Annotated in this window: 48 protein-coding genes and 3 tRNA genes (1 of these 51 only partly in view); 14 read left to right on the forward strand and 37 right to left on the reverse strand. The window is 56.7% G+C overall.

Annotated features, from left to right (window positions below; genetic code table 11):
* Positions 1-1624, reverse strand: the 5' portion of a protein-coding gene (gatE, locus tag VN622_04010; protein HWR35022.1) for a Glu-tRNA(Gln) amidotransferase subunit GatE. It extends 296 nt beyond the left edge of the window; only the first 1624 of its 1920 coding nucleotides appear in the window; it begins with the start codon at positions 1622-1624; the stop codon falls past the left edge of the window.
* A 260-nt stretch (positions 1625-1884) separates the two neighbouring features.
* Here gatE and VN622_04015 point away from each other — a divergent pair, with 260 nt between their 5' ends.
* Together VN622_04015 and VN622_04020 are read left to right on the forward strand one after the other, a co-directional pair.
* A complete protein-coding gene (locus tag VN622_04015; protein ID HWR35023.1) occupies positions 1885-3708 on the forward strand; it encodes a mechanosensitive ion channel domain-containing protein in 1824 nt (607 codons plus the stop codon).
* 79 nt (positions 3709-3787) lie between these two features.
* A complete protein-coding gene (locus VN622_04020; GenBank protein HWR35024.1) occupies positions 3788-4108 on the forward strand; it encodes a hypothetical protein in 321 nt (106 codons plus the stop codon).
* A gap of 76 nt (positions 4109-4184) precedes the next feature.
* Here the strand turns inward: VN622_04020 and VN622_04025 are convergent, their stop codons facing one another.
* The 7 genes from VN622_04025 to hppD all read right to left on the reverse strand — a co-directional run bounded on the left by VN622_04025 (position 4185) and on the right by hppD (position 11981).
* On the reverse strand, positions 4185-4922 hold the full coding sequence (locus tag VN622_04025; protein ID HWR35025.1) for a hypothetical protein: 738 nt from the start codon (positions 4920-4922) through the stop codon (positions 4185-4187).
* A gap of 33 nt (positions 4923-4955) precedes the next feature.
* Positions 4956-6059: an ABC transporter permease gene (locus VN622_04030; protein ID HWR35026.1), complete on the reverse strand. Its 1104-nt coding sequence runs from the start codon at positions 6057-6059 to the stop codon at positions 4956-4958.
* Complete coding sequence (locus tag VN622_04035; GenBank protein ID HWR35027.1) at positions 6059-6997, reverse strand: ABC transporter ATP-binding protein; 939 nt, start codon at positions 6995-6997, stop codon at positions 6059-6061. The genes VN622_04030 and VN622_04035 overlap by 1 nt, the downstream gene beginning before the upstream one ends.
* Positions 6998-7227: 230 nt before the next feature.
* Positions 7228-8547 carry a fumarylacetoacetase gene (gene fahA / locus VN622_04040; GenBank protein ID HWR35028.1) on the reverse strand — a complete coding sequence of 440 codons (1320 nt, stop codon included), beginning with the start codon at positions 8545-8547 and terminating at the stop codon, positions 7228-7230.
* Positions 8544-9413: a hypothetical protein gene (locus tag VN622_04045; protein ID HWR35029.1), complete on the reverse strand. Its 870-nt coding sequence runs from the start codon at positions 9411-9413 to the stop codon at positions 8544-8546. Before VN622_04045 ends, fahA begins: the two co-directional genes overlap by 4 nt.
* Positions 9414-9466: 53 nt before the next feature.
* Complete coding sequence (gene hmgA / locus VN622_04050; GenBank protein HWR35030.1) at positions 9467-10780, reverse strand: homogentisate 1,2-dioxygenase; 1314 nt, start codon at positions 10778-10780, stop codon at positions 9467-9469.
* Positions 10781-10895: 115 nt separating this feature from the next.
* Complete coding sequence (gene hppD, locus VN622_04055) at positions 10896-11981, reverse strand: 4-hydroxyphenylpyruvate dioxygenase (protein HWR35031.1); 1086 nt, start codon at positions 11979-11981, stop codon at positions 10896-10898.
* 255 nt (positions 11982-12236) lie between these two features.
* Between hppD and VN622_04060 the strand changes: the two genes are divergently transcribed.
* Positions 12237-12313: transfer RNA gene (locus VN622_04060), tRNA-Met, on the forward strand.
* A gap of 138 nt (positions 12314-12451) precedes the next feature.
* Here the strand turns inward: VN622_04060 and VN622_04065 are convergent.
* The 5 genes from VN622_04065 to VN622_04085 all read right to left on the reverse strand — a co-directional run bounded on the left by VN622_04065 (position 12452) and on the right by VN622_04085 (position 16189).
* Positions 12452-13657 (reverse strand): site-specific integrase, encoded by a 1206-nt coding sequence (locus VN622_04065; protein ID HWR35032.1) that lies wholly within the window; start codon positions 13655-13657, stop codon positions 12452-12454.
* Positions 13654-14037, reverse strand: coding sequence for a helix-turn-helix domain-containing protein (locus VN622_04070; protein ID HWR35033.1), 384 nt, complete (start codon positions 14035-14037; stop codon positions 13654-13656). The genes VN622_04065 and VN622_04070 overlap by 4 nt, the downstream gene beginning before the upstream one ends.
* Complete coding sequence (locus VN622_04075) at positions 14018-14542, reverse strand: hypothetical protein (GenBank protein ID HWR35034.1); 525 nt, start codon at positions 14540-14542, stop codon at positions 14018-14020. Before VN622_04075 ends, VN622_04070 begins: the two co-directional genes overlap by 20 nt.
* Before the next feature lie 175 nt (positions 14543-14717).
* Positions 14718-15497: a hypothetical protein gene (locus VN622_04080; protein HWR35035.1), complete on the reverse strand. Its 780-nt coding sequence runs from the start codon at positions 15495-15497 to the stop codon at positions 14718-14720.
* A gap of 59 nt (positions 15498-15556) precedes the next feature.
* Positions 15557-16189: a hypothetical protein gene (locus VN622_04085; protein HWR35036.1), complete on the reverse strand. Its 633-nt coding sequence runs from the start codon at positions 16187-16189 to the stop codon at positions 15557-15559.
* 14 nt (positions 16190-16203) lie between these two features.
* Here VN622_04085 and VN622_04090 point away from each other — a divergent pair, with 14 nt between their 5' ends.
* Together VN622_04090 and VN622_04095 are read left to right on the forward strand one after the other, a co-directional pair.
* Entirely contained in the window at positions 16204-16728 is a 525-nt protein-coding gene (locus VN622_04090; GenBank protein HWR35037.1) for a type I restriction-modification enzyme R subunit C-terminal domain-containing protein, read from the forward strand.
* 8 nt (positions 16729-16736) lie between these two features.
* A complete protein-coding gene (locus VN622_04095) occupies positions 16737-17207 on the forward strand; it encodes a hypothetical protein (protein HWR35038.1) in 471 nt (156 codons plus the stop codon).
* Positions 17208-17553: 346 nt separating this feature from the next.
* On the opposite strand, the gene VN622_04100 is transcribed toward VN622_04095, so the two are convergent.
* The 3 genes from VN622_04100 to VN622_04110 all read right to left on the reverse strand — a co-directional run bounded on the left by VN622_04100 (position 17554) and on the right by VN622_04110 (position 18809).
* Positions 17554-18207, reverse strand: a complete 654-nt coding sequence (locus VN622_04100; GenBank protein HWR35039.1) for a recombinase family protein — start codon at positions 18205-18207, stop codon at positions 17554-17556.
* Positions 18204-18380, reverse strand: coding sequence for a plasmid partition protein ParG (locus VN622_04105; protein HWR35040.1), 177 nt, complete (start codon positions 18378-18380; stop codon positions 18204-18206). The genes VN622_04100 and VN622_04105 overlap by 4 nt, the downstream gene beginning before the upstream one ends.
* A gap of 138 nt (positions 18381-18518) precedes the next feature.
* A complete protein-coding gene (locus VN622_04110; GenBank protein HWR35041.1) occupies positions 18519-18809 on the reverse strand; it encodes a hypothetical protein in 291 nt (96 codons plus the stop codon).
* Positions 18810-18875: 66 nt separating this feature from the next.
* On the opposite strand from VN622_04110, the gene VN622_04115 reads away from it, so the two are divergent.
* Complete coding sequence (locus VN622_04115; GenBank protein ID HWR35042.1) at positions 18876-19373, forward strand: hypothetical protein; 498 nt, start codon at positions 18876-18878, stop codon at positions 19371-19373.
* A 349-nt stretch (positions 19374-19722) separates the two neighbouring features.
* Positions 19723-20031: a hypothetical protein gene (locus tag VN622_04120; GenBank protein HWR35043.1), complete on the forward strand. Its 309-nt coding sequence runs from the start codon at positions 19723-19725 to the stop codon at positions 20029-20031.
* 418 nt (positions 20032-20449) lie between these two features.
* Here the strand turns inward: VN622_04120 and VN622_04125 are convergent, their stop codons facing one another.
* Positions 20450-21766: a type II restriction endonuclease gene (locus tag VN622_04125; protein ID HWR35044.1), complete on the reverse strand. Its 1317-nt coding sequence runs from the start codon at positions 21764-21766 to the stop codon at positions 20450-20452.
* Positions 21767-22141: 375 nt separating this feature from the next.
* Here VN622_04125 and VN622_04130 point away from each other — a divergent pair, with 375 nt between their 5' ends.
* Positions 22142-22606 carry a putative zinc-binding protein gene (locus tag VN622_04130; protein ID HWR35045.1) on the forward strand — a complete coding sequence of 155 codons (465 nt, stop codon included), beginning with the start codon at positions 22142-22144 and terminating at the stop codon, positions 22604-22606.
* A gap of 2 nt (positions 22607-22608) precedes the next feature.
* On the opposite strand, the gene VN622_04135 is transcribed toward VN622_04130, so the two are convergent.
* From VN622_04135 to VN622_04160, 6 genes are all read right to left on the reverse strand, one after another.
* Positions 22609-23169, reverse strand: coding sequence for an RNA polymerase sigma factor (locus VN622_04135; protein ID HWR35046.1), 561 nt, complete (start codon positions 23167-23169; stop codon positions 22609-22611).
* A gap of 25 nt (positions 23170-23194) precedes the next feature.
* On the reverse strand, positions 23195-23797 hold the full coding sequence (locus VN622_04140; protein ID HWR35047.1) for a tetratricopeptide repeat protein: 603 nt from the start codon (positions 23795-23797) through the stop codon (positions 23195-23197).
* Positions 23794-24198 carry an ATP-binding cassette domain-containing protein gene (locus VN622_04145; GenBank protein HWR35048.1) on the reverse strand — a complete coding sequence of 135 codons (405 nt, stop codon included), beginning with the start codon at positions 24196-24198 and terminating at the stop codon, positions 23794-23796. The genes VN622_04140 and VN622_04145 overlap by 4 nt, the downstream gene beginning before the upstream one ends.
* A gap of 257 nt (positions 24199-24455) precedes the next feature.
* A complete protein-coding gene (locus tag VN622_04150; GenBank protein HWR35049.1) occupies positions 24456-33134 on the reverse strand; it encodes a glucoamylase family protein in 8679 nt (2892 codons plus the stop codon).
* A gap of 187 nt (positions 33135-33321) precedes the next feature.
* Positions 33322-33513: a hypothetical protein gene (locus VN622_04155; protein HWR35050.1), complete on the reverse strand. Its 192-nt coding sequence runs from the start codon at positions 33511-33513 to the stop codon at positions 33322-33324.
* Between the two features lie 200 nt (positions 33514-33713).
* Positions 33714-34001: a hypothetical protein gene (locus VN622_04160; protein HWR35051.1), complete on the reverse strand. Its 288-nt coding sequence runs from the start codon at positions 33999-34001 to the stop codon at positions 33714-33716.
* A gap of 613 nt (positions 34002-34614) precedes the next feature.
* Between VN622_04160 and VN622_04165 the strand changes: the two genes are divergently transcribed.
* The 3 genes from VN622_04165 (at position 34615) to VN622_04175 (ending at position 36917) form a co-directional block, all read left to right on the forward strand.
* Complete coding sequence (locus VN622_04165; protein HWR35052.1) at positions 34615-35373, forward strand: Crp/Fnr family transcriptional regulator; 759 nt, start codon at positions 34615-34617, stop codon at positions 35371-35373.
* 153 nt (positions 35374-35526) lie between these two features.
* Positions 35527-36159, forward strand: a complete 633-nt coding sequence (locus tag VN622_04170; protein ID HWR35053.1) for a response regulator — start codon at positions 35527-35529, stop codon at positions 36157-36159.
* Positions 36160-36263: 104 nt separating this feature from the next.
* Positions 36264-36917: a Crp/Fnr family transcriptional regulator gene (locus tag VN622_04175; GenBank protein HWR35054.1), complete on the forward strand. Its 654-nt coding sequence runs from the start codon at positions 36264-36266 to the stop codon at positions 36915-36917.
* A gap of 118 nt (positions 36918-37035) precedes the next feature.
* On the opposite strand, the gene VN622_04180 is transcribed toward VN622_04175, so the two are convergent.
* From VN622_04180 to VN622_04205, 6 genes are all read right to left on the reverse strand, one after another.
* Complete coding sequence (locus tag VN622_04180) at positions 37036-39024, reverse strand: zinc dependent phospholipase C family protein (protein ID HWR35055.1); 1989 nt, start codon at positions 39022-39024, stop codon at positions 37036-37038.
* Between the two features lie 2 nt (positions 39025-39026).
* Complete coding sequence (locus VN622_04185; GenBank protein ID HWR35056.1) at positions 39027-39182, reverse strand: DUF3309 family protein; 156 nt, start codon at positions 39180-39182, stop codon at positions 39027-39029.
* Positions 39183-39294: 112 nt separating this feature from the next.
* Positions 39295-40008 carry a hypothetical protein gene (locus tag VN622_04190; GenBank protein HWR35057.1) on the reverse strand — a complete coding sequence of 238 codons (714 nt, stop codon included), beginning with the start codon at positions 40006-40008 and terminating at the stop codon, positions 39295-39297.
* A gap of 272 nt (positions 40009-40280) precedes the next feature.
* Positions 40281-41906, reverse strand: a complete 1626-nt coding sequence (locus tag VN622_04195; protein ID HWR35058.1) for an OmpA family protein — start codon at positions 41904-41906, stop codon at positions 40281-40283.
* 264 nt (positions 41907-42170) lie between these two features.
* Positions 42171-42803 (reverse strand): class D sortase, encoded by a 633-nt coding sequence (locus tag VN622_04200; protein ID HWR35059.1) that lies wholly within the window; start codon positions 42801-42803, stop codon positions 42171-42173.
* A 13-nt stretch (positions 42804-42816) separates the two neighbouring features.
* Entirely contained in the window at positions 42817-43389 is a 573-nt protein-coding gene (locus VN622_04205; GenBank protein ID HWR35060.1) for a hypothetical protein, read from the reverse strand.
* Positions 43390-43914: 525 nt separating this feature from the next.
* Here VN622_04205 and VN622_04210 point away from each other — a divergent pair.
* Together VN622_04210 and VN622_04215 are read left to right on the forward strand one after the other, a co-directional pair.
* Positions 43915-45519, forward strand: coding sequence for a DUF3011 domain-containing protein (locus VN622_04210; protein ID HWR35061.1), 1605 nt, complete (start codon positions 43915-43917; stop codon positions 45517-45519).
* A 121-nt stretch (positions 45520-45640) separates the two neighbouring features.
* Positions 45641-46348, forward strand: coding sequence for a lipid-binding SYLF domain-containing protein (locus VN622_04215; protein ID HWR35062.1), 708 nt, complete (start codon positions 45641-45643; stop codon positions 46346-46348).
* A gap of 1379 nt (positions 46349-47727) precedes the next feature.
* Here VN622_04215 and VN622_04220 read toward each other — a convergent pair.
* Positions 47728-48522 (reverse strand): hypothetical protein, encoded by a 795-nt coding sequence (locus tag VN622_04220; protein ID HWR35063.1) that lies wholly within the window; start codon positions 48520-48522, stop codon positions 47728-47730.
* Between the two features lie 284 nt (positions 48523-48806).
* On the opposite strand from VN622_04220, the gene VN622_04225 reads away from it, so the two are divergent.
* Positions 48807-49130, forward strand: coding sequence for a hypothetical protein (locus VN622_04225; protein ID HWR35064.1), 324 nt, complete (start codon positions 48807-48809; stop codon positions 49128-49130).
* A 1106-nt stretch (positions 49131-50236) separates the two neighbouring features.
* On the opposite strand, the gene VN622_04230 is transcribed toward VN622_04225, so the two are convergent.
* The 7 genes from VN622_04230 to VN622_04260 all read right to left on the reverse strand — a co-directional run bounded on the left by VN622_04230 (position 50237) and on the right by VN622_04260 (position 57524).
* The gene (locus tag VN622_04230; protein ID HWR35065.1) at positions 50237-51790 is read right to left on the reverse strand and encodes a helicase-related protein; all 1554 of its coding nucleotides are present in this window, start codon (positions 51788-51790) and stop codon (positions 50237-50239) included.
* Positions 51791-51979: 189 nt separating this feature from the next.
* Entirely contained in the window at positions 51980-53014 is a 1035-nt protein-coding gene (locus tag VN622_04235; protein ID HWR35066.1) for an SNF2-related protein, read from the reverse strand.
* A gap of 759 nt (positions 53015-53773) precedes the next feature.
* Positions 53774-54283, reverse strand: coding sequence for a hypothetical protein (locus VN622_04240; protein ID HWR35067.1), 510 nt, complete (start codon positions 54281-54283; stop codon positions 53774-53776).
* A gap of 455 nt (positions 54284-54738) precedes the next feature.
* Positions 54739-55131, reverse strand: a complete 393-nt coding sequence (locus tag VN622_04245; GenBank protein ID HWR35068.1) for a hypothetical protein — start codon at positions 55129-55131, stop codon at positions 54739-54741.
* 101 nt (positions 55132-55232) lie between these two features.
* A complete protein-coding gene (locus tag VN622_04250) occupies positions 55233-56873 on the reverse strand; it encodes a PQQ-binding-like beta-propeller repeat protein (GenBank protein HWR35069.1) in 1641 nt (546 codons plus the stop codon).
* Between the two features lie 393 nt (positions 56874-57266).
* Positions 57267-57343, reverse strand: a tRNA-Asp gene (locus VN622_04255).
* 104 nt (positions 57344-57447) lie between these two features.
* Positions 57448-57524 (reverse strand) — tRNA-Val (locus VN622_04260).
* Positions 57525-57671 lie beyond the last annotated feature (147 nt).

Below are 57671 nucleotides of genomic sequence, written 5' to 3' on the forward strand. Positions count from 1 at the left end.
CGGTGTACAGGTCGAAGATTTCGACCCACTCGTGTGTCCCTAACTTCTGCACCGGAACGCCTGCGCGGCGTAACGCCTTCCCTCTCTGGCCAATTTCGATTGCCGCAACCAGTCCGTCGACTCCGGTCTTCTCCACCACAGCGTCCACCACTTCGGCCCCGCCGCGACGAATCAGGTACTCCGTCGTCTCCTGCGGAACCCGCCAAGCCGAGTAGCGGTCGATCCGCTCCCAAGGTTTCGGACGCAGCCTGCGCCGCAACTCTTCCACGCGCGCGCCCGTAATCGTCGTCGGCGGTGAGTCCGTGTCTGGATACATGCGGTCCGGTCCGGGAAGAATGCGCTCGAACGTCGTGAACCCGCCCGGCAGCGACTGGCGTGTCTCTTTCGGAACGCCCTGCGTAGCGTCGCCAAAGCGCAGCTTGATTTCCTGGATAGCAGTCCGGCAGTCCTCTTCCGGGCCCCAGACCAGGAAGTAATCGTCATGAGCGCCGACTTGAAGACGCTTGCGCAACCGGTCGTCGGTTCGGCGACCGTTCGGGAACTGCGGCAGGTTGCCGCCACCGATCACGATCGGCATCTCATCGAGACATGCGATCACGCGGATGCGTCCCGCCAATTCATCCAGGAACATCGTGTTCGGCTGCGTCATGTGTTGGGCGATGCCACGCACGCCCGCAACGCGAACGCCCATCACGCGTCCGCCCTTGTCGATGGCCCGCCGAATAAAGCCAAGATCAACATCGCTGAAGACGTCCGTAACATCCATCGGATTGACTTGGACGTCATCCGGCGTCTTGATACCGCGCGCATGTAGCTCATCGCGAATCTTCAGCAGGTTCACCTGCCGCACGCCTTCGTTGTGAACGAGCTTCACCGCATAACCTGCGCGGGCGACGCCCTTGATTTCCACTCGGCTGCCGCCGCGCACGCTGACATTTACATCCTGACGCCCGGCGCCGATGCCGGTTCGCACGCGCCCCGTCGAACGCGAAACAAGCGAGCACAGCCGGATCGCGTCGCGCACTTCTTCCGGTGTGCGCAACTCGGCTCCTGTCACCGTTTCCGTAAGCGGCATTCCCAGCCGGTCGGTACGGAAGACGATGCGATGTCCCTTGTCGCTGACTTCGCGGCACGAGTCCTCTTCCAGCGAAACATGGGTGACCGTCAGCTTCCGCCCCTTGAACGGAATCCAACCGTTTACGCCGATGATCGCCGTGCGCTGGAATCCTGTCGGAATACTTCCGTCGAGATATTGCTTGCGCGCGATGTGGACTTCGTCGATCACGTCCATGTTCATCGACAGGCACAACTCGATGGCGACATCGATAGCTTCCTGGTTCACCAGGAAAGGCGGCGTGTCGTCCATCTCGTAGGTGCATACGTTGAGCTGGTTCAGCAGGTAGACGATCTCTTTCTTTGTCTTGAACTCCATCAGCGCCGTGCCGTCATACTCGCCAAGTTCGCTCAGCGTGGGACGCATATGGCGCAGGACTTCCCCATCGTGCTTGTCCACGTACAATCCGGCGGGACAGCGGCAGAACAACTTCTCGCGCGTCAATAGCTGCTGGTGCACTTCGAGGCCGGAAATCAGCCCGACCGATTCGTAATCCACTCTCTCGAGCATCTATGGTCCTTTAAAGACTCCAAGACATTAAACGAAGGCCCCAGACAGAACGTCTGTGACCTGCAACACACTTCAGGGGCAACCTTCACTTCATAATACTTCTTCACTGCCCCAGAGCGTCAGAGCCTATGCTACATTCCTGCTCGCCACTGAAACCGTCCGCCAGCTTTCAGGAACGAATATTTTCATTTTCCGGCGCTTTCCGGAGCAAACCAGGGGCGTGACAGCTTATAGTACGAGGGTCTCAGCTGATTTTCACCATGGCAAAAAGTCGTCAAAACTTTGTTCTTTCGATCCTGGTACTGCTCGCCGCCGTCGTCTCGGTGGGCATCTGGTTTTCGGCCACACCCGAAGAAGCAGCCAATCCCTCGCAGCGCAGGCGCTCGGGAACTCCTCGGCGCGTTGTCGATCAACAAGTGCTGCAATCGGCCCAGCAACTGGAGAAGCTGGCGACTTCCAGAGAAGAGCTCCGTTTCGAGCGCGATGCGATTCGGCTCGCCGACCACGAAGTCGATCTCGCCTTTGCCTCGGCATTGCGCGATGCCAGGCAACATCCGCCGGCCGAGACTCCCGAAACAACGGCGCTCCATGCTCGCCTCAGGGAATTTGAAGTACGAATCAGGAACGATCAAGAGCTGGTTGCCAAGCTCGTGTCTGCTATCGCCGTCAGCAAGAGTTCGAAACTGGAAAGTCTGCAGGATGACCTGCATCTTGCGCAGGCAGAACTCGTACTGCATGAACGTGAACTCGAGAACACGAAGTTCGATCTACTCCGCGCCGGCGGCGATCCCGAAACACGCATCCAGAGACTCTTTAAACAGCACGAAGCAGCACAGCACAATGACCAGGGCCAGACGCTCATCTCTCTGGGCAAGGCCGAACCGTTCCAGATTCCCCGAAACGTCGCGGCGCAGGTGCGCCTCTGGCAAGAGTTACGCGAAAAGCGGCAGCGACTGAGAGAAGCCCAGGGGCAAGTCACGAACGCCTCCACGCTACTCGTCTCGAAGCAGGGCGAGCTGGAGAAGCACATCCAGCAGCTCTCCACGACCACGGCTCAACCTGCGATGGGCGCAGTCGCGGTTAGCCAGAAAGTTGCCGCTGCCAGCGCTCTTGAGCACCTGGCCGAAGATCGCAAGACACTGACAGAGTATGACGAACGTATCCAGGATCAGCAGCAGCTGGCGCAGATCTACGGCGACTGGGCCAGCCTCATCCGAGTACGCATGCGCGCCTGCCTGCACGCCTTATTGCAGTGCCTGCTTGCAATCCTCTTCATCGTAGCGTTCGTCGTCGCCGGTAACGGCGTTGTGGGGAAGCTCAGTGCCAGGATTGCTGTCGATCGGCGGCGACTGGCGACCATGCGACTGTTGGGCCGGTTTGTTGTGCAGGCCACCGGAGTGCTATTGGTCTTGTTGATCGTCCTTGGCTCGCCTAGCCAGCTATCCACCATCATCGCCTTCGCAGGCGCCGGACTCACCGTCGCGCTCAAGGACTTTATCGTCGCGTTCTTCGGATGGTTCATTCTGATGGGCAAGCACGGTATTCGTGTCGGCGACTGGGTGGAAATCAATGGCATCAGCGGCGAGGTCGTCGAGATAGGACTGTTGCGCACCGTTCTTCTAGAAACCGGCAATTGGGCCGACTCAGGCTATCCAACAGGACGCAGGGTCACGTTTGTAAACAGCTTCGCAATCGAGGGACATTACTTCAACTTCTCGACGACAGGCCAGTGGCTCTGGGACAACCTGGAGGTTCTCATTCCCGATGGTCAGGATCCACATACAGTCACCGATGCGATCCTGCAACTTGCCATTCAGCAGACGGAAGCCAGCGCGAAAATCGCGGAGCACGAGTGGAAGCGCGCTGGAAAAGAGTATGGCAAGCAATCGTTCTCGGCCGCACCCGCCGTCAATGTTCGCCCAACAACCCAGGGCATCAACCTGAACGTGCGCTACATTACCCGCGCACACGAACGCCACGAAACGCGGGCGCGACTCTACCAATCCATCGTTGACTTGCTCCACAAGAGGAGTTCCGCTACCGACTCTCTCGTGGCTCAATCCGATGGAAAGCAAATCGACTAGCGAGGGATTGTACGGCGATTGCGGCAGTGTGCCTCTCCGTGTGTATCACGTACCACCTAACGACTTAGGAGCGATTTACATGGGCGGAAAGGTCATTCTCCACCTCTGTGTCGAAGTCACCGGCGAGAAACGCCAGGAGTTCATCAAGTTTCTTCGGCGCGCAGTTCCGTTCTACGAGCAACCGGGCGGAATATTAGTCCGCCTCCTTGCGGATCAATCAAATCCGAATCGTCTTATAGAAGAGATCGAGTATGACGATCACGAGACGTATGAGCGGGATCAACAGCGAGTCGAGTCCGACCAGGCGATGATCGAGTACTTGAAGGAGTGGCGCGGTCTACTGTCGAAACCGCCGGTCGTTATGGTATATCGGGATTTTTCGGACAGGGTTCGGAAGTAGGCGCTTACGCAAACGCAAACGCAGCGAGCCACGCGCTGCTCTGCAGGGTCCTTGCTGAGTCCACGCGCCACACTTGCTACTGCTTGCTCAGCATCAGCGGAGTTGGCTTGCCATTCTGTGTGAAAGTTCCTCTGATGGTGCTTGCGAAACCATCAATCGTGCCTTCGAACTTCGCGTTGATCTCCGGGATTGAGAAGCGAAAGGCCTTCTCGGTATTGGACAGCTCTGGGACGGCAATGCCGAACGTGTCCTGATCGGGACTGTCGGCCGTCGCGCGCGTACCACCTGCCCCGCGACGCACGTGCAGGACGAAGCGTAGTTTGCGCTGGCCAATGTCGAGCAGGCCTTCCCAGTCGCCCAGGAACTCGCCGGTCACAACAGGCACATCGGGCGAAGCGCCCGCATCTGCCGGGCTGCCGAGTTTGAATAGCGTCAGCGATGCGCTGTCTGAGCCCTGGGAGAAGATGCCTTCCATACGGGTCGGCCCCCAGGGGATGCGGCCCTCATAGATGGCGCCGAGCTTGGGCATGTCGAAGCGCAGCCTTGCGTTGTAGTAAGCGAAACGCATTCCTTCCACGCCATACTGGCTCTGGTCAGGACTGTCGACGGTGACGCGCACGGAGTCCTTGTCTCGGACAATGTGCAGCACGACTTTCATGCGTTCGCCGTGCAGCTTCATGCTGCCTTCCCAGTCGCCGAGAACCTCGTCGATCGAGTTGCCGGGTTTATCTTTCCTCTTCTTGTCCTTATCGCTCGCGAGCACGACGCCGCAGCAAAGCAGCAGTGTCAGCGCGATCGCAACCGCTCGTTTCATCTTCAGTCTCCGCAACTCGCAAACAGTTTACGACTATGTCCAGCGGAACCAGCGCAAGGCCAGGAAGAAGGATATTCCGCCCCAGAGTAGGAGCACCAGCAGTTCCCTGCTCTGTGAAAGCAAAGGCGCGCCTTCCAAAATGATCGCGCGCAAGGCATCATTGGCGGCCGTGAGAGGCAGGGCCTTGATGAATGGCTGCGCAGCCGCCGGGAAACGCTCGTAAGAAAAGAACACGCCGGAGAATATCCACATCGGCATCATGACAAGGTTGATCAATCCGCTGACGCTCTCGATCTTCTGTGCGCGGCTCGCGGTGAGCAACCCGAGTCCGGCGAATGAGAGCGCGCCGATGGTGCCGAGAACGAGTACGCTCAGCAGCGACCCAAGCATGCGCATTTGGAAGAACAGGATGCCGAAGCCTAGCAGCAAGCCCACTTCGACAAGCATGAGGACAAGGCGACTGCTGGTCAGCGCGAGCAGGAAGTCGCTGCGCCGCATTGGCGTGGCAAGATAACGCTTTAGCAGCTTGCGCTGGCGCATCTCGACCAAGGCGAAACCGATGCCCCACATGCCGGAATTCATGAGATTCATGCCGAGCAGGCCCGGAATCAGGAAGTCAATATATCTCGCTCCGGGCTCGCTGCTCTCGGTAGCGATAGTTCGCAAGGGGTTGGCGCGTCCCGCGCCGCTCTGTATGGCATTTTCCACCTGCACCCGCGCCAACACGCTCTCCGGACGACCGGGATCGTAAAGATACTGGAAGCTTCCGTCCGCATTTGCCGTGATGACGAGTGCGTACTTGCCAAGCCGGAAGCGCTTTCGCGCCTCGGACTCGTTCAGCACGTCCGCATGAATCGGCGTGCCCGACCGCTGGATAAGCTCTACCGCGTGCTGCGATGTCGCGCCATTGACGATGGCGACTGCAGGAACGTCGGCGGGCTTGTTGCGGAACGCGACCCCCAGACCAAAAGCAAGTAGCAGAGGAAAAACGAAGACCCAGAAGATCACTTCCGGTTCGCGCTTCAGCTCCTTCATGCGCGCAACCAGCAGATGGTTGAAGCCGGAGAAGCGCCCGTTGCGCCGCACAGGGTAAGTGGTCTCTTCGATTTTCTTGTGTTCAGTCGTCGCTATCGGCATCACGCTTCCCGCAAATGTCGTCCCGTGAGGTTAACGAACACGTCCTCCAGGCTTGCTTGCCTGGTCGTGAGGTGCTCAAGCTTCCAGCCATGCGACTGAACGGCGGCGAGCAGCGCAGGAATGGTCTCGTGGGGTTCTCGGACATTCAGGAACATGCGTCCGTCCTCTTCGTGCGCGTCGTTTACGCCCGGCAACTTTCGCCAGAACTCCGGAGCAACACCGTCGCCCGCCGCCGCCACCTCGATGACGTGGTGTCCGCTGAGCCGTGCAATCAGGTCCTGCGGCGCACCTAAGGCGATGATGTTGCCGTGATCGACCACGGCGATGCGGTCGCACAGGCGCTCGGCTTCATCCATGTAGTGCGTAGTCAGCAGTACGGTCCCGCCGCGCTGCTGGAAGGTGCGTACAATTTCCCACAGCTGATGTCTGCTCTGTGGATCCAGCCCTGTCGTGGGCTCGTCAAGAAAGAGGATACGAGGATTGCCGACGAGCGCAGTCGCGACCGCGAGCCGTTGGCGTTGACCGCCCGAGAGCTTGCCCACCCAGCTATCCGCCTTCTCGGTTAGCGAGAGTTGTTCGAGCACCTGTTGCGACGAGCGCGGCTCGCGGTAGAAGCTCGCAAAAAGATCGATGGTTTCCCGGACCGTGAGTTTTTCGGCGAGCCTGGTTTCCTGCAGTGAAATGCCAAGCATCTCGCGCAACTGCCGTTCGTGCTCGCGCCATGTCAGTCCAAAGATGCGCACTTCACCGGCGGTAGGTTTAAGCAACCCTTCAAGTATTTCGATGGTAGTTGTTTTGCCTGCGCCGTTTGGCCCGAGCAGGCCGAAACACTCTCCACGCGCGATCTCCAGGTCAAGGCCGCGGACGGCTTCGACCTTGCCCTCATAGGTCTTGCGCAATCCACGGCACGAAATCGCGATTTCGGAACTGTCGCCCATGTGTTGCAGAGTACCTCAGCCTAAATTGCAAAGCACCCCGACGCCTACCAACGGCCCCCCGTGTGCATAACGCGGGGCAAACAATTTGCCTGCTCCGTTAATGCACGGCTAAACAGGCGCCGAAAGCCAGATTCCTTGAAGGGGCACGCCTTTAGGCGTGCCGTAAGTCGCACTGACTGAACGCCGGCTTTATTCTCGCATCTGCAAAGCCGTGCTCCGCTCAGCACTTCTCATCCGATGATAACGCCTGTGCACTCGCCGAAGCCGATTCGCGTGCAGCCTTCGCGCTCGCAGTATGCGTGCATCGTGACCTCATCGCCGTCTTTCAAGAATTGGCGAGTTTCGCCCGTGGGCAACTGCAAAGCCTCACTGCCGCGCCATGTCAATTCCAGCAGGCATCCACGTGATCCGCTTGTGTTTCCACTCACGGTGCCGCTTGCCAACAGATCGCCGGGACGCAGGTTGCACCCGGTGCTCGTGTGATGCGCGAGCATCTGCGCGAGCGTCCAGTACATATCGCGGAAATTGCCTCGGCTGAGGCGCATGGGCTCGAAGTCGCGCTCGCGCATCTGCTCTGAGCTGAGGTAAACCTCCAAAAACAGATCGACTCCACCGTTGCGCTGGTCGTCGTCATTGGCGAGATAGGGCAGCGGCGCAGGATCGCCATCGAAGCGGCGGAAGGCACTGGTTCGAAAAGGCGCGAGCGCTTCCATGGTGACGACCCATGGCGAGGTTGTTGTAGCGAAGTTCTTCGCCAGGAACGGACCGAGCGGTTGGTACTCCCACGTCTGAATGTCACGTGCGGACCAGTCGTTGACGACACAGAGGCCAAAGAGATGGGACTCCGCGGCACCAAGCGGGACGGGGTCGCCCAGGTCGTTCGCGGGACCGACGAACGCGCCGATTTCTGCCTCGTAGTCCAGTCGTTTGCTTGGCCCAAAGACCGGAGGCTTAGCGGCGTCGTCGCGTGTCTGTCCTTTAGGACGGCGAACCGGAGTGCCACTCACGACGATGGACGAGGCGCGCCCGTGATAGCCGATCGGCACATACTTGTAGTTGGGCAACAGTGGATTGTCGGGCCGGAACATCGTCCCAACGTTCGTTGCGTGGTAAACGGAGGCGTAGAAATCTGTGTAGTCGCCGATGCGTGCGGGCACGAGCATCTCGACCTCGTGCATGGGAACGAGATGGCGCTGCACTCGCTGCCTGTCGCCGGCGGGAGCGTCTGCCCTGAGGAGTTGATGGAGACGCCGGCGGAGGGCAGACCAATGCCGTCGGCCCAGCGCCATCAGGTCGTTCAACGTTTCGCTCGCACATGCTCCTGCTGCGGTGCTCGCTTCGCCCAGAAACAAGCCTTCGATCTCGGCGGCGGACATATCCAGCACCTGGTTGCCGATGGCAACGCCTACTCGCGGCCTTCCTTTACTATTGCCTGACAGGAAGACTCCGAACGGAAGATTCTGCAAAGGGAAATCCGTGCCAGATATGTTCGCCGACTCGACCCAGGATTGAATATAGGGATCGTGCGTCTCGTTAATGTCGTAAATCATAAGACTTTCAAATTGCGAAGATCTTCGATCGGCTCGTCAAAAGAACATGAGCCAAAGGAGAGTGCTGCTTGCGAACGCATGTCACTCAGTTCACTGGTGGTCATATGCTCGCCGCGCCAGTTTACGCCAGCGTCGCTGAATGTAAACGCTGAGGAGTCTGTCTCCTGAAGGATGCGCGTTAGTAGCTCGACTGTGGCGCCACGTCTGGCCAAAGCAGCTGCAAGCAATACATTAAAGAATCCATGCATGTTGCCGGATGGACTGCTCCTTTCGTACGTAAACGCCTTATGGCAACGCACGGGATGGTGGAGACCTGCGGTGGCTTTGAAGGCGACATTATGCTGTGCGCATCCCAAAAGGAACGCTGCGACTTTCTCCGGCGATGGGAACATGTCTGCGGATAATCCGCCCATGCGCACCTTGGCGCGCGCATCGGCGAGCGCGACAGAATCGAGCAGCGCAGGGTCGCCGATAGGAACCTCGACGAACCACTCATATGCGCGGTCCACGAGCTCTCGCGTACGACTGATCTCATCGGCTGTCGAGGCCTTTGTCTCGATGGAGTCGATAAGGGCTCGACCGTCGTTGCGCTGGTTGAACCAGGAAATCTCAGCGAGATCGGCAACAAGCTCTGGTCCGGCGAGTGCGCTCAGACTCCATGGATGAGCGAGGGAGACGGGAGCGAACGCCTCCTCAAACTCTCGCAACCTGGCCGTGGGCACGACGAAACGGCCTAGCGCCCAGGCGAGGTCACCGTCGAAGTAACGTGCGTAGTTATCCACAGCGGCAGACATGTCCAGACCAGCCGGTGGAAATAGTCCTGCGTAGTCGATAAGCCCAGCGACTAGCGCTTGCACCGAACGCACGACTCGACCTTCTGATGGTTGCGTCCTCAAACCGTTCCTTTTGGCGGGTCCGCTTATCGCGAACTCGGATTGAAGTTCTTCTTTAATTCCTGCCAGCAAGTGTAGTACTCGTGCTGGAGTTCAGCCGTGTCGAGCGCGAACTGCGTCGGACGGCAAACGAATCGCGTCTCAAACATGAAAGCCAGTGTGTCGCCCAGATACTGTGGTTTCAAATCGGCAGTTGATGCCTTCTCGTAGCTCGCCGCATCCGGCCCATGTCCGCTCATGCAGTTGTGCAGGCTGCAACCACCGGGTACGAAACCTTCGGCCTTTGCGTCGTACTCGCCCCTGATGAGCCCCATAAATTCATTCATGAAGTTGCGATGGAACCATGGCGGGCGGAACGTGTGTTCGGCCACGATCCATCGCGGCGGAAAGACGACGAAATCCACGTTTGCGGTACCGGGGATTTCCGAGGGCGAGGTGAGCACGGTGTAAATGGATGGATCGGGGTGGTCGAAGCTTACGGTGTTGATGCAATTGAACTTTGCGAGATCGTACTTGTAGGGCGCGTAGTTGCCATGCCAGGCGACGACGTCCAGCGGCGAATGGTCGAAGCGCGCCTCCCAGAGCCGCCCCATGAATTTGGCAACCACTCGGAAGTCGCCCTCGCGGTCTTCATAGGCTGCGACCGGCGTCTGGAAGTCGCGCGGATTCGCCAGTCCGTTCGCGCCAATAGGCCCCATGTCAGGAAGACGAAGAAGTGCGCCGTAGTTTTCGCAGACATAGCCCCGAGCTTCCGAATCAATGAGTTCCACGCGAAACTTAATGCCACGCTGGACGACGCAAATCTCGCCCGGCGACACGGCGATCTTTCCCATTTCGCTATGGATTACGAGCTGACCAAGCTGGGGAACAATAAGCAGCTCTCCATCTGCATCATAGAAAAAACGGTCGGTCATAGAGCGGTTCGCTACATATATATGGATCGCGACGCCGGAGTGAGCCGACAAGTCTCCGTTTCCGGCAACGGTCGTAAGGCCATCAACGAAATCGGTAGCTTCCTGCGGAATGGGCAGGGGATTCCACCGCAACTGATTGGGCGAAGTGACCGCTTCATCGAAGGGTGTGCTGCGCAGCAGTCGGCTCTGTATGGGTTGATAGGGCGGATGCATCACCGAAGGACGTATGCGGTACAGCCAGGTGCGCCGATTGCTTACGCGCGGCGCAGTGAACGGCGTCCCGCTGAGTTGCTCGACGTACAAACCGAATGGCGCCTGCTGTGGCGAGTTCTGGCCGACGGGCAGTGCGCCCGCTAAGGCCTCGGTGGCGAATTCATTTCCGAAACCGCTGAGGTACTGCACTCCATCTGCTTCTGCTTTTGACATGAGCGCTCTCTGTTTTCGCTGACGACAGTGAACTTCGCGCGACCGCCCCAGGGAACATGGCCGAACAGCGTGGCGCTGAGAACAAAAGGGGGCGCTCTCAAACGAGAACAGCTATCTACAGATTGCCGCGACGTGCCTGCTCGAGTTCGATCGCTTCAAACAGGGCCTTGAAGTTGCCTTTGCCGAAACCACGACTTCCCTTCCGCTGAATGACCTCAACGAAAACAGTTGGACGGTCTTCGACCGGCTTCGAGAAAATTTGGAGAAGATAACCCTCTTCATCGCGATCGACGAGAATTCCGAGTTGCCGAATGGCATCGATGGACTCGCTGATCTCGCCGACGCGGCTGGGAAGCGTGTCATAGTATGCATCTGGCACGCGCAGAAATTCGACGCCATTAGCCTGCAGGTTGGCGACGGTCTCAAGTACGTCCGTTGTGAGCAGCGCGATGTGCTGCACCCCGGGGCCATAGTAGGCCTCGAGATACTCGTCAATCTGACTCTTGCGACGCCCTGGCGCTGGCTCATTGATGGGAAACTTCACGGAGTACGAATCGTCTGACATGACGATGCTCATGAGCGCCGAGTAGTCCGTCGCGATGTCCTTGTCGTCGAAGCTGATGTAGCGGTGGAATCCGAAAACGTCTTTGTAGAAATCGGCCCAGTAGTTCATCTTTCCGAGTTCGACGTTGCCGACGATATGGTCTATACGGAGAATGCCAACGTCCTCGCCCGGAACGCGCGACTCCTTGTACCCGGGCAGGAACGCCCCGCTGTAATCCTTGTAGGAAATGAGCGAGTGAATAGTGTCACCGTAGGTTTGAATGGCCGCGCGGCGCACGGTTCCGTTCTCGTCCTTCAGCTCATGCGGTTGCATGACAGGCGTCGCGCCACGACGTATAGCCTCTTCGAAGGCGAAGTCGGCATCCTCCACCTGCAGGGCGATATCCCGAACGCCATCGCCGTGTTTGCAGATGTGCTGCATAGCCGGATGATCGGGCTTCAAGGGCGTGGTCAGGACGAAGTTGGTCTTGTGCTGCCGCAGGACGTACGAGGTTTCTTCGCGATCGCCCGTCTCCAGACCACGATACGCAACTTGAGAGAATCCGAATCCCTTGCGGTAGTAGTACTCCGCCTGCTTGGCGTTGCCCACCCAGAACTCAAGATGGTGGACCTTCTTCAATTTCAGATGGTTGTCCATCATTCCTCACTCCATTGAATTCATTGTAGCGAATGAATGCGCGAACGATGAAGAGTAGAGGCCGTAAAACTGCAGAGATCATCAGAGGGAGATCAGAAGTGGCGCGGTCGCAACCGGGCCGTCGACAGAGGATTCTCTTCGAAACACTCGCTGACAGGTAGCTGATTAACCGTAAGCCTTGCGACTCGTGGCCTTTCCGAGGTAAGGACATCAGGACAAGTTTGACGCAATCAGTACTGCTTGATACTATTCAAGTGCGGGGTGGAGCAGTCTGGTAGCTCGTTGGGCTCATAACCCAAAGGTCGTAGGTTCAAATCCTACCCCCGCAACCAAAGAATCAACGAGTTGCGAGCCAAGAACGCTCCGAGCGCAGGTCCATTACAGGTCCATTAAGATCTGCACTCGTTAGATCAACTGAAAAGGGCTGCCGCGAGCAGCCCTTTTTCAATTCCTCGAACTGCATTTCATAACTACGCGTGTGCTTGTTGCAGGAGCGGACGTGCCATGCGAACGACCTTGCTGTTCGCATCGCGTTTCGATTCCATCAACGCGTTCCCGTACTTCATCGTCGTGCCGATGTCCGCGTGACGAAGCAACTTCTGCTGAACGCCAACGGGGGCTCCGGTCGCGTCGAGCCACGTACGGTACGTGTGACGGAACGTGTGCCAGCCGACCGACACGCCCCCGGCTTTCTTTCCAGCAGGACGGATGTAGTCCTGCTGAATGGGGCCGGCATGGTAGCAACGGTCGGTGAACGGGCTCGGAAAAACCCAGTCGCCCGGCGACTTCGGGCAACGGCTCTTCCAATTGAGCAGTACTGCTGCGAACTCCGGATCAAGTGGAAGCTCGTCTTCGGAGTACTCGGTCTTCACGCGACCGACACGCCCGTTGACCACTTTCACCCTCACTGTCACCGTCAGGTTCTCGAAGTCGATGCGGCTCCAGCGCAACGCCAGGATCTCGCTCACGCGCAGGCCGGTGCAGATGGCGACCATCACCATCGTGCGATACGGCTCTGGCAAGAGCGAGATTATGATGAGGCATTGCTCAACCGTGAGCACGGTCGGCTTTTTCGCTCGCTTGCTGATGCCCTTGACCGTTACCAACTCCATCGGATTACGATCGATAGGCAACAGCTCCCACAACATTGCCTTTTCAAAGAGCCGGTGCATCAGCTCCTTCAGGTGGCCTTTTGTCTTCGGCTCGCGATCGATGCTCTTGAGCCGAGTTTCCACCTTCCCAGGCTTGACGTCCTCAAGCGGGACTTTCTCCCACCGCGGACGGATATGCACCTTGATCATCGACAGGTAAGAACTCGCCGTAGAAGGCTCGAGAAGTTCGTAGTTGAACGCCTCATCCTCTGCTACGAGCCCCACCGAGCGGTTTCGATCCTTCGCTTCGTGTAAATGCTCTTCGAGGATGAACCGGTCGATCAATGCTCCGAATGTGATCACGCGCGTCGTCGCGTAGTCGTCATTCACTTTCAGCCGACATCCCTCGGCTGCTTTCAGCGCCTGGGCCTTCGTCTTGATCTTCTCAGTTGTGCCGAGAACCAAGGTGCGGCGGATGCTCTTCCCCTGGGGGCCGGGCTCCCGCCAACGATAGACCCAGACTGCGGGACCTTGGGACCGCGGACTCAACTCCACGGTCCCGTACTGATAACGTGCTCGCCTCACTGAACGGTGTCCTTTCCGTTAGGCGAACACGGATGGCGACGTGAGCTTACCTTGCCGCGAAGCCATGCGTCCAGTTCGGAGGCGTAAAATTTCCACGTCTTGCGACGTACGCCCGAGGCAGGATGTGCGGGAATTTCCCCCTCGCGCGCCATGCGCTCGACCGTCTTCTGGTGGTAGCCGATGTACGCGGCTGCTTCCTTGCTGTTCATCGGGAGTTCGTAGCCGAGTTCCTGATACCGCTTGCGTTCGATGAACCGCTGGAGTTCGCGCGACGTCGGCGGAACGTGGCTGGCGGCTTGCTGCTGAGTGTTGAAGACGGACGGCGGAATCGCCGCACCATCTGCGTTATAGGGCCGTGTATTACCGCTGTTGAACGACATCTGGTTGGTGCTTCTCCTTCAGGGTTCGGCCCAGCTTCGAGAAGGCTTTGCTTTCTCCCTCTCGACGCTGAGCCTCGGTTAGGGCTCGCATCCACGCATAGGTGGACAGCGGCTCTAACCGCCCTCTTCCCAACCGTTCTGCTTCCATGTTCTTCTCCTCTCCTGATGATTCGCGCGTGAGCGCAACGCCCGACAGATACTCTGCCGCGTAGTGTTGATCGCCCATGAGTACGGCGATAGTGGCCGCTCGCAAGATGCTCTCTGCGTCCGGGTAGTCGGCAAGGCAATGCTTCCACGTTTTTTCGAGGAAGCGGGCACCGGCGGGGGTCAGCGAGAGATCTCGCCGTTGCCGACTTCCGGATTTAGCGCGCTCTAGCAGACCGTGATCTTCCAACCGCTGCAACGACGTTCGGATGCCACCCGGCTGGAGACCTGCCCTTTGCTGAAAGGCATAAAGAGAGGTCAGCCGGGCCTTGCCGACCAGCGCCAGGATGAAATACTCCATGACGCTGAGGGACTGCTCGGAATCATCATTCGTTCGCATCGGCTACATTGTTGCAACCTTGTCTAGACAATGTCAAGCATAAATTAGTCAGAAAACACGTGATACGTGGTTTGACCTAGCCAGATGCGTAGCCGAGTGCCAGAAGGGTTCAAACGGCATTGGAAACGGCACTGCGTCAGTTCTCGGCGGGTTTTCGACCTTGCCGTTTCATGACTTCCCGGGCAGGTCTAGTTATGGGACGGGGTGGAATAACAATGAAAGTGGGACCCCATGACTTGGAGCGCACGGTGTCAGCCAGAGTACGCAGCGGTACGAGCTCCTTCTCACGCTTCGCAGACTTCTCCAATGCGCGTTCCCAGATCACGGGTTCCGAGAACCGAGCCCGAACGAAACGCGCCAACCATTCGGCCCGTTCTTCAATAGGATGATCATTCTTCGGACGCTTGGGTCTGACGGCCTTCAGCTGGTCCTTCAAAGCGAGGCGTTTCGATACTCGCTCGCGTTTCACATGCAAAGCATCTTGTGACTTCACTTCGCGTCCAACCGCGTTCAGGAACAGCGGCAACTCATCAGGAGTCGTTCGGAAGTCACCGAGTTCGCCTTTCGCAAATCCGATCACAATGTCCGAGAGCTCGTCGCTGAGCTTTCCAGATTCCTTCTCAATGGCCAGGCGCTGAAGAGTCCTGCGATGTCGGCGACCGCTAGCTCGGGCGGACAATACCTTCTTCGCAGACACGCCGTTCGCCACATTCTCGCGCTCATAGTCGGGCAGGGACGCGATCTCAAGGAAACGTCGGACGGTCGTCGCGGAAACACCAATGGCCTCGGCAATACCGCGCGTCGAGCATCCAGCGTCCGCGAGCCTTCGAAGATGAAGACCGCGTTCGACGTGCCCCAATTTCGCCCACGTGCGGCGAAGCCGTGCAACTTGCCTTTGCAGCGCTGGATCGGCCATAGCACGTCGATGTGCAGTAATGTTCTGCCTCGATTTGGATGGCCTTCGCTTCCGCCCCTTCATGGCAGGCGCTCCAGCTCAGCAGCAGTTCGCGAGATAACCCACTGTGCGAGAAACCACGTGCTGTCGAAATGATTTGGATACTTCAGCATTCCAGGAACGGAGTTGCGTCCTTCACGGCCCCTGTTAGAAGAGCGAACATACAGCCGCACCACTCGACGAAGTTCACGTGGTTCTGGTGGTGCGTAGCCTTCGTTCTTCAGACCTCGGATCGCCATCTCGGTGAGGAGGTCGAGAACCTTCTGCTGTCGCTGTTTCGGCCGAATTATCGGTGGCAGCGGTTTGAAGTAAACGAGATTCAGCCTCATCCACCTGACATGCTGCTGCCACATTGTCAACGTGGCGTCGTATTCGGGATTCCCCATCAAAGCCAGGAGCAGGCGGTTAGATCGCTTTAAGTACCGCTCGAGTGACCGGATTGTTCGTTTTTTGTGGCGGCGATCGCGCTCTGAAAGCTCTTTGGCTTCTTTCTCCCGCAGCGATGCAGTCTCTCTCCTTAGTTGCAAGTAGCGCTGCTCGCTCATCTTCATCGCGGCAAGTTCCTGACGAAGCCGTCCATCGATGGGCCCAAGCCCTCTCCTTGCCAACGCCTTCTGTTCCGAGATCTTCTTTCTAAGGACTCTGGTGCGCATACGTCCGAGGCCGCTTGTCACATGAACTCGATGCCGATGGTAAGCAGCTCAAGGTTGTAAAGTTCACCGACTACACCGGCGAGAAAGTTCGCACGCTCTATCAGTCCGCGGAGTCATTGCGCCAGAAGTGGGCAAGCGCTACGCAGCGAAGTGAGATCGTCACTGCGCTGGAAGATCGGGGCATTGATATTGATCGAGTCCGGCTTGAGACGAAACAGCCGGATGCGGACGCTTTCGACTTGCTCTGTCACTTGGCTTTCAATGCACCGCTTCGCACACGGCGTGAACGCGTTGAGCGGCTACGAAAAGATCGCAAGGATTTCTTTGATCGCTACGCCCCCCATGCGCGGGCCACCTTGGACGAACTCCTGGAGAAATACGCCGAGCACGGTACCAGTGAGTTCCTGATCCCCGACGTCCTCAAGGTTCCACCCATCTCTGACCATGGCAATGTGATGGAAATCGCTGCGCTATTCGGTGGTTCAGATCAACTTCGTAATGCGGTCGTTCAGATGCAATCCCTGTTATACGCGTCATAGAGGCAATCATGAGAGAACCTGTAATGTGGGGTATTCATGCCGGAGAGGACATGGCGTCTTGGATACACCCCGATAGACACAAACGAATCGACGCCCTGATGACACACGCCCATGTGTGGTCCCCTGGAATTCCGTGTGCATGGTGCCGTGAAACGATCTCTTCGCGCATTCTCACTCGAGAGGCGCAGGGCACTCAGGGAGGTATCGAACGGCGAATTCCTTACGGTCTTGCACCCGAGGAAACCGATGGTGTGGAGCCCAGCGTGCTGCCCCTCAACATGCTCGGGGTTAGCCTTGCACTGATGGAGTTCATGCAGGTCGCACTTCGGATCACGAACCGAACACCGAATGACTTGAAATTCTTCTTACCGGAATGGGAGTTGGATGAGAGCGACCGTCCGATCCAAAGTGACTGTGCCTGTGGCGCCGTCATAGCAACAGGTGACGCCACTCACATCCGTCCTGCGGTCATGGAGTGAGAGCGCTGTGGCCCGGCTGAGTGGCTACAGGAGACGTGTGAAACTGCAGTCCAATTCTACTTATGGAGGCATCGCATATGGCGTGGCATCTCAGGAAGAAACCAACAGGAATCAAACCCATCAGCCCAATCCAACCGATCAAGCCGATAAAGCCCATTCCTCCGATCAAACCCATCCGTCCGGTTAAACCCATCGCGCCGATCGGATATGAATATTACTGGAAGGACTAGATGCATTTCATCGAGGTGCTCCTGGCGTGACAGGGCGGTATTGGGCTCGTGAAATGAATCAAGGGCGCTGTCCTTCGGCGGGGACGGTGTCTAAACCCGGAGTCTTGGACACTACCTCACGCGGGGATTTCTCCCCGCGTGTTTTCTTGCACTTGCAGAGGCGCCGGAACGACCCCTTTGGGCACTAGGTCGTCGGCACGGTGTTCGCGGAGGACGCGGCACACGCTTGTGCGCGAGATCCGGTAGGCCTTCGCCAGGTCGGTGAGGCTCATGCCGCGGCCGCGGTCACGAAGTAGGGCTTGGCGATCGACGTTCAGCGGCTCGCGGCCGATGCGCCGGCCTTCGAGCCGGGCACGGCGCATGCCGGCGCGCACACGTTCGATGATGAGGTTGCGCTCGAGCTCGGCGATCGCCCCGATGATGACGACTAGGGCGCGGCCGAGCGGGCCCGATGTATCGACATTCTCGCGGAAGCTGATGAACTCGATTTGCAGTTGGTTTAGGTCATCGAGTACCTCGAGGAAGTGGCGGACCGACCGCGCCATGCGGTCGAACGCCCACACGATCACGATGTCGAACTTGCCGCGGCGCGCATCTGCCAGGAGTTGATCGAGGCCGGGGCGCTTTGCCTTAGCGCCGGAGATTTTGTCGGTGTATTCCTGGACGACTTGGAAACCGCGCTGCGCGACGAGGCCGCGCAGGTCGTGCAGTTGCGTTTCGGGGTGCTGATCGACGGTGGAGACGCGCATGTACAGGGCCGCTCGCTTCATTTGCGCCCCGTCTTCTTCTTCGGCGATACACCGTTCTTCGCTACGTAGTCTTCTATGAACTGGAGAAGGACGTCGGTCATATTGACGCCTCGGGCGGCGGTCGCCGCCTTGAAGGCGTCGTGCAGGGTGACTTCCACGTTGATGTTCATTCGTTTCACCTTCACTTCTGCCATTCCGCTCACCTCCTCGTCCGGGCCGGTCGCCCTCCGAGGTGAGCATATCTGGTTATGAGTACAGCCGCATCAGGATTTCGGCGCGGGGGAGAGGGAGCGGGGACCCGAAGAAGGCCAGATCGGATCCCCGGCGCTGCGCTAACGGCACTCCTGACTACACCTGGCCAAGAACGCCACCGTGCTGTAGTCCGTCCAGCGGACCCGCAGGGCGCCGGCGATCGCCCGCAGCGTCGCGAGATCGTCGGGCACCCAGCCGTCCTCTAGGCCCAACCACTCGGAGAGCTGCAGACCGGCCAGTTCGGCGGCGGCCGGGATCGTCAGACCGAGTTGTTCCCGGCGGTCGGTGGTATAGCGGGCGAGGGCGAAGGTCCAGTCGAGACGGTTGGCGGCGGCGCAGGTAAGGGTCGGTGTGGGGCTCGAAAGAGACATACTCATATACTCCTGAACGGGCGGCGCTGTCAAGCGGAAACCGCCGGGATAACTACGATCACGAGTATGTACTCAGAGCAGTGTCGAGCCAAAGCCGGCGAGATCAGCTACGCCATCACTCGCGAGAAAGCGCCTATCTATACGATGGGCAGTGCGGACCCACGTGCCTACTCGCGTAACAAGCGCGGCATTGCCGGCAACCTCATCTGGATCAACTTCGATCGTCACGCTCTCCTGAACCTGTTCCACAAGGCACGGGGCCAGTACGTCGCTGACATCGACGAGATCCGTCCTCAGTTCAGCCAGGATGCGCCGGACGCGAACGCTCTGTTCCAGTCCTCCATCGTGCGCCGCAACGGCCTCTCGATCGGCGAAACCATCGACAAGCTCGACACGCAGGTGTCCGACATCTACGGTCTGCATGAACTGGCTTCGCCGGTTTACAGCGACCAGGTGATGCCGTTCGACATCACGCTGGCGGGCGCGAACGAGTACGGCGCCATGTGCGCGGCCAAGATCCTCGGCGTCGAGATCCTGAACGAAGGTTCGGGGCATCAGCGTTGACGACGCGGTACCGGAAACTACGGGCGACGTTCGTCGCCCGCGCGGTTGAGCCGGTGCAGACTAGGAGTTTCCCTATGATCCCGGAAACTGCCGCCTTCAGAATCCGCTACCGCGGATTAGCGTCGATCAGTCGTAAGTCTCTGTTGTTCAGTGATCTATCGGGATGGGTGCGTGGCGATCTTGCTCCCAGGTTCCGGCACCGGTCTGGCGGGCCCTGTTCGCTGTTAAAACTGCGCACCTGGGCCGGTGCCGGCGTGGAAACTGCGCCACCTGGGCCGAAGCCGTTCCCGAAGATGCGGGCAGTGTTCTAAACCGTTCGTGAGCTGCTGGCGTGAGATAATTCGGCGCTATGTCACGGCTGATGCTTGGGGCAGTTTGTGGTCTTGTCTACGGCGCTTTATCTGCCGCCTCGATGCTTCCCCTCACTTTCCCTGACAAGAAAGCGGCGCTGCTCGGAGCGTTTATCAACCGATTCTCCATCGGTTTCGTTCTCGGGGCAGTCACGCTCCCATGGCCCGGTTGGGCGAGTGGCTTAATCGTTGCCGTGCTTCTTAGCCTCGCCGATGCCATTATCACGAAAACCTATGTCCCCATCATCGTGCTCGGCGCGATTGGTGGGACAGTTATCGGCTGGATTGTCCAACGTTTTGGTCACTGAGTGCCATCACCGCAACTTTAGGACCGAGCCCCCGCAAGTCGAACAAGACCAGCAGGAGAGTGAGTTCTTTCTCTACTCCCCGCCGCGCCGCCACCAGGTTGATTTCCTCGCGCTGATTGCACCGGTTATCCACGTCGCTACTGTTTGCGTATTCCGTATTCGATGATGTGCGATGGCCTGGCCGTGCCACGTCGTATCCGGCACATCAGGAGATGGAGAGAGAGGAGTAGGTGTCTTCTCTATTGGGTTCGGGATTTCTCAGCAGTCGATCAAGACCAGCAGGAGAGTGAGTTCTTTCTCTACGCCCACGCCCGCTCGACAACATGCGAGAGGTATTCACAGCAGAACAGGAGACTCGATCTTCTCTTTACGCCCGCCGCGCCCCGCTGAAAGCGCGGGGACGCGGAGTGACTGGGTATCAACTAGTCTCGCGCTGGCCTGAATACTGGCAATAAGTTAGGTCCTTTGCGATCAGTTCAATTGGTCGTAAACCGCTGCCAAACCGACTAATGGCCTCTCGGTTCTTCTCGAGTTCTCCGTATCGAAGATACCGAAGACGAAGGTTGGACGTCGTCATGCGGAATGCCGGTCTCCGCAGTTGTTCTCGCACTTCACTTTCCCGGTTGTCAGGGGCTACAAGAAATAGCGGTACCGCGGGTTCGTTGTCGGAGCCCCGGGCGAGATCGAGAAGTCGCACGATCCCAGAATAGATTGAAGTCGTGTGCTCAACTTCAAATGCCGCAGCCGGAACACCCTCCGATGTAAACCAAATTACATCAATCAAGGCCACTGCATCGCCCCCTCCAAGAACCGATACCGGGAGTTTAGTCAGGCAATTGTCCGATAACTTGCCCGCGAGATACGTTCGCGAACGGTCATTCGCAGCAACCCAAACAGCGAAACCAAGCGCTCGCCCAAGGTCGCGAAGCCATCCTTGAATCTCAGTGTGCGTACGATCTCCTTCTCTTGCTTCGTCTGCGGCCTTCCTCTCCTTGGCGCTGAGTTCGCGCACGATCGCAAGGTCGCTTTCCCACTTGGCCCGTTGCTGTTCGTCCTTTCCAATTGGAGGGGGAGCATAGCGCTCCTGCCCAATATCGAAGAGCAGCCCGCCTACGGCTCCGAGGTCATTGGACAGTAAGGCACGGTGTTCTTCGACGATTCGCAGAATGCCGGTTCTCATTGCCAGGTACTCGCCCCAGTTCCCGAGCTTCACCTTTGCCCCAGTCAGCGCGTTATACCCATTAACAATCGCAGTATTAAACGGCGGCATAATTGTGGGATGAAGAAAATACATGAGGTTTGCGGCAGCAGGTCCGAGGCCCTTGATGGCTTGTTGATCGAGCCGATGAACGGCTGAGACCAATTGTGCCTCCGTGTTGCAGCACATACAGGTATCAAGGAACTGGCCGAATGCGAGTTGGTTGGCACGTGACTCGTAAATATCTGGAATGCGAAGCTTGGGCTTCCAGAGAAAGGGATGATCTGCTCCCTTAAAGATTTGCCGTTGCTCGGCGATAGATTTGACCACGGTCTCTAGTGAGGATCCCCGATAGGCTGTTCCGAACCTGTCGCTCTTAATTTCGGCGATGACCTGTTCTATGCCGCGTCGTATTGACCGGAAGTTCTTCAGGCGTTCTGGCCATAAAAACCAGGTTTGATATGTGGCATCCGGATCTTCCCGCCAGCGGGAGATCAGAATCTGAATCGCGGCACTGGTTGAAGCAGTCGAGCTCATAGCGGACATTCTGCACCTTGAGTGAAAACCGAGGAGCCTCGGCCATTTCCGAGGACATAGTACCTTCTGGGGGCTTAACAGCGAAGGAATAACTACCTTTCTCGCGTGCGGGTGATACCCATGAGTACCACGGGCACCAAGAGACACCAGACTTGAGCTGCTGAACGCCGGGACCGGGTCGAGGTGGCGTCTTCACAGCCAACGGGAGTCGCTCGGCCGGTGCGCTATTCAGCCAGCCCGAAATCCCTTCCTCGATCTGGATTCGTCTCGAGAGCTTGCAGGGCAATGGTCCTCAAATGCGCCTCGCCTGAGTCATCCACGCTTGTTGTATCCATTTCCCGGCCTGTGTCGTCCTGCTTAGTAGGAGGACAAGCCATGCGTACTGCAGAGTACGAGGCGGTAATGATTCAGAAGACCAGTAAAGCCTGCTCGTTGTGTGAGGATTATGCCCAGAGGCAGGCGTCAAAACCGATAGTCGTCATGTCTTGCGAGGGCGGTTGCCTGCGAGGGGAGGTTGCACGGCGAGCGGCGAACATCCTCTGCTCGCAATTAGCCCCAGAAAAGACGGCACGCCTGTGCCTAGGCGGCGCTTTCACCAAAGACACCGGCCAGCGTGCACTGGCACGGAATGCAACTCGTATCCTCGCCATCGAGGGCTGCTTGATCGAGTGTGCCACGCGCATGATGAAGGGCGTTATTCCGAGCCTGGAGCCCGAGGTCATCATTGCGGACCGGTTGTACGACTTCGATCGAAAGCTCTTCGGCATTGAGGAGATGCCAGAGTTTGAACTTAACGAGCACGCACGGGCGCTAGCCAACACAATCGCGGTGAGGCTCTGAGGTCACCGGTCAGGTTTTGGTTCGCACACGAAAACGCCGCGTCCGTCACGTTCAAAGTCGCAGCCTTCATTCAATGCGGCCTGCAATTTCCGACGCGCACGGTGGAGCCGCATCTTCACCGTGGAAAGCGGAACCTGCAACAGGCGCGCGATTTCGTTGCCGGTCAAACCGTCAGCATCGTGCAGTAGCAGCACCGCCTTGTACATGTCCGAGAGCTTGGCCACGTAGCGTTGCACGCAGGCGCTCATCTCCGCTTGCTGCACGATCGCTAGTGGGGATGTTTGCTTCTGGTCAGTAAGGGGCAGGTCTTCGACGGGTTCGGCTATCTCCCGCCGAGAGGATCGTACACGCTGCCGCATCCGGTCGATGGCGGCGTGCGTCGCAATCTGGTACAGCCAGCTCTCCATTGCTGCCACATCTCGCAATGCGCCTCGTTGCTGGTGTGCGCGCAGGAAGGCCTCTTGTGTCAGGTCGTCGGCATCGGAGGCGTCGCGAACCAGATAACGCAGGTACCGAGTCACGGCCGCACGGTACTGCTCGATTCCATCATCCGGTGTTCGCACAGGCATCTCCATCTAATGACGCAGCTTAGGATCCTTCCGATTTGAGCTGCCGAATCAACTGCTCGACTTTCTGACGTTCAGGATAACCTGGGTTTGATGCCAGCAACTGGTTCCAGCTTGCCAATGCTCCCTGAACATCGTTTTTACCTTGCCATCTCACGATACCCCTGTTGAACAGGGTGTGGCCGTGATTCGGCTGGTATTGAAGCGACTTCTCGAATTCACGGAGTGCGCCGTCAGGATCGCCCGAGTACCACATCGCAGTACCCATGTCTGTTCTGACGTCGACGCTGTCGGGCTTATTCTCAAGCGACCGTCGGTAGTATTCAATGGCGTTGGCATAGTCCTTCGCGTCGTAGTACGTGTTACCGATCTGGGCTAGTAATGCTGGGTCGCGAGGCATCGCTTCAAGTTGGCGTAGCAGGGGCGTGACCATCGCGTCCTGTGAAGGTGGCATCGCTACTTGCGGAGTTGAGCTGGAAATTGGTGTGACAGTCTGTCCAGACCCGTGAAAGAAGTAACCCGCCGCGAAGCCGACCACTAGCGTAATCACGGCGAGGATGTAGGCTTGACTGGCTGACCAGTATCCCTGTGGCGGGGTGGCTTGAGCTTGCGTGCGGCGACTCATACGTATGACTCCTGTCCTGAAAGCGTTTGCTGGACGGGCGGTGAAATCGTTGGAGGCTCTAACCGTCCGTCTCGGATCAAGAGTGTTCGGTGGGCCACTCGTGCATTGTCCGGATTGTGGGTGACCATGAAGATCGTTTGTCCATTCTCGTTCAGCTTACGGAAGATACGAATAATCTCGCCACCCGTTTGACTGTCGAGAGTTCCGGTCGGCTCGTCTGCTAAGAGCACAGGCGGTTCGTTCACGAGTGCGCGTGCAATCGCCACTCTGCCTTGCTCTCCTCCCGATAATTGGTTGGGCAGCCTGTTCGCCTTGTCTGCAAGACCAACACGTTCCAAGAGCTCAAGTGCCTTCTGGCGTTTGGTGCGGCTCGGCTTCGCGACGGTGGCGAGAGGGAGCATCACATTCTCTTGAAGGCCCGGTGCAGGTCGGCATTGAGGCGACCGGATCGATGCAGTGGTTCCTGGAGTTGATGGAGGAACTCGACATCGAGTGCAAGGAAAGGCACCCCGCCAAGAGTCGCTACCGAACCGCGCAAGCAGAAGAACGATAAGCGTGATGCGGCGCTGATCCTCTTGCTGACCTTCAGACAGTTGGTTCAACCGGTCGGCAGGAAACAAATGCAGCCGTTGGTCGATGTCTCACAGTCTTCACCGAATCAGCGAGAGAACGCCGGCACTTGGGTTCGGACGGCGAGTTGCACAACAGCTACGTGGTCCTTGTGGTCATCTACCAAGTGAATGCAACTGTCGTTTTGCTGAACACCATCAACCGTTACGTGTGAGTCGATGCCTGCACCCCGCGTTTGTGTGATCGTGATGTGGTAATGCGTTTCGCGATAACGGTAGTGAAGTTTGAAGGACTGCCAATCCACAGGAAGACACGGCTCAAAGTGAAGCTTGTCCACTTCCAGTCTCAGCCCCAACAGCGACTCGGTGATGAGCCGATACATCCACGCGGCAGAACCCGTGTACCAGGTCCATCCTCCGCGCCCCGTATGCGGGTCGACTGCATACACGTCCGCGGCAATCACATAGGGTTCCACTTTGTAGGTCTGAATTCCTTCGGCAGATCTCCCGTGGTTGACGGGATTGATCATCTCGAAAAGCTCCCACGCGCGACGACCGTCGCCCAGAGCGGCGAATGCCATGGCAGCCCATATGGCCGCGTGCGTGTATTGGCCACCGTTTTCTCTTACGCCAGGGACGTAGCCTTTGATCGAGCCTGGATTCAATTCCGATTTGTCGAAAGGCGGATCAAGAAGTTGAATCAATCCGGCATCGCGACGAACAAGACGCCGATCAAGTGAGTCCATCGCCATGTGCGAGCGGTCGTTGTCACCTGCTCCGGACAAAACGGACCAGCTCTGTGCGATGGAATCGATCTGGCACTCGGCGTTCGTTGACGAGCCCAGCGGCGTACCATCGTCGAAGTAAGCCCGGCGATACCATTCGCCATCCCACCCACTTTGTTCGATATTGTTTTGCAGTTGCGACGCTTGAGCCGCGCAACGTTCGGAGAAGGAGAAATCACCACGCAGCTTCGCGAGGGAAGCGAACTGCATGAGTACCTGGTAAAGGAAGAATCCCAACCAGATGCTTTCCCCCTTGCCTTGTTGGCCGACAAGGTTCATGCCATCGTTCCAGTCTCCGGCCCCCATCAAAGGGAGTCCGTGTTCACCGACAGGGGTGCTCTTCAGAATAGCTCGCACACAATGTTCGTAAAGGGTGGCAACGGTTTGCGACTGCGTGGGCAGGTCCCAATAGGAGTCTTCGTCCGGGTTCACCAAGCGGCCTTCGATGAAGTGAATGCGCTCATCGAGTACACCGGTGTCGCCCGTCATCAGCACGTACCGGCACGTTGCGAGAGGCAGCCATAGGTAGTCATCGGAGCAGTGCGTACGCACACCCCGGCCAGCAGGCGGATGCCACCAATGCTGGGCGTCTCCCTCCGGAAACTGGCGCGAAGCGCACAGTAGCAGGTGTTCGCGCACGAGCGGTGGCTGAGCATGGATTAGCCCCATCACGTCCTGCAGCTGGTCGCGGAATCCAAATGCTCCTCCGGGTTGATAGAAACCGCTGCGCCCCCAAACGCGGCATGCAAGCGTCTGGTAAACGAGCCAGCCGTTAGTGAGTGCGTTGAGAGATTCGTCGGGTGTCTCCACCTGCACTGCGCCCAGTGTGTGATTCCAATATTCCCAAACTTCTTCGAGCGCGGCTCGGGCGGCGGCGTGGCCAGCGAAGCGACGCACCATGTTGCTCGCATCTTCGGCGTCTACTCCTACGCCCAGAATGAAGACGATCTCGCGCTCTTCGCGATCGGCAATCTCGCACGGCACATGTATCGCGGCACACGGATCCAATGCAACGCCTGCCTTGCCAGAAAGCTGCGACTGCAACATCGCGGCCGGATTTCGAAGTGTGCCGTTGCGCCCCAGGAACTCCGTGCGATCGCACGTGAGCGTCTGCCTTGCAGCGTCAGATGCGAAGAAGGCTACGCGGTTCGCAAATTCCGTGTTGTAGGGATTACGCGCAAATAGAGCGGAACTGTTGTGACCAACATCGGTTACGACGTGCATGGATGTTTTGGATTGCAGATCACCCAAAACCCATTCCGCGTATCCGGTGATAGAAAGGCGGCGCAATCGTCCCGACTCGTTTCTTACCTTCAGCACTTCGAACTTTACGGCGGCCTTCAGATCGACGTAAATCCACAACTCCGATCGGAGGCCGCCCTCTGCGTGTTCGAAGACGCTGTAGCCGAATCCATGCCGACTCACATACGGTGTCGCACCGCGAGCGGGTAGCGGCGCAGGTGACCAAAAGTAGCCGCTCTCCTCGTCGCGCAGGTAAAAAGCTTCTCCACAGGAATCGCTGACGGGATCGTTGTTCCAGGGAGTAAGGCGGAACTCGTGAGCATTCTCGGCCCAGGTGTTGGCGGAACCGGACTCGGAAATCACGGTTCCAAACTTGGCATTCGCGAGCACGTTGATCCACGGCGCAGGCGTCGCTTGCTCCGGGGTGGTGGTAATGACGTACTCTCGCCCGTCAGGAGTGAATCCGCCAACTCCATTTGAAAACGTCAGATCCTTGCGAGGCTGCGCCGCCGTAGCATCGGGCTCCGCAATATGTGTCCGCATTGGTGTCAAGCGCGGAACCGCCGATGCAACCGGGGCGCGACGATTCACCTGATCGGCCAGCGAGCCCTGGCCGTCAGAGATGGTGACGCGAGCAACCGTCTGCAGTAGAACGCGGTCTTCGGCGGACATCTGGTCCGCAAAGCGTACGAAGATTGCTCCTGGCTTTCCAGGGGGGACCGTCTCGATACCGGCTGCAATCAGTCCCAGTATCTGTTCGTTCAGAACTTGCCGATAGCCTGCACGATCTTCGTTCCAGATGACCAGGTCCACGGCGAGGCCCTTCAAGCGCCAGTAAGCATGCGCCTGCACGAGTTGACGCACCACGTCGATCTTTTCCGGGTCTCCGATCTGCAGCAGCACGATAGGCAGATCTCCAGAGATCGAGTACCCCCACAGACCAGATTGCCCGCGGTTGTTCTTTATCAGCACGCTGGCATCTGCGCGTAGCGAGGAATTTGCGAATAGGATCGAACTCGCGAGGCGCGCATACAATTGCGCATCGGCCTCGGTGACGTTAAGTTGCCGTAAAAATACGTCGCTGTGCGTCCATGCCAAGTCGAACACCCGGTCTGCGAGATGCCGGTCCTGGTATTTATCGATCATCGCCAGGCATACCTCGCGGGTTTCGCCCATTCCGATCACAATATTGATCGTGGCGGATTCTCCCGGACCAAGAGTCACCAGGTGGCGAACCGCGACAACAGGATCGAGCACCGAACCTTCGCTGCCGGAGAGCTGCGCGCTGCCGCTCATCGCCTGCGGATCAGCGATCGTGTTTCCGCGCCCGATGAACTTCATGCGGTCCGTTTCATAAGAAGGCTGACCGGTGTCGGCCCCATGCACCGCCATCAGGTGAAACATCCACGGCGACTGCTCGTCGCGCGAGCGAGGTCGGCGCGTGCAAAGAATCGCGCGCTGCTTCCGAATGATTTTGGTCTGAACAAACAAGTTACTGAACGCCGGATGCAGTGCGTCGGCGATTGAAGACGTGAGCACGACCTCCGAGTAGCTGGTGACGTCTACGACTCGGCGCGTTCGGCCACGGTTAGTGATTGTGATGCGGCGGATTTCGACGTCATCTTCGGGGGAGACGGCGATCTCCGTGTGGGTATCGTAATTGAGATTGCGGCAACGAAATTCCGCCCTCGCATCTGAAAAAATCGCTTCGTATTCTTCAACGGGCTCACGGGTGGGCTGGTACGCTGTTGACCAATACTGTCCACTGGCAACATCGCGGATAAAGCAGAAGGTTCCCCATTCGTCGCAGGTTGCGTCTTCGCGCCAGCGAGTGACAGCGATGTCCTTCCAGCGACTGTAACCACCTCCGGAATTAGTGACCATCAAGTGATAGCGCCCGTTGGACAACAACTGCACTTCCGGTATGAGCGTGTTCGGAGTTTTGAAAACGCGCAGGGGAGTTCGCGTGCCGCCGTCGGTTGGGCGCTCGGCGGAGGACTCATCCGCATGCGTATAGAACGCAGTCGCTTTGGGAATCCGCTCTTGAAGAAGCAGAGTCGTCGCCTGGAATAATGGGTCCGATTCAAACCGCTTCTGCATTGGCCGGTTGAGCAGCAGGTATGCGAGGGACAAGAAGCTCATTCCCTGGTGATGGGCCATGAATGAGTAAACCACTGCGCTGGATTTGCCGTGCGGCACTCGCGAAGTGGTGTGGTCCACAGCTTCGTAGAACCCGTATTTACCTTCGACACCTTCGGCCGCGAGCCGCTGCAGATTAAGACACGCCTCTTCGGGCGCAACCATGAGCGCTAGAGCGGAGGCGTAGGGTGCAACCACGAGGTCGTCAGCAAGGCCACGTTTCAGTCCCTGACCGGGAACGCCAAAGGCACGATACTGATAGTTGAGGTGGACGTCCGTAGTGTTATAGCCCGACTCTGAAATACCCCATGCGACGCCTCGCCTTTTTCCGTAAGCTATTTGACCGTTGACCGCCGACTTGTAGGTTTCATCGAGAAGCGTGTTCTCGTAGGTCGGCATGATCAGCAGCGGCATCAGATACTCGAACATCGAGCCGCTCCACGAAAGCAGTGTGGGCTCTCCGCCGGCGTTGGTCAGCAATCGGCCTAGTGCGAACCAGCTCTGCTGTGGCAGTTTCCCCTGCGCTATCGCGACAAACGTAGAAAGCCGCGCTTCGGAGGCAAGCAGGTCGTAATAGCTGGGATCTCTGCGGCGTTCGCCGACGTTGTAGCCGATGGCGAACAAATGGCGCGCCTTGTCGTAGAGGAAGTCGTAATCAAGAACTGTGAGTTCCGCGCACTGGTCCGCGAGAGTAGCGAGTGTCGAAATCCTTTCGCGCGCGCGTTGGCCACCTTGTTTGATGAGCGACTGAATTTCAGTCACTCGCGTCCTGTCTTCAGAGGTCGCTCCCACCTGCTGCTGATCGAGCGCGGATAAATCCGTATCGAGTGCTGCGATTTCCCGCAGCGTAGGGATCCTGTTGTAATCGGACAAGAAGCCGCTTCCCTCTTGAGACAGCGCGACGGACCACGGTGCGAGGAACGCCAGTTCATCAATGGCAGCGCGGCACTGATCGGCAAAAGCATTTGCCCGCTGCTTGCCTTCGCGATCTGAATCGCGCTGGAGCCCCTTCCCAACATTCGTTGTCGCGGAAATTAGAGATTCAAGGTTCAAGCGAGCCGACGTAAGTGTCGTTGGAGGAGATTCGCAGAGCTTGGCCAATTCAGACGGAAGGCGCGCGAGTTCCGGGGTAAACGAACCTTGTGTGGCCTCCAGCAGGCACGCCAAGGTATCGCTAAGTCCAGCAAACAATCGCGCGGCGAGAATCCTGTCATCCGGGAGGGCAAGCAGTCCCGGGCGCAGTGTCAGCAGGGCGGCGGCGAGATTGCCACTATCGACAGTCGAAACGTACATCGGTATTAGCGGCTTCAGCGAGACTGTGTCGTACCAGTTGTAAAAGTGGCCGCGGTGACGTTGCATCGTGCCCATCGTACGCAACGCATTCTCCGTGCGTTGAATTAACTGCCCGGCGGACACGTAGCCGAAATCATACGCGGCCAGATTCGAGAGCAGCGCCAGTCCCATGTTGGTCGGCGACGTGCGATGGCCGACAGCTCCGATGGGGTTCTCCTGGTAGTTGTCGGGCGGCAGCCAGTTGTCCTCGGCTGTGACAAACGTCTCGAAGAACGTCCAAGTTTTGCGCGACATCCGCCGGAGGAAATCCGTCTGCTCCGTGGAGAGCCTTGCACCACGATGGACAAGCGGCCGGCTGATCCACCACGCGATAGCGGGCGAGATGAACCAGGCTGCGAGTAACGGTGCAGCAATTGCAAACGCAGGAAGTCGCACTGCCGCAAGATAGATTGCCGCAGCCACAGACAATGCCGGCGCAAACCACATTTTGCGATACACCGAAGCGAGGCTCGTGCTTTTGCCGACGCCGGCCGCGCCCGATGGATTCCACTCGAGCCGCCTGCGATGAGTGAACCACATCCGTGTCACGGTTCGGATGATTGCATCCAGTGTGAAGAACGCCTCGTAAGGCAGGCACACGAGTGTGAATGCCGCCTGGGCGAAATGCCTGCCAGCAGCATGCGTCGCCGCTGCGAGATGCTGATCGAGGTGAAGGTCGGCGGGCTTGCGCAGTACATCGTGGCCAGAAATAAGAAAAGAAGGAAGCAGGACGATAGCAATCACCGCCGTCGTCCAGAACCATGCGCTGGCCAGGACTATCCATCCGAGGATCAACAACAGCGTAAGAGCCGCGGGAATGAGACTGCGGCGAAGATTGTCGAATATCTTCCACCGCGAGAGCGTGGAGAGCGGGTTCCGTTGGAAGAGCGCGCCGGGTGCGGGAACGCTTGCCAGGGCCCACCGCAGGAGCTGCCAATCGCCGCGAATCCAGCGATGCCGGCGACTTACGTCCGCGCCGTAGCGGGCGGGATACTCCTCATAGACCTGCACATCGCTCAACAGTCCAGCGCGCGCGTAGCAGCCTTCCAAAAGATCATGGCTGAGGATGCGATTCTCCGGGAAGCGCCCGGCGAGTGCCTGTTCGAAGGCGTCCACCTCGTAGATCCCTTTTCCGATGAACGATCCTTCATGGAAGAGGTCTTGATAAACGTCGGATACTGCACGGGTGTAGGGATCGATGCCTGGCTCACTCCCATACAGTCGCGCATACCGCGAACGTGTCGCACCCGGCAAGCTCACGGCAACTCGCGGTTGCAGGATGCCGTAGCCTTCTACAACGCGTTGCTTCTCACGGTCATAATGCGCTCGATTCAGTGGATGCGCCATAGCCGCAACGAACTGCCATGCCGAGTCGCGAGGCAGCTGCGTGTCGGTGTCGAGCGTGATCACGTATTTTACGTTCGAAAGAACGTGAGTATCGCCAACTATCAGGGAGAAACGTTCGGCTGGGGCCCCGCGCAATAACGCATTCAAATCTCCAAGTTTGCCGCGTTTGCGCTCGTATCCCATCCACACCCGCTCACGGGGATTCCAGCGGCGCGGCCGATGAAAGAGGAAGAATGTGTTCGACTTTGTGCCAGGATACGTTTCGTTCAGCTGCTCGATCTTCCGTTGAGCAAGCTGCAATAGTGCTTCATCCTCAGGCAGAGATTCCTTACCTGCATCCCTAAAATCAGTCAGTAGTCCAAAGTGGAGGTTGTCGTCGCGATTTGCGAGAAACCGGACTTCCAGCGCATCGACCAGCTCTTCGATATTCGCTTCGCTGGAAAGCATCGTGGGAACCACAACCAGCGTTCGCAACTCCGGAGGGATGCCTTCCGAGAAGTCCATCCGTGGCAGCAGGTGGGGAGTCGCCACAAGTGTCGCCAGCCAGTTAACAAGCGCAATCGCAAGATGACTGGCGCATAGAACCGACACGAGCCCTGTGAGCGCGAACAGCCAACTATGTACACCGCCGTGATGCGCCTTGACCAGCAAGACTGCGGCAATGGCGCTGGTGAGAACTACGATTCCGCCTAGGTACAGCAGGAGAGGAGAGCGCTCGCTCAAGGTGCGAAGATTGCCAGGCAAGTGCGCGTCCGCCGCCTTTATGAGCTGCGGTAGTCCCTTGTCGATCAGATAGAAGCCGACGTGGGCGGAACGAGGGCTATCAGAGGTATTTGCGTTCTGACGCGCGAGTTGGATCGCCCCGCGCGCGACCTCACTCTCGGAGAGGCCACCGTGTTTCGCGATCTTCTCCACAACGTGCCGATACTGGTCACGCGTGGCGAAATCCATCCTGCCGTATATGCCGCCAATGTCTTCTCGGAGAATCTGTTCGACGGCGCTCATTGTTTCGACAAACTCGCGCCAATCCATCGCGCCAAGTAGACGTAGACTTCCGATGCTGTTGCTGACGGAAACCTGGTCAGCGGCCTGGCGCTGGTTTTCTGTCTCGACCAACTGCTTGATCGTCGTACCTGATTCCGAAAGCCGCTGCTCAATCCACGTGAGAGGCAAAGCCAGCGACGGGCCCAGTCCTTGCAAGCGACGAGCCAGTTCTGCGACGAAGGAACTGACCAGTGGGGGACTCGACCGTGCCATCTCGGCGATCACCAGGATCAGGCTTTTGGGGTCCTTTTCTGCCGTCTCCGTCATCTGGTCTGCCCAGTTTTGGGCATGTGTCCGGTCGGTAAGGCCGGTGGCGACACGCGCTGCTACTCGTCGGAGATTCTCGATCAATGCAAGCCGAAGCATGATAGGCAGGGCCCAGAGTTCACCTAGCTTCAATGTGGTGACCGTCTGGTAGGCGGCGATAAAGCTACTGAGACTCTCCAGATCGACGCGCCCGTCGCCGTGCGAGATCGTTTCCAGAGCAATGGCGTACGCACGCGGCAGACCAGAGGATGAACCGTTTAACAGGCGAGGCAATTCCCGGCTGTAACCCTTCGGAAGGTGTTTCCTGGCGGTACGGATCTGCTCTTCTATCAGGTAAAAGTTGTCGAGCAGCCATTCTCCAGCAGGCGTGATTCGTCGTTGCGCGGCCACTGCTTCGGTCAACAGGCCGCGAACGCCAAGGAGAACATCTTCATTCTCATTTAACCGGGCCAGGAGTTGGTCCGACGCGTGCTTCAAATCCAACTGGTGCAAGCCCGCCAAGCTCTTCCCGTGCTGCTCCATCTGTTGAGCAGTCAACAATTCTGCACGAAGCGGGGCTTCGTCTGTGGCTTGCTTCCGTGCCAAGTGCGCAGTTCGAAGCCGCGCCTTCAGGCGCAGCAAGGGCCCACCGATCGTCTTGCGGTTCACGGTCAACTCTTGATGTCTCCTTCAATCTGACGCGGTATTGTCAATAGCGCAGGCGGGAGGGTTGCGGCCTGTTATTAGTGACGGCCCGCAATCTGGTCCTGCGACTGGGGCTGGAGAAGTTGACGACAATATTCTGACAGCCGCGCGGGTTTTACAGCTTGACCACCGCGCTAATACCCAGCTTGTTCAGTTCACTAGTGAAACTTACAAGAGCAGTGAGTGCGCGGCCGGCATCACTATCCGGATTCGGCAGCTGCTTACCGTTGCGATCTTTGAATCCCTTCACGGTGTCACGGAGCCTTTCGAGTTCATCGAGCGCGACTTGAAGCTTAGTGTTTGTCATCCTGTTTCATTCTGCCTTCGCCACAAATTGCGCGACTGTGAATGCAGCCACTCAACAACGTACACCCATGCAGCCAGAGTGACTGTGCACTATTGCTCAGTCTGCGGTGTCTAGACTTGGCTACTGCATAGCAGAGTCCACACGAATAGTGCAACTCAGACGAGTTCGGCAGCTAGAAGGCTGCTCTGTCCACATGGCACTCAGCGGCGAGTGAATGCGGTGACCGCACTTTTCACCAGTCCGCATTCTGTCAGCCCAGAGATCAGGTCATTGACCTCCTTCTGTGCCGCTGCCTCGGCCAATTCCTGTGTTTGCGCATGTCCCCATGAAACTAATTCGTCGGGATTCTGCGTTCCGCAAATCATCCAGTAAAACCGGACGCTTTTGTGAAAGCGCTCCGCTTGAAACGACATAGTGTAGGAATTGGAATCGGCGTGAAATCCAACAGTGGCAGGAACGAGGGGACCCTTCGCTTTAACTAAAGCCATTAACTCCTATGTTACGTGGCTAGAAGTCCCCATGCAAACTACCTTTATTGCGACAGTGATTAGCGAGAGAGCAGATGATGTGGATTGTCCTTCAAAAGCAATCGTCGGGGAAAATCGATCTTGCGCTAGTCTGAGCAATAACGCTTGCGGGCTAAAGAGAGAGCATCGGGGACACCGGTTTTCGCTGAACACTCCTCTTTGTGAAGGCGATGACCCAGGCACTGGGCTATCGGAGCACGGCCATTTCCGGAAAGCGCTTCGCCACCCACATTTTTTGCAGAACCGCTCTCTTGGCTGCACATGCTCGGGTCGACTGCACTGCACACGAGAACCCGCACCGCGTGCCTTATTCGCTCGGACACGATTGCGGCTGTCTGTTTGTCCGTGAAGACCATGTCCAATGCGATGTCCCAGCCGGATTCGTGCCGAATTACTCTCATGCTTTCCACCTCCAGTGTTGCTCAACCACTTTCAGATTCGCATTCAGGTACTCGCGACGTCTGTTCAAAAGAGCTCACATACCCGTACTTCTGACGAGCAACTTAGATTGGGGTAGGCTATACTTGCCTGATTCGACAGGCAGTCAGACAGATTTTCCCAGTGGAGAATTCCAATGGCCGTCAAACCATCTGTTCCCCAAAAGAAAACGAGAAAAAGCATCAGGCGAACGCCTGTGCTTGCTGCTGCCACAACTCCCAAAGTGGTACTGCGTCCTGTTGTGAGCGAACCGGTTGCCGCATTCGATCCGCGCGTTCTGCTGGCGAAACTCTCGTCGGGTAAGTCAAGCCGGGAGTACAAAGAGGCCGAATCGATATTCTTGCAAGGTGATCCCGCGGATGCGGTGTTCTACATTCAGCGCGGCAAAGTTAAGCTCACGGTAGTCTCCAAGCGGGGCAAAGAGGCCGTTGTTGCAATCTTGGCGGAAAATAGTTTCTTTGGCGAGGGCTGTCTGGCGGGTCAACCGCTTCGCATGTCCACAGCAAATTCGGCCCAGCGGAGCACCATCCTGCGGGTGGAGAAGAAGATCATGTTAAACCTTCTCCATCAGGACCCCGAGTTCACTGAACGGTTTCTAACCTACCTGCTTTCTCGCAACATTCGCATGGAAGCGGATCTCGTGGATCACCTCTTCAACTCCAGCGAAAAGCGACTTGCCCGCCTTCTGCTGCTGCTCGCCAACTTTGGCCAGGAATCGAAACCGATACCCCTCATCGCGAAGATGAGCCAGGAAACGCTTGCGGACATGATCGGCACAACTCGTTCGCGCGTCAGTTTTTTCCTCAATCGGTTCAGGGATCTCGGCTTCATTGACTACAACGGCGAGGGCATGAACGTGCACAGTTCGCTGGTCAGCGTCGTACTCCACGACTAGATCGGGAGACGTTGGAACTCCGCTATCGTTCGAACTTTTACGTGATCAGTGCGTATCGACCTACTGTTCAATATTGCTCAGCCGCTATCCTTTGAAGTTTGTATCGTGTAATAGAGTCGTTCTGGTCTTCCGAGAGGACTCACTGGATGCAGCATGAGCAACGCATTGAAAAACCAAATACTTGTTGTCGACGATGAGCCAACCATCCGCCAGAGCATGACTATGCTGCTGGGCTCGGCGGGATACGAGGTCAGTACGGCAGAACACGGCTTCGACGCTCTGTTGCAGCTCAAGAAATCGATTCCGGACGTCATCTTGTCGGATCTCAATATGCCGCAGATGTCGGGATTCGAATTCCTCTCCATCGTTCGCCGCCGCTTTCCAGAGATTCCGGTGATTGCTATCAGCGGCGCCTATTTATCTGGCGACCAGGTACCTGGCGGAGTCATCGCCGACGCCTTCTACTCGAAGGGACAACATCACCCCGAAGAACTCTTACGCACGGTCGCGGAATTGATACGAACCACAGTTGAGCGGGCAATCAGCCGGCAACGCACATCGGCTCCCGTTTGGATACCGCGGAATGGGAAGGACTCCAGTGGAGTGCCTTTCATTGTGCTGACCTGCACCGAGTGCTTGCGGTCATTCCCATTGAGCGTCTTGCAGCAGGGCTTACAGGAAATCCAGGAAACGCACTGCCTGTTTTGCGACACCCCGGTAAGATACGTCATCGACTTCTCGATCGACGTTGCTTCTCCAACAAGGGCAGCCGGCATCTTCGACTGAGTAGCCCAGGTCTCGCTTTCGCTTTTCTTGTCTGAGCAATAATGACCAGCACAGCGAGCGATTCGACAGTATGCTCCATTGTGGTCGGCTTCAGGAGCCTGTCTATGGCTGGCAACTTTCCAGTGGCTTTCAATTCGGTAGACCTATTCAAAAGGGTCGGCGACCAAGCGACCACTTGGGACTTGCAGACTGGCGAAGACATCTTCGCGCAGGGCGATAAAGCGGATGCTATGTTCTACGTCCAGAGTGGCAATGTGAAGCTGACGATTGCGTCCCAAGGCGGCAAGAAGGCGGTGACTGCCATCCTGCGGAAGGGCGATTTCTTTGGCGAGAATTGCCTCGACAGACAGGCCGTCAGGGTCGCGACTGCGACAGCGATTCAGCACTCGACGATCTCCCGGGTCAAAAGGGCAACCATTGCTCGCATCATTCGTCAAGAACCTGCCTTTGCGAAGCTGTTTATTTCTTACCTCCTCACTCGTATTGGGCGAATCGAAGCTGGTTTTGTGGACCAGATCTTCTACTCCAGCGAAAAGCGATTGGCGAGAATCCTGTTGCTGCTGGCTGGCTTTGGGCGACAAACGAAGCCGGAAGCGGTCGTCGCAAAGGTGAACCAGGAAACACTCGCGGAAATGGTTGGCACCACGCGTTCCAGAGTGAGTTTTTTCATGAACCGATTCAGGATAAAGGGATACATAGACTACAACGGCGAACTTCGCGTGCACGAGGCTCTGCTCAAGTTTCTCCTGCAAGAGTAACCGCTGCTGGCAGGGCGGCCTGCCACCCGCAGCGAGCGGTATCGGCCGCGCGACCGTCAAGAATCCGACGTCGTAATTGGAATAAGACGACTGGGCTTGAATTATTCTCGTGGACCACTCACGGTCGAAGGGGCAAGTCGGCCCTGATCAGTAGTTCCGCTTGCCTCCAAACGCTGGGGTCGCATTCGATCTGCGTATGGCCCTTCGAGAAGACGCGGTCGTACCAAGGATACTCATTGCAGTTGTAATCGCCGGGCTCGTAGTCAAAGCGGAAATTGCCGATGATTTGCGTCCGTGTTGCATCGGCCGCGCGGATGGTCGATTGGCCGTGTAGACGTCCGTTGGTCTGGTAGAAGTTAACAGCCCGCAGGACATTAGCTGGTATCAGCGAATCGTCCTTGTGAACCTTGGCAACACTATCCACTTGAATCGTGAGAAGTACGGGAACGCCGTCGGCTTGCAGTTTACGTGCGAGCAGGATGGCTTCGGAACCTCCCCAACTGTGTCCATAGATGATGATGCGGGCATTCTGCTTTTCTGATGTCGAGAGAATGCCGTTATGGTCGGCGTCCAGGAGGGAAAGCACCCTTAGTCGAGCGGATGCCCCGTGGCGATTCTCAAAGGTTTCGACATGCACACCGGTGGGATAAGACTTGCGCAGGCTAGCTGCGAGCTGCACTTCGGCATGAACGGGATTGTTATGGTTGATGAACCCTCCGACAAATCCGATGACAATAGCCGGCGTCGCGACAGGAGCAACTTCGACTTTGGGCGCAGTCGGAGACTGTTGTTCCGCCTCAACAATGGCAACTGGTACAGGAGAGATCTGCTTCAATTCATCCACGGAAATCAGCAAACCGCGCCAGTGCCCGTCGTCCTTCTTCGTTTCTATCGACAAGGTGGTATTGGAATAAAAGTCGAGCATGTTTGCGCGCAGCTCTGGCGACGTTTTATTGAAATGTCCGCCTGACAAACGCGTCAGCAACTTTGCATAGCTCTCGTCGGTGAGCGAGTACTCCGCGGCTCTGGTGGGTGCGCCAGTATCGAGGTCACTGTTAGCCAGCACCAGTGTGCCGGCGCGCTCTTGTCGGAGAAAAGCGCGATATTGGTCAACTGTCGTATTGATGCTTTTGAAATAGAGATCTTCCGTTTGCGCAGTCGGGTTGTTAAAAGCCATGCCCTTGAATGGGCCGACCTTGGGCATGTAGCGGAGTAACGTGGATAAGATACGCGTGCCTAACCCCGGCCTTACATAGTCCTTTCCCCATTCTTTTTCGTAAGCGGAGCGCGAAAGGCGATACAGGAATTTCTGTCTCGCAAAGTTCGGCGTCTCGCGCATCAATTCCTTCTTGTGGGTTCGGAGCGCGACCTGCGTCATGTGCGGTATCAAACTACCCACGGAATAACGATAGGAGCCGATCGCGAGATCCTCGTGCGTGAGCACGTCTTTCAACTCCACTCCATAGACGATGGGGAACACTCTCTCGAGCAGTGATTTCGATACCTGGAAGCCGATGAAATCGTGGTACTGCTGAGAGGCATATCGGTTCTTCGCAACCTGCACAGTGTCGAAGCCGAACTCTGTTTTGAGGTGGGCTGGCCTGTCCTGCGCATAACGTACGGACTTGCCAAACTTCGCCATTAACTTCGGATACTGGATGGCAACAGCCTGATTGACCGCCGGGTGGCCGGCTATGTCCGAGGCGTAGTGAGACAGGGCGCCAAGCGCGAAGGCGTATTCGTTCACATCCTTGCTTTGCAACAGAAGTTCCTGCACAAAATCCCCGGTGCGAACGTAATGCACGAGGTCGCTGAACTCTCGACTGCCGAAGGGATAGTAACCAAGATCCTGAATCACAGCGCCCCCGTAGGCATAGGCATGCGCCTCCGTGACTTGGGCTTCGGTCAGCCCAGGGTAACGTTTAAGAAGCAGCGGCCGGATCTCGTCAGCCCAAAGCAAGTCCACGATTTCTTCGTGCGTAAGAACGGAATACGCGGGCGAAGTGGCGCTGAACATAAGAATCACGAGAACAAGCGACGTCGCTCGCATGGCAAGCAGGCGCCAGTTCTTGATAACGGCGAGTAACGAGTTGGAAAAGTGCAACACGGTTAGATTCGTCCAAGCAGCAGGAGAATGACGATGATTAGAAGAATGAGTCCTAATCCTCCGGTCGGGGCGTATCCCCAATTCTTACTGTGCGACCAGCGCGGCAATGCGCCAAACAATGCCAAGATCAAAATCACGATCAATATGGTTCCAAGCATGAGAACTCCTTTACGCTTTTAACAGCGGACTTCCGAAACAAGTTCCGTACCTCGCGTTTAATCCGAAATCACGCGGGGTCCAAATGGACCCCGCGCATCTGTGTGGGCGAAGTTAGAGATTGATGGTGATAGCGATACCTGGACGATCCATGTATCTGCGGTTGTACAAGTAATATCCGTCATCCACGTAATCGACGTAGACATCGTCGTTCTCGTACCAGTTGTCTCCCCAGTATTCCGGATAAGGATCAACGGTCGTGAACCAATAGCCGCGGTACTGGAACCTTGGGGCTCCGCCAACGACTAGGAAGGGCAGGCTGAAGATGCGGAAATAGTGGTTTCGTCCGTAGTAGCTGCGGAAGTAGTTGTCAGGAATGCGATAGCCGTTGTAACCGCCGCGTCGCTGCCACGTCTGGTGCTCTGACTCCCAACTGCGGGCGCGGTGCTGCTGCCAAACGCTCCGCTGTTCGAATTGCTGCGCATGCTGCTGTTGCTGCGTACGCTGCTGCTGTGCATGTCCGCGGTCGTCCCTGTTGGACGCTGATTGGTGTTGCTGTGCTCGCTGCTGCTGTCTGTCTTGATTCTGCTGTTGCTTCACTACTCGCTGCTGTTTTTGTCTGTCTTGTTTTTGCTGCTGCTTCTGTATCTTCTGTTCTTGTTTCTGAATCTTTTGTTGCTGTTTATTGTGCGCTTTGTCTTCTTTGGCTTGCTGTTTTCCCGAGTTACCGTGCTGTTCGCCTGGGTTGTGCTGTGCTAAGGCAAAAGTAGTGACTCCAAGAAACACGAACAAAAGGATTACATTGCATAGAAAACTGATTCGTTTCATGTGTGGTGCCTCTCTTACAATGTTCGGGAAGAACTTGCGATTCTGCGTGTAGCGCGCTTCCCAAGACTTTTCCGGCATGTTGACCTCGCAGTTGCCGAATTCCTAAGTACTCGATCCTCTACTTACGTTAGTCAGATCGGAATCAACTGTCTGAGCTGAATTGCTCAACTCTGCTTTTCATCGAGTGCAGCGGCATGCTTTCGGGCTTGTTCGGACAATAAGAAACGCGAGCCCATGTATTGGACTCGCGCGATTACTGACCCTTAATGCGTTTAATTCAAGCTATCGGTCGTGGTGGTGATAGTGGTCTGGCCGATTGCTTCGCCGGATACGACCAGCTCAACCCTGCGGTTCTGCTGACGCCCGGAAGCATTGTCGTTCGAGGCTACAGGCAGCGTCTCGCCGAAACCGGTAGAGCTGACCGAATCCTTCGTGACGCCCTGCTGGACGAGGTAGTCACGCACAGAACCGGCGCGGTTTTCGGAAAGCGTCTGGTTCATTACGTCGCTCCCTACGCTATCTGTGTAACCGCCGACTGCGATGTTAAGTCCAGGATAAGCGAGCAGAATGCCAGCAACCTTCGCCAGTTTCTCTCGCGCACCCGGTTTCAGGGAATACTTAGCAGTGTCAAACAGCACGTCTGACATACTGACAATTAGGCCGCGTGCGCTGTCGCGAGTTTGAAGAATGGTATTCAACTGCGCCGATAGACGTTCGCGCATGGCGAGCTTGTCGGCATCAGCTTTTCCAGCGGCCTGCTGCGCTTCCAGCGCGGCTAACCTGGACTTCTCTGCACCAGCCTGCGCTGCGGATAATGCGCTGGCGGAAGCAGCCCGGCTGTCGGCCATATCAGACCTGGCCTTCGCCGAAGCGGATTCCGCATCCAAAGCGTCGGTGCGGGCCTTAGCGGCGTCTGCTTCAGCCTGTGCCTTGGCGGCCTGTGCCGTCAACGTGTCCGATTCGGCCTGGGCTTTAGCGGCTTGGGCATTGGCAGTATCACTCTGGGCCTGTTCCTTCTGTCTTATCGCTCGATCGGCTTGGCGCTGCGATCTTGCCTGCGCATCGGCCGAGTCATGACGCTCGTTGGCCAACCGTTCTTCCTCGATTTTCGTGACTGCGATGGCGCGTGCGTCTTCAGCTGTTTGCACTGCCTCGCGGGCAACGGCGATCAACTGCTTCTTCTCGATGTTCTTCCTGGTCGCATATTCATCGGTGGTGTTCATCAACTGGACAGCGTGCTGATAGCTGGCGTTGGCGTACTTTTCTGCGCCCTCAGATTCAGCGATGCGCAAAGCATTGCGCGCTTCAAAGAATTCGAGGGGTAGCTTGGTATTCAGCACCACAGGGTCGATCCTGTATCCCGTCGGAATATATCCGCCGCGCTCCATGAGTTCATACTTAGCACTCACGGTTTCCGTCGCGCCCTTCGTGTCTTCGCGAACGACGTTCTCGATGACGACCACGTTGCTCGGCTGGCGTACTGCGAAGTACGGTTCCGCCGTTACCACCAGTGCGAACGCCTGCAGGTCGGTGGTTACATCAACCTTGCTGCGATGGTTGTCGCCAACCAGTATTTCACCGAGGTTGATAGCACGGCCCTCAGGCGAAATCGCCCATATCACATACGTCAGATATTCGTTTCCAAAGGTCTTCGGGCTCTCTAGATTGCCGAATTCAACTTCGATTTCGATATACCCCTTCTTACTTTCCACCTTGGCTTGACCATTTGCCCTGGGCATCAGGTCAGTGCCAGCAAAGTCCAGCTTGGTGGCTCCGCTGCGATGCTTATAGTTGATGGCCTGAATGCTGCGGCTGGTTACGTTCACGCGGAATACCGGCGTGGGGCTTAACGGCTCCAGCGTTATGGACTGCGAGTTGGTTTGAGCTAACGCGCTCATACTAAAAATGAATCCCACGGCTAGCAATTGTGTGATTTTCAAAATGTCTCCAGCGTTCTGTTGGTGATGCGTAAACGTTCTTTACTGGCGGCCCGGAGCGGAACGACCGAATCTTTCGTTCGGAAATCGTGGGTGAAGATTCACCGGCCTGAGAGAGCAAGGGAGTGTTGCTTACGTATTCACTACGCCCAGAGAATGACAGGTATGGGAGTTCGCGTCTGAGCAAGAGTGCTCACCTGTGAGATAAACCGTCAAATGAAGCGCTCAGACTCGACGGGCGCGAACAATGAACCTCTTTGGCGCCGGACCTACGTAGTAGAAGGGGTAGCAGGTTACGAGCGTAAGTGTAGATCCGCCGGAGTCCTTCAACACGTCGGACTCGTTCTCCCCCACCACGGATATCGACTCGACCTGGTAGCGATAGGCGTCGGTCAGAGTAGTGAGGGTGATTTCGTCGTGCTGACGGATGTTGCGAAGTTCACGGAAGAAAGTGTCGCGATGTCCCGCGACGCCCACGTTACCAGAAGAGTCCGGGAAGGCGGTTCCCGGAATGTGTCCGACGGCGCGGCGCAATGTTTTCGCGTCCACGCCCTCCATCACGACCACATCCACGTCCAGCCTGGTTATCGCGAGCTTGCCGATCACCTCGCCACGGGCAATGCTCACGCGTTCTACAGTTTGCGGCTGCGATATGTGTGTAGCAGGCTCGTCGGAGGCGCGCGACGGACGAGAACTCTTGATGGCCTGTTCGAACCGCCAGATTTCGTACGCTTGCACGATCTTGGAATCGAGCGCCAGGTAAGCGACGAACGCGAGTAGCGCGAGTCCTGACGCGAGAAAGCACCACCGAAGCCAGCGCAATTTGTCTTCGCGTGTGGTCCTTCGACGCAGCAGCATTACACGCGGCGAACTATGCCATGAACTTCATGGTTGCAGCTGTACCGAGCGAAAGCAGGCCAAAGCAAGCGATCAGCGGCAAGTAGCTGCCCGTCTGAGGAAGTGTGGGCTGTTCCAGTTTTGCAACTTCCACCGGCTCAGGCTTTACCACTTCAGCTACGTTTACATCTTCACCCGCCGGTGTGATGGCCGCGATCCGAGCAGTCTTCAATTCTTCAACGGATGCGATTTCTGTCGTATAGAACACCGGCTCATTGACGACCTTGGCCAGTGCCAGTGCCTTCGACTTACCGTAAACAAATTCTTCGCCCATTCTGTGATTCGGATAGAACCAGGTGCGAAGAGCTTCCGGTTGGCCTTCACCGCGCTCTTTGAACGTCATGACGGTTTCGCCTGTGGAACGTGCCCGGTAATTCGGAACCGCGAGAATCGTAGTGAAGATGTGCGTCTGATCTTCGTTCATCACCTGCACTATGTGGCGATTGGTGGAGGAGTCCACAAGCTTGAACACGTACGTGCCAGCCGGCAGTACCTGGGCGCCAACACCGGGGACTTCGAACGGCGCGCTGAACTTTACGACTGTCATGTTGTTGGTGTCATCAGCAGAAGCGCTGGGCATGACGGAGAGGACAGCGCGAACATGCAGACAGCGACGAAATATTTCGCGAAAAACTTCATTGTTTACCTTTTCTTGAGATCGTTAACAGCCGGGTGGAGTGCACGACGGAGACTGCATTGGTGGGGCCTGCGTCCGGTAACGCTCCATCTAAACCGGTTGGCTCTGCGTCTCATTGCATTGCAGAGTCTTGCAAACACAATATGAGCTACTCGGGATATCGATGCTGGTCAATATTGACCGCCGGGCAACGATTGTTTCTCGAGCTATATAAGCAACGCGCGCGAGGACTTCGCGACTGCGCAGACGCGATCGATTTCGAATTCTTCTTGCAATGTGAGCAGTTGTGACCAGACCTGCTCTTCGGCGCCTTGTAATGTGGGTTCAGGTAATGAGGCACCAGCACTGAACCGCATGGTGGACGTCATCCGTGACGTAATCTTCCTCCGCTAATCCCTCGCAACAACAGCTTTCAGATCTATAAGGAGATTCACCTTGAAGAGATTAAGTATTGCTTTACTGCTGATGTGTTTAATAGCAATCCCCACCTTAGCCCAACAGAATGGCAGCTGGGAGATCGTGCGTGCCGATTATGGCTGGGGCAACAACTGGGTTGACGTAACAAGCCGGGTGCGTTCGCTGGTCCAGAACAACTCTCTCAGTTTCCGCGTGAATGGAAACACTCTAGGCGCGACGCAGCGCCAGGGACGCAACCGAACATTGCGCCTGCAACTGAAGTCGCGCAATGGAAACACGCAGCAGATGACCTTCCGTGAGAACCAGCAAGTCAACTTGCAGGTTTACAACACGTACCAATCAGGGCTGCAGATCAATCGTGCTATCTATGGCGCTGACGGCCGCAATGCCGATGTTACGTCGCGCCTGAATTCGTTCTTACAGAACAACAACCAAATCAATTTGCAGGTAACGAACCAGAACATGGGCGGCGATCCGGCACCGAATAAACGCAAGACGCTGACCGTCGATTACATGATGAATGGCCGCAACGAACGCGCCACGGTTCGCGAGAACGAAATGTTACGACTGTTTAATCCGAACGCCACCACCCAAAGCAATCTGCGGATTGACCGAGCTACCTACGGCGCTGGTTATCGCACGGCCGACGTCACTTCGCGCTTGAGTTCGCAGGTACAAGGCGATCAGCTCAATCTGCAAGTCACGAACGACACCATGGGCGGCGATCCGGCGCCTAATCAGTCGAAGACGCTTACGGTGCAATACTCCATGAACGGCCGAAGCGATCAGGCAGTCGTCCGCGAAGGTGATCCGCTTCGTCTTCCCTACGGCAACGGATACAGCAATGATTCTGGCCGTGATCGCGACAACATGCAGCTTTCGCAGCGAGTCGTTTGCGAATCTCTCCAGCAGGACGGCAATCGCCGCAAGTATTGCGCGGCGAACACCAAGGGCGGAGTTCGCCTGGGCCGCACCATCGGCGGGCAATGTTTCGAAGGTTCCAGTTGGGGTTATGACAACGGCGGCATCTGGGTCGATCGCGGATGTCGAGCTGAGTTCGAGATGCGCGGCAATGGACGTCGTGCGAGCCTCTCTGGTTCAACGACGCTTGCTACTGGCACAGAACTCTCCGTTCGCACCAACGAGGCGATTGATTCGAAAAACGCGAACGAAGGACAGCCCTACACCGGGACCATTGCCACGGACGTTTTCGACGATACCGGCGCGATCGTGATCCCCCTCGGGTCCGACGTCGAACTGGTCATCCGCAGCATGAACGGTGGCAGCATGGGTTCCGCATCGGACCTGGTGCTTGATATAAATTCCGTCACCGTAGACGGGTCGAAATATTACATCAGCACCGATGACCTTGCGCAGCAGGGTGGCAAAGGCGTAGGAGCTAACAAAAAGACGGCCATCATGGTCGGCGGCGGAGCCGGGCTGGGAACACTGATCGGAGCAATGGTCGGCGGCGGCAAAGGAGCCGCGATCGGAGCCGTTCTCGGCGCTGGTGCCGGCCTTGGGACCGAAGTGCTCACCAAGGGCAAGCAGGTACGAGTTCCTTCGGAAACGATCTTGAACTTCAGACTCGATCAGGACCTGCGTTTGCAAGCACGTCGCTAGCAGACTTTCTTGCCTCCACATCTTGGATTCAACCACCACACCGGCAGGATCTACCTGCAACTACAACGCGCCAAAACAGCGGTGGCGAACGCACTCAACACAGCCTGGAGGCTGGACTCAAATGAAGAAACTACTTTTGCTAACTATCGTGATTTGCATGGGCACCGCGTCATGGGCTTCTGGTCGCCAAGACTCGGTCGATCGCTTGAAGAATGCTGGTCAGGTACTGAATCAGATCATGGCTACGCCTGATAAGGGCATTCCGCAGGAAGTGTTCGACAACGCGAAATGCATCGCCGTCGTTCCCCGCATGGTGAAAGCTGCCTTCGTATTTGGCGGCAAGCATGGACGCGGTGTCGCGACCTGTCGTACGGCAAATGGTTGGAGCGCTCCGGCGTTCATCTCCGTTGGTGGTGGAAGCTGGGGCTTGCAGATCGGCGCCCAGAGCATTGATCTGGTCATGACCGTTATGAACGATCAAGGGATGCAGCACATGTTGTCGAACAAGTTCCAGGTCGGCGCTGATGCCGCAGCCGTCGCTGGTCCAGTCGGACGCCACGCGTCCGCCGGCACCGATTGGAAAGCGGACGGCGAGATCCTCACCTATTCACGCGCTAAGGGCATTTTCGCCGGTATCTCCCTAACAGGTGCGGTCGTGCAGCAGGATGAAGATTCCACACGCGACATCTATCGCAAGATCGTCGATCAGAGGAGCATTCTTAGCGGCTCGGTGAAAAGTCCCGCCGTTGCGGCGTCGTTCATGGCAGCCGTACGCCGCAGCAACCGACAGTCCCGCATTGCGGAAGTCCACCAAGGCGAAAAGAAGTAGTCCACGGACCTTTCGAGTACAGCCGCGCGCTTGGCGAACTACGGCTGAAACGGCGTCAGTTCCTGAACAAGCCCCAGCAATGGAGATGCCTAAGCTCTTCTTTGCTGGGGCTACCTGTCCGCACGAAATGAAAACCAAAGGTTTCTCGGCCATGGCGGTTTGGACCGGCATCAGCCAACAATGGACTACAATCCTGCCATGACGAGACTCGCGAGCGATAGCTTCGAGGACAACGCCATCATTCTTCTAGCTTTTGTTGCCGTGTGCTTAGTGATTGGCAACTCGCCAGCCATATGGCGTGCAATCCGATTCCGTCGTAGTTCCAACTGGCCCATCACTCAGGCCGCCCTGAAACAAGTGCTGGCTTACAGAAGTACTCAGTGATGGACAAACACCGACATACCGCACCGAGATTGGGGGCGCAACACTGCTCGCTTGGGAGCCTGTCATGCTACCTCCGCGGACCTGTCTGTCTTTGGTTCGGCAAAATGATAGACCGGTCCTGAATGTAAAGCGATTGAAAGCCGAAGAGCACTCCCGCCTTTGTTATTGAAGATAGCTGTTGAGATATCCTCTCCCAGAACCATCCAAATCAGCACGATCGTCGGCGGTGAGGATTCCTACGCCAAACTACCGAGTGCGAAATCGGCTTCGCATTCACAATCTCAAGCTGAGAACCCACCAAGTTAATTCGTGGTAAAACAGAAAGGTTGTCTTTCATTGCGCTGAACTCGAAGTCGTTGTGCGCCGCCTGCGACGAGGCAGTTCCATAGGTTCGATGGCTGCTGCCACCAAGCCTTCGACCCGTCCGTCTGTCGCAACCACGTCGAACCAAAAATGCAAAGTCAGCTGTCGTTGTGAATCTCGCCACTTCGTGTTGCACCCAATTCTTGGAATTGAGAGGCCGTAGGTGCGGACCCTGTGTATCACCTGGTTGACGAACCGGCGTGGCTGTTGGCTCATGATGGTCGCCTGTTCTGCGCTGAAGGCGAAAACCTCCATGCTGCGAAGCACAGCCGCCGTCGACAAGAGCCGCTGCCGATCACGATCCGTCAGGGTTTCGAACCAGGCGTAGAAAAAAACGAGTTCAGGATGGCGACGAAGATACCGGAGTGAGGGCGGGAGGTGCAGTGCTTCTATTTGGCGCTTTTTTGTTCGCAAGTTGTTCTTTGTCATTTGCAAGTTCCTCCATTCACTGCACTTAATCTTGGCTGTTGGGCTGCTGACCCAACGGGCGCTGCCGAAGTCGCTCTTCGATCTCGCTCTCCTTGAAGCGAAGATACTTCCCGACGCGAAAGCACCCGATTTCTTCCGCGTGGGAATATACCCAGCTGCATTTCACCTTCAGCAATTGCGATACCTGTTCAACCGTCAGGAACTCAGTGCCACTCTGAATATTCGTCTTCACTCCTTGCCTCCATTAGCCGAGAGATCTCCTGATCGACACGCACGCGATCAATGAAGAATGCGGTTGCTCGATGCTCTAGCCGCGAATGTGATTTTTGAACTTGCAACAGACGATCCCTGCACGCCTTCGACCGGTAATTCGAGATAGTGCGGGGACTTAATTGCAGTTCTTCCCCCAGCCGCTGCTCAGGAAGCACCGATGGTGCATCAACATTCACGATCGAGAGCTCTTTACAAATCCTCAGAAACAAGCAATATCCGTTCAGCGACCGAATTTCCTTATGGGTTTGTTTTGCTCGGTCAATCGCTTGCGTCAGTGGATCCTCTCCATAGGGGAACTTTATGATTGCCCAACAGGTCTCAACCTCCACCTCAGGGTCAGTCTCCAGCATTCTTTCTTCGAGATCGTCCCAAGTCATATCCAGTTCCTCTAGACACTGTTCAAGCAAAAGGCGCGCATCGCCTGGCTGAAGGCGACGGAACTCGAGCTCGGCCATTAATCTCCTGCAGAGATCGAAACCGGGCGAATGCCAACTATCATCGGACGCTCCCTGCAAGCAGTAATCAGCATTGTCAATATGGCTACCGACCCGTTTCGCCAAGGGCAATTTAAACGTGACGACTGGAGCCGTATTGTTCTTATTTTCATTTTGTTCTCGCAAATCACTCTTCTTCGACATTTCTGCAAGTCCTAAACTTCCTATACTTTTTATTGGAAGTGATTTTTCGGAGAGGGGCCGCGAGTATTTATTGATCTCCGATTCCACGCTCTACTCGCGTCAACGTGCCTTCCGCCTGTTCTCCTGGGCCAGCTTGTCATGGATAAGCAGGACATTCGGCATTCGCCCGAATGGAGACGAGTTTCTTTCAAGTCGGCTTCGAGGCTGAGGCGAACCGCGTGCTCCATTTGGTACCGCCTTTTGACGTCGCGTCGTTGAGGGAATGTCAGTGTCCAGAAAAGTAACCGCAGCCGTTTGTGCTGGCCGAAGTGCCCTCCTGAGGTGCCCTTTCGAGGTTTGGCGAAACAACCAAGGCGCGCAACTAGCTCAGGATGGACTCGCCGCTTAGCGTGTATTCTCAGTGCGGCTACAAAGAACCGCATGGACCGTTCATCCGTGGGCGAGAAAACAAGGATTGCCTCGTCCGAGCCGACGCCACCTGTCCAACGTTCGCCGTAGGTCCCCCCGAGCGCTTGCCGTATCCGCTTGGCGCGAATTCGGGAGAAGCCACCGCCATTGCCCCAGAAGGTGGCAAGCAAATGCTCACCGTCGCCAGCGTCGCTGAGATCACCATTGCGAATAACAATTGGGTCAAGACAGCCATCGAGAGTGATTTTCAGTCTGTAGTTGAGAGCGAACTTTTCCAGAAGATTTGATTGTGAGTGCGGCTTCCGTATATAAGGGTCTGAGTTGTTCACAAGTGTTCTTTCTGGCGGGCTGCCGGCCCGCCTTTTACTTTTTTGCGAGAAATCGCTGTAAGTCGAGTTCTGAAACCAATGTGCGACCACCAGCCTTCCTCTTCCGCAATAGCCCACGTTTGAACCAATTCCGCACTGTCCAGACAGTGACACGGCAATGGTTGGCTGTTTCCAGGACCGTTAAATACCTTTGCAAGCCCACGATTACGCTCCTTTCCTTCTATTTACCCCCAATTGTTCCATTCCTTGTGCCATACTTGATGGCACATCTCATGGCACATTTTTAGAGGAAATCGATGGGTGACTTGCATCGAATACCCGTATTGCTACGCTTTACAACGACGCCGCGCCAATGGCGCCTTGAAAAGGGATTCCTTAGGGCGGAACTGGGTTCTTTCGGACGTCCACGTCCACAACTTGATCCTTGGGAAGTGCGCGAGGAGTTTCTTAACCTGGAGAGAACACCAGGAAAGTTGTTGAAGTTCCTCAAAAAAACCGGAGCTTTCAACGTGGTTTCGCCTGCCGATGTGCGGACGTATTGGTCCTATCAGGATGGTCTACGAACGATGAGACGCGCGGGCGCCGAAGGATGGCGCAATATCTTGGCGCGAAGCACTAATCGGTTCATCGCTGAGTTGCCAAAATTGAAGCTATTGTCTGGCTTCGACGTGAAATACTTTCGCGGCTTACCTCAAGCGACAGTCGATGTCAACGCGACTCTACATGCGATTCTCGCTTCGATCTTGTTCGATTTCATCCAAGGATCAACTTTCGTACCTTGTGCACGTGAGGATTGTCCAAACGACTTTAAAGCGAAGCGTGGAAAGCAGTACTGCAAGCAATATTGTGCCCACCTAGCGTCGCTTAGAAGACGTCGAGGAACACCGCCGAATCAACCGGACTTGTCTAGAAGCTATCGATGATGAGTACATTCATCGGTTGGCATGTATTGGCACACTGCTGCCAGTCCGAGATTCGGACCAGCGTCTCTGTCTTTCGCCCAGCAGAAGGTCACGAGATTGATTCGCGGGGTACTACTGGGGGCGCGAGCATCGTTGGACACCTCAGAGATGCTTCTCACAAGTCACGCCATATTTGACGATCACTGTTGGATCAACCCAACGAGCCGTAACCGGGATGAGTTCTTCGTGAAGACGCGCTGCGCCGGGGCCATAGAGCGAAAGACGGCCGATCAGCAATACACGAGGCACAGCATCCGTCGTCTGGGCCATGCAGGCGCGAGAGAGGTCGTGGTGAACGAAACCTTGCGCCATGAAGCGTGAGAGCAAGCGCTGGACCACGCGTTGCTCCAAATGCATCTGTACGACTTCTTCCGTTACGACACCCGGATCTTCGAACACAATCGGTCGAATTGGAGAGGTGCGACGCCATTCCCAGAACTTCTGGTCGCGCGCACGCGGCGCACGAAGACTGTCCATCGTCTCCGCCCAGGATGGGTCCGCGCCCGGTCGCTGGTCGAGCGCTGGAAAACTGGATCGTGCAGGACCTTTCCCATTCGGTGCAGGTTTTAGCGGCTCCGCCCCCATGACCTCGAGCGCGCACGACAGAGCAGAACGAAAGTGGCCCGTGCTGAACGCGATTGCCTGCTGTGATCTTTCGAGCATCGTGCTCAGCTTCTCGATCTGCCCCCTAAGCTCGACCTCCCGTTCGCGCGCTGCCTCAAGCTCTTCGTCAACAGTGTCGCGCTGCTCCTTTTCCAGATCGGCGGCATCGATTTTGGTTTCGAGATCCGCCACATCCGAGCGCCGAATACCCGATTTCATTAGTGATTCGAGCTTAGAGTCGATCACCTGCGACAAGCTGCCCAGTTCCTCACGTATGGTTTTCGTCTTCCGAACCAGAGCAGCGAGAACCCGATCCTCCGGACGCTGCTTATAGAAGAAGTAATGGCAATACACCTCCGGGTTAGGCTGAAGTTTTCGGTCAACGCGGCCGTTGCGCTGTTCCATTCGACTCGGATTCCAAGGAACGTCGAAATGGAAGATGTTCCAGCAGTGCGCCTGCAAGTTGAGGCCTTCGCGTGCAGCATCGGTCGCGATCAGAATTCGAACGGGATGTTGTGAAGGATCGGCGTTGAAGGCCGCCTTGATAGCCTCGCGTTCATCGGGCGGTGTAGGGCCGTGAAAGATTGCAATACGCTCTTCTGCGCGATCGGAGCCGGCGATGGCAGCGTTCAATTGCTGCTGAAGATACCGTTTTGTGTCGTCGTACTCGGTGAAGATTAGGACGCGGAGATTGTTCCACTTCGCACCGGCGTTGCCGAGATCGGGGCACATCTCCGAGCGAATCCATTCAAGAAGCTTTCGGACTCTCGCATCCGGCAGCGCTCGGCTGGACTCCGCGAGCTCGGTCATCTCATCCAGGAGCTCTTGCTCTTGTTCGTACAACCGCCGCTGTAATTCACCAGTAGTATTCCCGATCGACGCGGCGGTAGCAGCTGTGAACTGGGCGTCCTCTTCAGCTGCAAAGTCTTCTTCGCTGAGAACACGATCGTCATCTGCACTCGCGGCACTAGATAGCAAATCGGTGCGCAAATACGAACTCTCATCCTTGGCGAGTTCCGCTTCGCGTTGCTTTTGAACTGTCTTGCGGTGCACGCGCAACGTTCGGGAAAAAGCTTCTATGGATGAAAACAACCGCTGCTGCAGACCACAAATCAGCAACCCCGATGCAGACTGCGTCCTGCGTGTCTCGGACTGAAGCCGTTGCTCGCGTGTACGCCGGTACTCATCAAGCAAGGCTACAAGGCGCAAGTCCGGCGCACTGTCCGGAAGTCCGTCGATGTTCTACTGTATGACCTTTCGTTCCGGAAATCCCCCCGAGATCTTTCGGAGATCATCTTTGAGCCGCCTCACCATTACTTCGTCGAGCACTTTCTTCGAGACTCTTACGCCACGGCAGAACCTTTGCGGGTCCAGGATCTCCAACAGTGCCGAAAAGCTGTTCGAGTGGCCGTTGTGAGGCGTAGCGGACAAGAAAAGGCGATGCTCAAAGCGCGGTGCTAAATCCCGAATCGCACGCGTGATGTGGCTGTCGATCGCATAGCGTTGCCCGCTTGAGGGAGCCGCGTGGTGCGCCTCGTCCAGTATGAGGAGGCTGCCAGGCCGGAAGGTCCCAAGCCAGTCCTGGAGGGACGACGCGTAAGTCTCGTCTATGAGCAGTCTTTGCGAGATAAGGAAGCGAGAGTGCGTAGTCCATGGGTTCACGCCGAAGCCTCGTTCACGTCTAACCTTTTGGACGTAGTCTTTGTCCAGAATCTCAAATCGCAGTCCAAAACGAGCTTCCAGCTCTTCCTTCCATTGAAGGAGCATTGACGGCGGCGCCGCAACCACGATTTCACGAACCTTCTTGCGCATAAGAAGTTCGCGAGCAATCAGACCTGCTTCAATCGTCTTGCCTAGCCCAACGTCATCGGCAATGAACAGATTCACTCGGGGGAGTCGTAGAGCTTTTCGAAGAGGCTCGAGCTGATACGCATCGAGCCTTATGCCGGCGCGGAAGGGCGATTGCAGCAGGTTCGGGTCAGTTGATGTAACGCAATTCCAGCGCAGTGTATTCAGATAGGCAGCGAATCGACTTGCAGGATCGAAGCCTCGCTTGGCGATAGAATCCCAGGCCTCGTCTGTAAGAATCTGTGCGTCGAGCTCTCGGTCCCAGAGGACGTCGAGACTCTGGCCTTGAGCATCATCGTCAACACAGGAAAGCTGCACCAATGCCGAATCGCAATGGCTCGGCGGTGTGACGACCTGCTCGACCAAGTATAGGCGCTGACGCACCGCTACGATTTCGCCGACTTCAGGACACCTACTTTCAACCGTCATCGTCCCCCCGACAGACGACCTCGACAAAAGCCGAAAATGTCGGGGCCTATGGTAAGAACTCTGTTTTAACCCCTAAGTCATTGAATTGCAATTCAGTTATTCACTGATAGTTCGATTCCAAGTCATTCGATCCGGCGCCGGTTCCCGGCATCGCAGAATAAGAAAACGAGAACAACACGGGGACCTCACGCCATGTGAATTGGTTCTTGAGTCGGCAATGTCACTCGAGTGCTCACGGAGAACTCCGTGTGACGGTTCAGCTAGGCAAAGATCGCAAACGCGAGGTGATCCTGTTCGTGGGGAATAGTGAGAAGTTCACAGTCCCAGAATCGGATCTGCCGTAATCGCCCCCGCGTATGTTCGTGTTGCTGAAACTCTAGTGGACTCTTGGGACTAGAGCCACTCTCCTACGCTTCTTCCGCCATGCGACCTGTGGGACTCAGGCGCGGCGCTCGGGCATTCTGCCCGTAGGACAAAGTGCGCATGGCGCCTTCTGATGATCTCCTCACCAGAACACAGGCCGTCTTTTCGGATGCCGCCGATCGAAATCTGAGTCGAGAGCAAGCTCGCGAATGTGTAGCTAATGTCGCGGGTTTCTTCGACGTGCTCTCGAAATGGCAAAGAGACGCCGCTACGAGTTCTTCGAAGACTCCGGAACAATCGCAACGCATGTTCGACAGGGAAGGCACAGGTCTTATTCCGTCAGCGAACGCGCAAGCTGAGCCAATTTCAGAGCGACGGGATGAAATTCTTTAGCGTTCAATTCAACACATTTATGCCAAACATGTTCAGTACGGAGGAGCCAATGCGCAACGAGAGCAGCAAAACCAACGCGGTTCGGTTAGTGAGTGCCTCCAACCAAGTCCGATGCATAGCGCAACCGCAATGAAAAGTGCGATGGGTTTGAGATAAGCGGGGGGACGTAGCCCACTTGCAAATAGCACCGCCACTAAGGCACCCAACCAATGCAATGAACACAGGTTCACGGCGGCGGAAGAAAAGGTCATCGAATACCGAACGCCCGGACGAATCCAGACAGGCTATCTCGCCATCAAGCACGGCGGAGCGAACGCGCAGGTCGGAAGGAAGCCCAGTGCGAAGGCCATCAAAAGTTTTGAAAGTGTTCCCATTGCGGGAGATGAGTTGGCGATCGCCATCGCGCACCACTGCGAGCGAGCGGAAGCCGTCGACTTTCAATTCGTAGAGGCAATCCGGGTCATCGAATGGCTCGGCCTTGCGGCCCAGAAGCATGGGGGAGAATGGCTTCATTGTTTTTAGTTGTAAAACGGCGGCCCGGACGAACGATTGTCGTTCCATCGGAAATGTGATTCATCTGTGATATTCAAATTGCGAATTGAAAGAACATGAGCTGAATTACTAAGCCGACCAGCGATGCAGCCCGTGGAACAAGTCATGGAACAGTTATGGAACAAAATACAGACGAACAGGGCGAAACAGCAGGTACCACCGCACGCGTAAAGCATTGAGAGGCAAAGACGGGCTATTGTTTGTCTCGGCTCATAACCCAAAGGTCGTAGGTTCAAATCCTACCCCCGCAACCAAACAAATTCTGCTCTATCAGCGGCTTACAGTGAGATTCCCTGTAAGCCGTTTTCGTTGATTGCAGTTAAGCTGACAAATGACTCGCTTGTGCAGTTTCTTTTGCTTTCTGCACAGCTTCCTCAAGAGTGATGGGTTCGGACCGCTGACGACACACAGTGCAGCTAAACCAACTTCTGAGCGATTGTCTCATCCAGGATTTCTCGCACCGTCAATGGCACAATCATGATGTGCTCACGCCGGAAGAATCCGTCAATCTCCCGCAGCGCATCGGCTGAAAAATCGAAGCCGATGAAGAACCCTTTCTGCCGTTTGGTTCTCATCATGGCTGCCTCGAAGTTGTCTATGTCGGGGCGTCTTACCTTGTCGATTTGCTTTACTTGGATTGGATACCACGAGTCCATGAAGTCGAGTTCACCCGCCGCCGCGCCACTCACTTTCGGTTCTGAGCCTACGGGGTAGATTCGCCCGTCAATGCCCATGTCCCCTACCTGGACTTTGTTGGGGATACCGCCAAGGGCGATGACGGCCCAGTTCTCGAACTTGGCGGTGAACATGTCCGCAGATTTCAAAAGTACGCAATCGGCGCGTTTGATGGGCGATATTCGTAACTGGCGAGATCATCTGGGCTAGCGCCACCCAAATCAGTGATCTCTCCCTACTTCAAGCCATACACGACAATTCGTCCGGATGTCCCTTGCTTGGGCCAGATGGGCGAACTTATGCCAGCTGCGACCGCAATACGCTGATATCCGCCTGCTTCGTAACTCACAATGCCTCCGCCAACCGGCTGGCCGGTATTGTGGCTCCAGAGCTTCTTGCCGGAGTGCGCATCGAGCGCGACCACGTTGCCGTCCATGTCGGCGGTAAACACCAGCCCGCCCGCAGTGGCCGTTACTGCCGCCGCAACCGGCGTGGGCGCTTGGTATTTCCAGGCGACTTTGCCGGTATCGGCATCAATCGCGGTCACCCATCCGCGCCATTGTTCCACCGGGTCCTGTTTGCCGAAGCTGGAATCGTGGGAGCCATTCCAAGGCTGGCCCGGCGCACCCTTCATCGCGCTCAGTGGTGCGAGCTTGACCGAGGTGCACCAGTCGATTTCCGGAACGTACACAAGGTTCTGCTGCGGCGAATACGCGGGGCCGTTCCACTCCGCTCCTCCTTGTGAACCCGGACAGAATCGCGTGAACTTCGTCTCAGTGAGGGGAGCGTTGACACTCTCGCGAGTGGTTGCGACAGTCTGATATTTGGCTTGCAGCGTTTTCGGCTGCTGCTCGTTTGATCCGGCCTTGACGTCATTTTCAATGCCGTAAACCAGGCCATCTTTACCGGACGCGATGGCCAGCTTGTGTCCGCCGCGCGTTGTCACCAGGGCAGGCGCTGTTGCCATATCCCAATCGTGAAAATCGTCCTTCACAGGCTGTATGTAAGCGATCAGCTTGCCGGTCTTGGCGTCAATCGCCAGCACGGAACTGGTATACAGGTTATCTCCGGGGTGCATCGCTTTAATGAAATCGGGCGCAACATTTCCCGTGCCGACCCAGAGCACGCCAGTTGTGGGATCGACGTGATACGACGTCCACGTTGCTCCGCCCGTCGGCGGATTCTGTGCCGATTTCTTGGTCCATGTGGCCGCTGCCGGGCCGCTCGACGGCACCACATGGAATTCCCATAGCTTCTTTCCGGTATTTGCTTCCAACGCGTAAACTCGCCCGGTTACCGCGAAATTGTCTCCACCGGCGTTGCCGATAAATACCATGCCGTTCCACGCGAGCGGCGCAGCCGGTATGGTTTCGCCGTTTGCATGATTGGCGATCGGCGTACTCCACGCCGCTTTACCGGAGCTCGCATCTATGGCGACAACATTGCCATCGTCGTATCCGCGAAATACCTTGCCCTGCGCCGCGGCCACGCCACGGTTCACACCCAGGCCCTTCCGCTGCGCTTCCGTAAGCGGCTCGGTGTGCTTCCAGCGGAGCTTGCACGTTTCCGCATCAATCGCGAACGTAGCGTCAAGTGTGGTGAAGTACAGAGTGCCTCCGACCACAACTGGGCCGGTTTCGAAGCTTGTCTTCACGCCGGAGTCATAGGTGCAGAGAGGCTGAAGCCGCGTCACGTTGGCAGTCTTGATTTCGTCGAGTGGTGAATAGCGGTCGCCGATGTAATCGCGGTCATACGTGGCCCAGTCGCTCTTTGCAATCTCAGCGGAGTTAGCCGCGGACTGCGTGCTCTGAGCGGCAAGAAGCGCCGCAGCCAACAGGAGCGAAACAATGGCTGCAAAACGAGCAGATTTTGACATAAGGAGTCCCTTCGAGAACGAGTCAACAATGAGACGTGACGGAGATGGTTACCGTTGCCCTGAGCGTTCGGTGATTGTCCAGATCCGCGAAACGTGCGGATTTCACCAATGTCGCCATTATCGATGGCAATCGCCAGCGGCTGTTCCGCCAATGTCCTAGCCGAACTTCCGCAACGATGACTCATGAATAAAGTAAGCGTGCGGCTGCTCTCTTCGCGCGAATCCGTGGAGACGCAAAACAGAATCACGCAATTGAAAGCGGAAATCTGAGTGCTAAGAGACATCAATACCTGAGGCGCACGAACATGCGGAGATGGCACCGGATGGGATGCGTGGGCAGATCGAAATGTTCAATCCACGAGAGCTGATTCTGAGGGTCTGATTCTAAAGATATGGCGGGGACGACGAGACTCGAACTCGCGACCTCTGCCGTGACAGGGCAGCGTTCTAACCAACTGAACTACGTCCCCGCTTTCGCGGACGATGCGCTTGGGTGCACACCGGTCGTACAGTCATCGGGCGTCACTCCGACGGCTTGAGGCTTACGCCTCTACTCCACTCTAACAGAGAGCTTTGGTGGGCAGTGCAGGATTCGAACCTGCGACCTTCTCGGTGTAAGCGAGACGCTCTAACCAGCTGAGCTAACCGCCCCTAACTTCTCGTCGCGCCCACCGGCGCACAAGACCACATCGACGAGGGGCGGCATCGAAGCGGAACTGACTTCTACTGGAGTATACGGGCGACTAAGGTTTTCGTCAAACAACGCTTGCGACCCGTTCGATAGAAATTTTCTGGCAT

This window comes from Clostridia bacterium, from assembly GCA_035561135.1.
Taxonomy (GTDB): Bacteria; Acidobacteriota; Terriglobia; order Terriglobales; family Acidobacteriaceae; genus DATMYA01.

Excerpts from the sequence above, each read along its gene's own strand:
- VN622_04080 (HWR35035.1), bottom strand. The coding sequence starts at position 15,497 with ATGGCCGATCCAGCGCTGCAAAGGCAAGTTGCACGGCTTCGCCGCACG.
- VN622_04190 (HWR35057.1), bottom strand. The coding sequence starts at position 40,008 with ATGAAACGAATCAGTTTTCTATGCAATGTAATCCTTTTGTTCGTGTTT.
- VN622_04100 (HWR35039.1), bottom strand. The coding sequence starts at position 18,207 with ATGAAGCGAGCGGCCCTGTACATGCGCGTCTCCACCGTCGATCAGCAC.
- VN622_04140 (HWR35047.1), bottom strand. The coding sequence starts at position 23,797 with ATGAGTCGCCGCACGCAAGCTCAAGCCACCCCGCCACAGGGATACTGG.
- hppD (HWR35031.1), bottom strand. The coding sequence starts at position 11,981 with ATGGACAACCATCTGAAATTGAAGAAGGTCCACCATCTTGAGTTCTGG.
- VN622_04085 (HWR35036.1), bottom strand. The coding sequence starts at position 16,189 with ATGCGCACCAGAGTCCTTAGAAAGAAGATCTCGGAACAGAAGGCGTTG.
- VN622_04200 (HWR35059.1), bottom strand. The coding sequence starts at position 42,803 with ATGCTGCTGCGTCGAAGGACCACACGCGAAGACAAATTGCGCTGGCTT.
- VN622_04245 (HWR35068.1), bottom strand. The coding sequence starts at position 55,131 with ATGTTCACCGCCAAGTTCGAGAACTGGGCCGTCATCGCCCTTGGCGGT.
- VN622_04175 (HWR35054.1), top strand. The coding sequence starts at position 36,264 with ATGGCTGGCAACTTTCCAGTGGCTTTCAATTCGGTAGACCTATTCAAA.
- VN622_04070 (HWR35033.1), bottom strand. The coding sequence starts at position 14,037 with ATGTCGTTCAACAGCGGTAATACACGGCCCTATAACGCAGATGGTGCG.
- VN622_04225 (HWR35064.1), top strand. The coding sequence starts at position 48,807 with ATGGACTCGCCGCTTAGCGTGTATTCTCAGTGCGGCTACAAAGAACCG.
- VN622_04030 (HWR35026.1), bottom strand. The coding sequence starts at position 6,059 with ATGCCGATAGCGACGACTGAACACAAGAAAATCGAAGAGACCACTTAC.
- VN622_04125 (HWR35044.1), bottom strand. The coding sequence starts at position 21,766 with ATGAGCTCGACTGCTTCAACCAGTGCCGCGATTCAGATTCTGATCTCC.
- hmgA (HWR35030.1), bottom strand. The coding sequence starts at position 10,780 with ATGTCAAAAGCAGAAGCAGATGGAGTGCAGTACCTCAGCGGTTTCGGA.
- VN622_04240 (HWR35067.1), bottom strand. The coding sequence starts at position 54,283 with ATGAAGCCATTCTCCCCCATGCTTCTGGGCCGCAAGGCCGAGCCATTC.
- VN622_04165 (HWR35052.1), top strand. The coding sequence starts at position 34,615 with ATGGCCGTCAAACCATCTGTTCCCCAAAAGAAAACGAGAAAAAGCATC.
- VN622_04110 (HWR35041.1), bottom strand. The coding sequence starts at position 18,809 with ATGTCTCTTTCGAGCCCCACACCGACCCTTACCTGCGCCGCCGCCAAC.
- VN622_04155 (HWR35050.1), bottom strand. The coding sequence starts at position 33,513 with ATGACAAACACTAAGCTTCAAGTCGCGCTCGATGAACTCGAAAGGCTC.
- VN622_04130 (HWR35045.1), top strand. The coding sequence starts at position 22,142 with ATGCGTACTGCAGAGTACGAGGCGGTAATGATTCAGAAGACCAGTAAA.
- fahA (HWR35028.1), bottom strand. The coding sequence starts at position 8,547 with ATGATTTACGACATTAACGAGACGCACGATCCCTATATTCAATCCTGG.
- VN622_04215 (HWR35062.1), top strand. The coding sequence starts at position 45,641 with ATGAAGAAACTACTTTTGCTAACTATCGTGATTTGCATGGGCACCGCG.
- VN622_04170 (HWR35053.1), top strand. The coding sequence starts at position 35,527 with ATGAGCAACGCATTGAAAAACCAAATACTTGTTGTCGACGATGAGCCA.
- VN622_04025 (HWR35025.1), bottom strand. The coding sequence starts at position 4,922 with ATGAAACGAGCGGTTGCGATCGCGCTGACACTGCTGCTTTGCTGCGGC.
- VN622_04015 (HWR35023.1), top strand. The coding sequence starts at position 1,885 with ATGGCAAAAAGTCGTCAAAACTTTGTTCTTTCGATCCTGGTACTGCTC.
- VN622_04020 (HWR35024.1), top strand. The coding sequence starts at position 3,788 with ATGGGCGGAAAGGTCATTCTCCACCTCTGTGTCGAAGTCACCGGCGAG.
- VN622_04250 (HWR35069.1), bottom strand. The coding sequence starts at position 56,873 with ATGTCAAAATCTGCTCGTTTTGCAGCCATTGTTTCGCTCCTGTTGGCT.
- VN622_04095 (HWR35038.1), top strand. The coding sequence starts at position 16,737 with ATGAGAGAACCTGTAATGTGGGGTATTCATGCCGGAGAGGACATGGCG.
- VN622_04195 (HWR35058.1), bottom strand. The coding sequence starts at position 41,906 with ATGAGCGCGTTAGCTCAAACCAACTCGCAGTCCATAACGCTGGAGCCG.
- VN622_04115 (HWR35042.1), top strand. The coding sequence starts at position 18,876 with ATGTACTCAGAGCAGTGTCGAGCCAAAGCCGGCGAGATCAGCTACGCC.
- VN622_04160 (HWR35051.1), bottom strand. The coding sequence starts at position 34,001 with ATGGCTTTAGTTAAAGCGAAGGGTCCCCTCGTTCCTGCCACTGTTGGA.
- VN622_04120 (HWR35043.1), top strand. The coding sequence starts at position 19,723 with ATGTCACGGCTGATGCTTGGGGCAGTTTGTGGTCTTGTCTACGGCGCT.
- VN622_04145 (HWR35048.1), bottom strand. The coding sequence starts at position 24,198 with ATGCTCCCTCTCGCCACCGTCGCGAAGCCGAGCCGCACCAAACGCCAG.
- VN622_04235 (HWR35066.1), bottom strand. The coding sequence starts at position 53,014 with ATGACGGTTGAAAGTAGGTGTCCTGAAGTCGGCGAAATCGTAGCGGTG.
- VN622_04035 (HWR35027.1), bottom strand. The coding sequence starts at position 6,997 with ATGGGCGACAGTTCCGAAATCGCGATTTCGTGCCGTGGATTGCGCAAG.
- VN622_04075 (HWR35034.1), bottom strand. The coding sequence starts at position 14,542 with ATGGAGTATTTCATCCTGGCGCTGGTCGGCAAGGCCCGGCTGACCTCT.
- VN622_04185 (HWR35056.1), bottom strand. The coding sequence starts at position 39,182 with ATGCTTGGAACCATATTGATCGTGATTTTGATCTTGGCATTGTTTGGC.
- VN622_04205 (HWR35060.1), bottom strand. The coding sequence starts at position 43,389 with ATGACAGTCGTAAAGTTCAGCGCGCCGTTCGAAGTCCCCGGTGTTGGC.
- VN622_04105 (HWR35040.1), bottom strand. The coding sequence starts at position 18,380 with ATGGCAGAAGTGAAGGTGAAACGAATGAACATCAACGTGGAAGTCACC.